The organism is Streptomyces sp. NPDC001002 (genome assembly GCF_053599215.1).
The window spans coordinates 56252-100475 of the sequence record NZ_JBSFLV010000015.1; the positions used below are offsets into that span (position 1 = coordinate 56252).

General features: G+C 71.1%; 38 protein-coding genes and 1 pseudogene (1 of these 39 only partly in view). 9 read left to right on the forward strand and 30 right to left on the reverse strand.

From position 1 onward, the window contains the following. The 6 genes from ACWDR3_RS10195 to ACWDR3_RS10220 all read right to left on the reverse strand — a co-directional run. A protein-coding gene (locus ACWDR3_RS10195) for an AlkA N-terminal domain-containing protein (RefSeq protein ID WP_450352011.1) crosses the window boundary here: on the reverse strand, nt 1–622 show its 5' end (the start). Its footprint begins 851 nt before the window's first position; 622 of the gene's 1473 nt are visible here — the first part of the coding sequence; it begins with the start codon at nt 620–622; its stop codon lies beyond the left edge, outside the window. 134 nt (nt 623–756) lie between these two features. Then, on the reverse strand, nt 757–1227 hold the full coding sequence (locus ACWDR3_RS10200) for a DUF7144 family membrane protein (RefSeq protein ID WP_450352012.1): 471 nt from the start codon (nt 1225–1227) through the stop codon (nt 757–759). 165 nt (nt 1228–1392) lie between these two features. Then, a complete protein-coding gene (locus ACWDR3_RS10205) occupies nt 1393–2214 on the reverse strand; it encodes an alpha/beta fold hydrolase (RefSeq protein WP_450352013.1) in 822 nt (273 codons plus the stop codon). A 100-nt stretch (nt 2215–2314) separates the two neighbouring features. Continuing rightward, complete coding sequence (locus tag ACWDR3_RS10210) at nt 2315–3727, reverse strand: phytoene desaturase family protein (protein ID WP_450352014.1); 1413 nt, start codon at nt 3725–3727, stop codon at nt 2315–2317. Between the two features lie 200 nt (nt 3728–3927). Beyond that, nucleotides 3928–4773, reverse strand: coding sequence for an inositol monophosphatase family protein (locus ACWDR3_RS10215; RefSeq protein WP_450352015.1), 846 nt, complete (start codon nt 4771–4773; stop codon nt 3928–3930). 144 nt (nt 4774–4917) lie between these two features. After that, nucleotides 4918–6750, reverse strand: a complete 1833-nt coding sequence (locus ACWDR3_RS10220) for a gamma-glutamyltransferase family protein (RefSeq protein ID WP_450352016.1) — start codon at nt 6748–6750, stop codon at nt 4918–4920. A 333-nt stretch (nt 6751–7083) separates the two neighbouring features. Between ACWDR3_RS10220 and ACWDR3_RS10225 the strand changes: the two genes are divergently transcribed. After that, nucleotides 7084–8076: a phospholipase D-like domain-containing protein gene (locus ACWDR3_RS10225; protein ID WP_450352017.1), complete on the forward strand. Its 993-nt coding sequence runs from the start codon at nt 7084–7086 to the stop codon at nt 8074–8076. A gap of 23 nt (nt 8077–8099) precedes the next feature. Here ACWDR3_RS10225 and ACWDR3_RS10230 read toward each other — a convergent pair whose 3' ends face one another. The 3 genes from ACWDR3_RS10230 to ACWDR3_RS10240 are packed head-to-tail and all read right to left on the reverse strand — an operon-like array spanning nt 8100 to nt 10727. After that, entirely contained in the window at nt 8100–8921 is an 822-nt protein-coding gene (locus ACWDR3_RS10230) for a class I SAM-dependent methyltransferase (RefSeq protein WP_450352018.1), read from the reverse strand. Nucleotides 8922–8961: 40 nt separating this feature from the next. Further along, entirely contained in the window at nt 8962–9624 is a 663-nt protein-coding gene (locus ACWDR3_RS10235) for a response regulator (RefSeq protein WP_450352019.1), read from the reverse strand. Beyond that, nucleotides 9621–10727: a sensor histidine kinase gene (locus tag ACWDR3_RS10240; RefSeq protein ID WP_450352020.1), complete on the reverse strand. Its 1107-nt coding sequence runs from the start codon at nt 10725–10727 to the stop codon at nt 9621–9623. Before ACWDR3_RS10240 ends, ACWDR3_RS10235 begins: the two co-directional genes overlap by 4 nt. Before the next feature lie 165 nt (nt 10728–10892). Here ACWDR3_RS10240 and ACWDR3_RS10245 point away from each other — a divergent pair, with 165 nt between their 5' ends. From ACWDR3_RS10245 to ACWDR3_RS10255, 3 genes are all read left to right on the forward strand, one after another. Beyond that, nucleotides 10893–11894, forward strand: coding sequence for a carboxymuconolactone decarboxylase family protein (locus ACWDR3_RS10245; protein ID WP_450352021.1), 1002 nt, complete (start codon nt 10893–10895; stop codon nt 11892–11894). Continuing rightward, nucleotides 11891–12487, forward strand: coding sequence for a class I SAM-dependent methyltransferase (locus ACWDR3_RS10250; RefSeq protein WP_450352022.1), 597 nt, complete (start codon nt 11891–11893; stop codon nt 12485–12487). The genes ACWDR3_RS10245 and ACWDR3_RS10250 overlap by 4 nt, the downstream gene beginning before the upstream one ends. A gap of 143 nt (nt 12488–12630) precedes the next feature. Beyond that, nucleotides 12631–13308: a hypothetical protein gene (locus ACWDR3_RS10255; RefSeq protein ID WP_450352023.1), complete on the forward strand. Its 678-nt coding sequence runs from the start codon at nt 12631–12633 to the stop codon at nt 13306–13308. Nucleotides 13309–13359: 51 nt separating this feature from the next. On the opposite strand, the gene ACWDR3_RS10260 is transcribed toward ACWDR3_RS10255, so the two are convergent. The 9 genes from ACWDR3_RS10260 to ACWDR3_RS10300 form a co-directional block, all read right to left on the reverse strand. Then, nucleotides 13360–14904 carry an NCS1 family nucleobase:cation symporter-1 gene (locus ACWDR3_RS10260; protein WP_450352024.1) on the reverse strand — a complete coding sequence of 515 codons (1545 nt, stop codon included), beginning with the start codon at nt 14902–14904 and terminating at the stop codon, nt 13360–13362. A 168-nt stretch (nt 14905–15072) separates the two neighbouring features. Next, nucleotides 15073–16092: a TIGR03842 family LLM class F420-dependent oxidoreductase gene (locus ACWDR3_RS10265; RefSeq protein ID WP_450352025.1), complete on the reverse strand. Its 1020-nt coding sequence runs from the start codon at nt 16090–16092 to the stop codon at nt 15073–15075. An 11-nt stretch (nt 16093–16103) separates the two neighbouring features. Then, a complete protein-coding gene (gene hydA, locus ACWDR3_RS10270; protein ID WP_450352026.1) occupies nt 16104–17507 on the reverse strand; it encodes a dihydropyrimidinase in 1404 nt (467 codons plus the stop codon). Between the two features lie 103 nt (nt 17508–17610). Next, a complete protein-coding gene (locus ACWDR3_RS10275; protein ID WP_450352027.1) occupies nt 17611–18453 on the reverse strand; it encodes a nitrilase-related carbon-nitrogen hydrolase in 843 nt (280 codons plus the stop codon). 155 nt (nt 18454–18608) lie between these two features. Beyond that, nucleotides 18609–20174 carry a PucR family transcriptional regulator gene (locus ACWDR3_RS10280; protein ID WP_450352028.1) on the reverse strand — a complete coding sequence of 522 codons (1566 nt, stop codon included), beginning with the start codon at nt 20172–20174 and terminating at the stop codon, nt 18609–18611. 51 nt (nt 20175–20225) lie between these two features. After that, nucleotides 20226–21512, reverse strand: coding sequence for an aspartate aminotransferase family protein (locus ACWDR3_RS10285; RefSeq protein WP_450352029.1), 1287 nt, complete (start codon nt 21510–21512; stop codon nt 20226–20228). Beyond that, nucleotides 21509–22351: a nitrilase-related carbon-nitrogen hydrolase gene (locus ACWDR3_RS10290; protein ID WP_450352030.1), complete on the reverse strand. Its 843-nt coding sequence runs from the start codon at nt 22349–22351 to the stop codon at nt 21509–21511. The genes ACWDR3_RS10285 and ACWDR3_RS10290 overlap by 4 nt, the downstream gene beginning before the upstream one ends. Before the next feature lie 179 nt (nt 22352–22530). Further along, nucleotides 22531–24228, reverse strand: a complete 1698-nt coding sequence (locus ACWDR3_RS10295) for a hypothetical protein (RefSeq protein WP_450352031.1) — start codon at nt 24226–24228, stop codon at nt 22531–22533. 169 nt (nt 24229–24397) lie between these two features. Next, a complete protein-coding gene (locus ACWDR3_RS10300) occupies nt 24398–24649 on the reverse strand; it encodes a helix-turn-helix domain-containing protein (RefSeq protein ID WP_450352032.1) in 252 nt (83 codons plus the stop codon). A gap of 32 nt (nt 24650–24681) precedes the next feature. Here ACWDR3_RS10300 and map point away from each other — a divergent pair, with 32 nt between their 5' ends. Next, entirely contained in the window at nt 24682–25449 is a 768-nt protein-coding gene (gene map / locus ACWDR3_RS10305; RefSeq protein ID WP_450352033.1) for a type I methionyl aminopeptidase, read from the forward strand. Nucleotides 25450–25512: 63 nt separating this feature from the next. After that, on the forward strand, nt 25513–26289 hold the full coding sequence (locus ACWDR3_RS10310) for a sporulation protein (RefSeq protein ID WP_450352034.1): 777 nt from the start codon (nt 25513–25515) through the stop codon (nt 26287–26289). A gap of 94 nt (nt 26290–26383) precedes the next feature. Here ACWDR3_RS10310 and ggt read toward each other — a convergent pair whose 3' ends face one another. Then, on the reverse strand, nt 26384–28183 hold the full coding sequence (gene ggt / locus ACWDR3_RS10315) for a gamma-glutamyltransferase (protein ID WP_450352035.1): 1800 nt from the start codon (nt 28181–28183) through the stop codon (nt 26384–26386). Between the two features lie 129 nt (nt 28184–28312). Here ggt and ACWDR3_RS10320 point away from each other — a divergent pair, with 129 nt between their 5' ends. After that, the gene (locus ACWDR3_RS10320) at nt 28313–29071 is read left to right on the forward strand and encodes a hypothetical protein (RefSeq protein WP_401718311.1); all 759 of its coding nucleotides are present in this window, start codon (nt 28313–28315) and stop codon (nt 29069–29071) included. 116 nt (nt 29072–29187) lie between these two features. Next, a complete protein-coding gene (locus tag ACWDR3_RS10325; RefSeq protein ID WP_450352036.1) occupies nt 29188–30753 on the forward strand; it encodes a CocE/NonD family hydrolase in 1566 nt (521 codons plus the stop codon). A 46-nt stretch (nt 30754–30799) separates the two neighbouring features. On the opposite strand, the gene ACWDR3_RS10330 is transcribed toward ACWDR3_RS10325, so the two are convergent. From ACWDR3_RS10330 to ACWDR3_RS10350, 5 genes are all read right to left on the reverse strand, one after another. Further along, nucleotides 30800–31678: an amino acid ABC transporter permease gene (locus tag ACWDR3_RS10330; protein WP_450352037.1), complete on the reverse strand. Its 879-nt coding sequence runs from the start codon at nt 31676–31678 to the stop codon at nt 30800–30802. After that, nucleotides 31675–32319, reverse strand: a complete 645-nt coding sequence (locus ACWDR3_RS10335; RefSeq protein WP_450352038.1) for an amino acid ABC transporter permease — start codon at nt 32317–32319, stop codon at nt 31675–31677. Before ACWDR3_RS10335 ends, ACWDR3_RS10330 begins: the two co-directional genes overlap by 4 nt. After that, complete coding sequence (locus tag ACWDR3_RS10340; RefSeq protein WP_450352039.1) at nt 32316–33230, reverse strand: glutamate ABC transporter substrate-binding protein; 915 nt, start codon at nt 33228–33230, stop codon at nt 32316–32318. The genes ACWDR3_RS10335 and ACWDR3_RS10340 overlap by 4 nt, the downstream gene beginning before the upstream one ends. A gap of 17 nt (nt 33231–33247) precedes the next feature. Beyond that, nucleotides 33248–33991, reverse strand: a complete 744-nt coding sequence (locus tag ACWDR3_RS10345; protein ID WP_450352040.1) for an amino acid ABC transporter ATP-binding protein — start codon at nt 33989–33991, stop codon at nt 33248–33250. Nucleotides 33992–34117: 126 nt separating this feature from the next. Then, complete coding sequence (locus tag ACWDR3_RS10350) at nt 34118–34525, reverse strand: DUF6278 family protein (RefSeq protein ID WP_402345636.1); 408 nt, start codon at nt 34523–34525, stop codon at nt 34118–34120. A 176-nt stretch (nt 34526–34701) separates the two neighbouring features. On the opposite strand from ACWDR3_RS10350, the gene ACWDR3_RS10355 reads away from it, so the two are divergent. Continuing rightward, nucleotides 34702–36489, forward strand: coding sequence for a GDSL-type esterase/lipase family protein (locus ACWDR3_RS10355; protein ID WP_450352041.1), 1788 nt, complete (start codon nt 34702–34704; stop codon nt 36487–36489). 37 nt (nt 36490–36526) lie between these two features. On the opposite strand, the gene ACWDR3_RS10360 is transcribed toward ACWDR3_RS10355, so the two are convergent. From ACWDR3_RS10360 to ACWDR3_RS10385, 6 genes and pseudogenes are all read right to left on the reverse strand, one after another. Continuing rightward, nucleotides 36527–37309: an exodeoxyribonuclease III gene (locus ACWDR3_RS10360; RefSeq protein ID WP_450352042.1), complete on the reverse strand. Its 783-nt coding sequence runs from the start codon at nt 37307–37309 to the stop codon at nt 36527–36529. A gap of 37 nt (nt 37310–37346) precedes the next feature. Further along, on the reverse strand, nt 37347–37982 hold the full coding sequence (locus ACWDR3_RS10365) for an MBL fold metallo-hydrolase (protein WP_450352043.1): 636 nt from the start codon (nt 37980–37982) through the stop codon (nt 37347–37349). Between the two features lie 92 nt (nt 37983–38074). Then, the gene (pcaDC, locus tag ACWDR3_RS10370; RefSeq protein ID WP_450352044.1) at nt 38075–39382 is read right to left on the reverse strand and encodes a bifunctional 3-oxoadipate enol-lactonase/4-carboxymuconolactone decarboxylase PcaDC; all 1308 of its coding nucleotides are present in this window, start codon (nt 39380–39382) and stop codon (nt 38075–38077) included. A gap of 117 nt (nt 39383–39499) precedes the next feature. Next, on the reverse strand, nt 39500–39976 hold the full coding sequence (locus ACWDR3_RS10375; protein WP_450352045.1) for a CAP domain-containing protein: 477 nt from the start codon (nt 39974–39976) through the stop codon (nt 39500–39502). A gap of 170 nt (nt 39977–40146) precedes the next feature. After that, nucleotides 40147–42135: an SWIM zinc finger family protein gene (locus ACWDR3_RS10380; RefSeq protein ID WP_450352046.1), complete on the reverse strand. Its 1989-nt coding sequence runs from the start codon at nt 42133–42135 to the stop codon at nt 40147–40149. Beyond that, nucleotides 42132–44135: pseudogene (locus ACWDR3_RS10385) on the reverse strand (DEAD/DEAH box helicase); the annotation flags it as partial. The gene ACWDR3_RS10380 and the pseudogene ACWDR3_RS10385, both read right to left, overlap by 4 nt. Nucleotides 44136–44224: the final 89 nt, after the last annotated feature.

Sequence of the window (44224 nt, forward strand, 5' to 3'; positions counted from 1 at the left end):
GGGCGCGGAAGGGGAGGCGGAGTGTCAGCACTCCGGGGGTGAGGGCCGCCGTGGCCCTCTTGGGGCGGCGATTGCGCAGTTCGGTCGGGGAGAGGGCGAAGACCTCGCGCACGGTGTCGTTGAAGGTGCGGATCGAGGAGAAGCCGGCCGCGAAGGCGAGCTCCGCCATCGGGAGCGGGGTCGTCTCGATCAACAGGCGTGCGGTCTGGGCGCGTTGGGCCCGCGCGAGCGCGAGCGGCCCGGCGCCGACCTCGGCGAGCAGCTGGCGTTCGACCTGCCGGGTGCTGTAGCCGAGGCGGGCGGCGAGGCCGGGTACGCCGTCGCGGTCCACGACACCGTCGGCGATCAGCCGCATCGCGCGGGCGACGAGGTCGGCACGCTGGTTCCACTCCGGGGAACCGGGGCTGGTGTCGGGCCGGCACCGCTTGCAGGCCCGGAATCCGGCCTGCTGGCAGGCCGCCGCGCTGGGGTAGAAGACCATGTTCTCGGGCTTGGGCGGGACCACGGGGCAACTCGCCCGGCAGTAGATCCGGGTCGTCAGGACCGCCGTGAAGAACCAGCCGTCGAAGCGCGCGTCCTTGGACTGGACGGCGCGTACGCAGCGCTCTCGGTCGGTGTGCATCCCGTTATGCATGCGTCCAGCATCGGCGATGCGCGAGGGCGAGGCTGGCGAGAATCCGACATCAACCTTGCGTGCCCTGGGGCACCTCGGATCACCGGCCGACCTCACTCATCCGCCGACCCCGCGACCCCACGTCATGCCGGCTTGCTGCCCACCGTGTCCTGCTGCGAGGCCAGCGCCCAGATGACGAACACGTCGATGGCCATCATGACCAGGGACCACAGGGGCGAGTACGGCAGGAACAGGAACTGCGCGACCAGGCTCAGCGAGGCCAGGAAGATGCCGGTGAACCGCGCCCAGGACTCGCCCCTGAGCACGCCCCAGCCGGTGACTGCGACGAGGGCGCCGAGGATGACGTGGATCCAGCCCCAGCCGGTGAGGTTGAGCTCGTAGACGTAGCTGCCGACACGGCCGTACACGTCGTCCTTGGCGATCGCTGCGATGCCCTGCAGGACAGCGAGGACACCGCTGCACAGCATCAGCACACCGGCGAAGACGACACCGCCGGACACCCAGCCGTCGCCGTCCCCTCCGGGGCGCGCGGAACGCGGGGCGGACGGGGTGCCGGAGGGCGTGCCGGTCGGGTGCGCTGCCTGCTGGCTCATGGGTCCTGGTCCCTTCTGAGGCCCCCGCTTCGGTGAGACCGAGCCTTCGGCCGAGGACCGGGGGCCGCCATCCCGAGTACGCCGAACGGGTGAACGGGGAGAGGTGCTCGACCGTCCCGGACACCCCGAAGAAGCCCAGGTCACCGGCCGCGGCCCGGGTCCACGTCAGCCTGCCCGCCGGGTCTCCTCCACGAAGGCGGTCACGACCTCCACGTACTCCTCCGGGCTCGTCGCATGAGGGACGTGTCCGGAACCCTCGAAGATGTGGGCCCTCGCCTGCGGCAGCGCCTCCAGTCGGGCCGTGATCGGGTGCAGCCACTCGGGGCTGGTCGTGCCGTGCGTGACCAGCAGGGGAACGGGACGGGCGGCGAGGCGGTCGAGATCGAGGGCGGCCCAGGCCAGGTCGCCGTGCTCGTCCAGGAAGGTGGGGGCGTTGGCGACCACGGTGTCGCGAGCCTTCTCGGGGAGTTTGTCCCACTCCCCCGGGCCCAGCGCGATCTCGTCCATGAACCGGCGCGCTCCCTCCAGGTCCTCGCCCGCGCGCAGGTGGTCGAGGACGGCGGCCAGCTCGCGCAGGACCGACGTCGTCATCGGCCGCAGTACGGGATCGTCGGCGACGAGGTCCAGGAGCGGCGGCTCGTGCACGGTGAGTCCGCGGAAGAGTTCGGGTCGCCGGGCGGCGAGGCCCAGTGCGGTCGACGCGCCGAAGGAGTTGGCCGCCACGTACACCGGCCCGGGCCCGAGCGTCGCGATCAGCGCGGCCAGGTCCTCCTCGTCCTCGACGCGGGTCCCCTGCCCGGGTGGGCGTTCGCTGCGGCCGTGCCCGCGGCGGTCGTAGACCAGGACCCGGAACCGCTCCGCGAAGGCGTCGCGGACACGCACCCATGCGTAGTGGTCGTCCCAGGATCCGTGCACCAGGACCAACGGGTCGCCGTCGCCCACGACTTCGCGGTAGAGGTCCACCCCGTTCACTTCGACTCGTGGCATACCGCTGCTCCCCTTCATCGACCGAGTTCATGGACCGCATTCATGGACCGCATGCATGGACCGAACTGCCGTGCTGGTCAGTCCAGTTGCGGCCGGCAGGTCACGACTGCTCGCGCAGTCTGCGCCAGACCGCCTTCGCCGCGTTGTGCCCCGACATGCCGTGCACACCGGGCCCCGGTGGCGTGGCCGAGGAGCAGATGAAGACGGCGGGGTGCGGGGTGGTGTACGGCGACAGGGAGAGCTTGGGGCGCAGCAGGGTCTGCAGGCCCGAGACCGCGCCGGAGCCGATGTCGCCGCCGACGTAGTTGGCGTTGCGCGCGGCGAGTTCGGGTGGTCCGGCGATCGCGCGGGCGAGGACGCGGTCGCGGAACCCCGGGGCGAAGCGCTCCAGTTGGCGTTCCATCGCGTCCGTGAGGTCGCCGGTCCAGCCGCTGGGGACATGTCCGTAGGCCCAGAAGACCTGCTTGCCCTCGGGTGCGCGGCCGGGGTCGACGACACCGGGCTGCACCGTGATCAGGAACGGCCGGTCGGGCGCCCGGCCCTCCCGGGAAGCGGCGCGCAGTGCGATGCCGATCTCCGCGCTGTCGGCGCCGATCTGTACGGTGCCGGCGACGCGGGCCTGCTCGGCGGTCCACGGCACCGGGCCGTCCAGCGCGTAGTCGACCTTGAAGACTCCCGGGCCGTAGCGGTAGCCCTCGTAGTAGCGGCCGAAGCCCGCGATGCGGGCCAGGGCGGTGGGCGAGGTGTCGAAGACGTACGCGCGGGCGGGCGGCAGGTCGTCGAGGCGCTTGACCTCGTAGTCCGTGTGGACCGTGCCGCCGAGGTCCTTGAGGTAGGCGGCGAGCGCGTCGGAGATGGACTGGGAGCCGCCGCGGGCGACCGGCCAGCCGTGCGCGTGCGCGGCGAGGGCGAAGACCAGGCCGATCGCGCCGGTGGCGAAGCCTGAGAGCGGGGCCATGACGTGCGCGACGAGGCCCGCGAAGAGCGCCTTGGCGCGCTCGTCGTGGAAGCGGCGGGTCAGCCAGGTCGACGGGGGCAGACCGACGAGACCGAAGCGCGCGAGGGTCACCGGGTCGCGCGGGAGCGAGGTGAGCGGCAGCGACATGAAGTCGCGCACCAGGGTGTCCCACTTGAGGAGGAAGGGCTCGACCAGCCTGCGGTACGGTCCCGCGTCCCGGGGCCCGAAGGAGGCGGCCGTCTCGGCGACCGACCGGGACAGCACTGCGGCGGTGCCGTCGGTGAAGGGGTGCGCCATGGGCAGCTCGGGCTGGAGCCACTCCAGGCCGTACCGCTCCAGGGGCAGGGCACGGAACGCCGGGGAGCTGATCCCGAGCGGGTGGGCGGCCGAGCAGGGGTCGTGGCGGAAGCCGGGCAGGGTGAGCTCTTCCGTACGGGCTCCCCCGCCCACGGTGTCACGGGCCTCGAAGACCGCCACGGAGAAGCCGCGACGGGCCAGCTCCACGGCCGCGGTCAGCCCGTTGGGCCCCGCTCCCACCACGACCACATCGAGCATCGACGGCACCTTCGGACCCCTTCGTCAGCCGATGGCCTGCGGGGTCAGGATATGACGGGGCACTGACACCTTTGGGTCACGGGTGCTGCACATTGGGGCGGTCATCGGGAGACGACGTGCCCCCGACAGCGCCCCCGATCGCGTCCGGACCATCCCCGACCTCCCCGGTCTCCTGGGTCTTCGCCGTCCCGTCCTCCTGGTCAGGCCGTGCCCGACAGCAGTCCCACGATCCGGCGCGCCGTGGCGGCGTCGCGGGCCGCGGTGAACGGCAGGGCGTTGCCGCCCGTCACGCGGAACGGCTCCCCGGTGATCGTGAGGTGCGTGCCGCCCGCCTCCTCGACCAGCAGGATGCCCGCCGCGTGGTCCCAGGCGGCCTCCCAGGAGAACGCCGTCGCGTCCAACTCGCCGCGGGCGATGGCGAGATACTCAAGGCCCGCCGAGCCGCACGCGCGCGGGGCGACACCCTCCGTCCACAGGCCCAGCAGGGCGCGCTTCTCCTCGGCCGTCGTGTAGTCCGGGTGGGAGGTGGCCACTTCGAGGTCGCGGCCGGGGGCGGGCGGTCCTGCGTGCAGCCGCTCGCCGTTGAGGTAGGCGCCCTGACCCTTCACGGCCGTGGCGAGCAGGCCGAGCGCCGGAGCGTAGGTCCAGGAGGCGAGCAGGACCCCGTGGTGCGCGAGGGCGACCAGCGTGGAGAATCCGGGGTCGCCGTGCACGAACTGGCGGGTCCCGTCGACCGGATCGACTATCCAGACCGGCGCCTCGCCCTGTATCGCCTCGTACGTCGCCGGGTTGGCGTGCACCGCCTCCTCGCCGACCACGACGGAACCCGGCAGCAGGGCGCTCAGCACCCCGGTCAGGTACTTCTCGGCCAGGCGGTCGGCGTCCGTCACCAGGTCGTGCGGTCCGGCCTTCTCGTCGACCTCGTGCGCGGCGAGCCGGCGGAAGCGCGGCGTGATCTCCTTCGCGGCGGCCTCACGGACCGCCTGCTCGACGTCGGCCGAGTGCTGTGCGAGAAACTCTTCGATGGTTTCCGTGTCTTCGATCATGCCTCCATGAGAGCACGCGCCACTGACAATCCCCACCCGCCCGGTGCACACCGGGTGGAATCGGCATGAAATCCCGGCACGCCATGATCTCGGCGCTCCCGACGCCGAGGGCGCCCGCTCAGCGGCCCACCGCCGCCCACTCGCTCAACGCCCCACCGCATACCCCTGCATCCCGCGCGGGTTCGCCGCCGCCGACAGGACGCCGGTCCGCGGATCCCGCGCGACCGCGCACAGCCGGCCCTCCGACCAGGCGTCGCCGACGGTCACGTCGTGCCCGCGCCGCCGCAACTCCGCGACGACCTCCGGATCCGTACGGGACTCCACCGTCACGCTCCCCGGCCGCATCCCGCGCGGGTAGAACGATCCGGGGAAGCTGTCGTTGTGCCAGTTCGGGGCGTCGATCGCGCCCTGGAGGTCGAGGCCGCCGCGCACCGGTGCGCGCAGGGCGACGGCGAGGAAGAAGTGCAGCTGCCACTGGTCCTGCTGGTCTCCCCCGGGCGTACCGAAGGCCATGACCGGGACGCCGTCGCGCAGGGCGATGGACGGCGTGAGGGTGGTGCGGGGGCGGCGGCCCGGGGTGAGGGAGTTCGGCAGGCCCTCCTCCAGCCAGGTCATCTGGAGCCGCGTGCCGAGCGGGAAGCCCAGCTCGGGCACGACGGGGTTGGACTGGAGCCAGCCGCCGCTCGGCGTGGCCGCGACCATGTTGCCCCAGCGGTCGACGACATCGAGATGGCAGGTGTCGCCCCGGGTGGCGCCGTCGGACCCGACCTCGCTGTCGCCGACCGGCATCGCCACCGTCGGCTCACCGGCCCCCATCGGATCGAACCCGGGATCGTCGGTGGCGACCACGCACGCGTGCGTGCTGAGTCGCGGGACGCGCCCGCCCGGACTCCCGGGCCGCAGTTCGTACGAGGCCTTGTCGTCGACGAGGCGGCGCCGGGCCGCGTTGTAGTCGGCGGACAGCAACTCGCCGAGCGGCACCCGGTCCGCGCCCTCCGCGTCCCCGTACCAGGCCTCCCGGTCGGCCATGGCGAGCTTGCAGCCCTCGATCAGCAGGTGGACGTACTCGGCGGAGCCGTACTCCGGCAGCTCGGTCAACTCCGGGGCGAGCAGGGCGAGTTGCTGGAGCAGGACCGGGCCCTGGCTCCAGGGCCCCGCCTTGCACAGGGTCCAGCCGTGCCAGTCGTACGTCGCCGGCGCCTCGTAGGTCGCGGACCAGCCGGCGAGGTCGGCGGCCGTGAGGGTGCCGGTGTGGCGCTCGCCGCTGGTGTCCATGGTGGGGCGCCCGGACTGCTGTATCAGGGCCTCGGCGATGAAGCCGGAGCGCCACACCTCGCGCGCGGCCTCGATCTGCGCGATCCGGTCGCCCGCCCCGGCGACCTCGGCGAGCAGGCGCGTCCAGGTGGCGGCGAGGGCGGGGTTGCGCAGCAGTTCGCCGGGGCGCGGGGCCTTTCCGCCGGGCAGGTAGACCTCGGCGGAGGACGTCCACTCGGTCTCGAAGAGCTCCCGTACCGCCTCCACCGTGGCGCCGACGTTCTCCACGGGCGCGTGGCCGTCCTCGGCGTACCCGATGGCGTATTTGAGCACCTGGGCAAGGGACTTGGTGCCGTGGTCGCGCAGGAGGAGCATCCAGGCGTCGAAGGCGCCGGGCACAGCGGCGGCGAGCGGTCCCGTGCCGGGGACGAGATCGAGGCCGAGCCCCTTGTAGTGCGCGACCGTCGCTCCGGCGGGGGCGACGCCCTGGCCGCACAGCACGCGTACCTCGCCGCCCGCGGGCGCGAGCAGGATCGGCACCTCGCCGGCGGGGCCGTTCAGATGCGGTTCGACGACGTGCAGGACGAATGCGCCCGCCACGGCCGCGTCGTAGGCGTTGCCGCCGTCCTCCAGGACGGCCATCGCGGACTGCGAGGCCAGCCAGTGGGTCGAGGACACCATGCCGAAGGTGCCCTGCAGGGTCGGCCGGGTCGTGAACGGCATCTCTCACCTCTCGCTGCTCGCACGCCTCGGTCGGTCCGATCGTCGGTCCGACCGTCGGTCCGCTCGTCGGCCCGATCAGCGCTCCGGATCTTGCAGCAGGCTATGCCCATCCGGGCGTTCTACGAAGGTTTTGCGAACTCACGGGCATCCCATGAACCGCCTCCCACCTGCGCGAAGTCCCCTTTGCCCGGTTGGCGGGAGGCTCGGTAATCCCGAGTTCACCGGCCTTCCCTTCCTCGCCGTTCTACGCGCGTGGTGTCATGCACGCGCCCACGCCCCCCAGGTGGGCGTCAACTCGACCAGGAGTCACACATGTTGAGGCAGGAGTCACACATGTTGAGGAAGGTCCTCGTGCGCGCGGGTGTCGCTCTGGCGGCCGGCGCCGCCGTGCTCGCCACCTCCGTCCCCGCCAATGCCGCGAGCTACACCGCGTTCGCCTTCTCGCAGAGCGGCAGCCAGCCCACCATCTACGACTTCATCAACTCGGCGACCTCCTCGCTCGACATGACCATGTACGAGCTGGAGGACACGACCGCGGTCAACGACCTGATAGCCCTGAAGAACAAGGGCGTCACCGTGCGGGTCGTCCTCGACCGCGCGCACCAGTCCGCGAACAGCTCGGCGTACACGGCCCTGACGAACGCGGGCGTGGGTGTGGTGTGGTCGCCGTCGAGCTTCGTCTACACCCACCAGAAGACGATCACCGTGGACGGCACCAAGTCGCTTGTCCTGACCGGCAATCTGACCTCGCAGTACTACTCGACGGGCCGCGACTACGGGGTGTTCACGGACGACACCCGTGATGTCGCCGCGATCGAGAAGGTGTTCAACGCGGACTACGCCGGGACCTCGGTCACCCCGACCGACGGCGACCACCTGCTCTGGTCCCCCACGGACTCGCGCAGCCGGCTGGTGTCCGTCATCAACGCCGCGACGAAGACGCTGGACGTCGAGGAGTTGGAGTTCAGCGACAGCACGGTGGTCAACGCCATCGTGGCGCGGGCGAAGGCTGGCGTGACCGTCCGGGTGGTCCTGGAGACGCCGGGCGACTACTCCAGCCAGGTCTCCGCGATCAAGGCGGCGGGCGGCACGGTCGTCGGCTACTCCGACCCGGACGGGTTCTACATCCACGCCAAGGCCATGGTCGCCGACTACGGCCTGTCCACCCAGGAGGTGGAGGCGGGTTCCATGAACATCAGCAGCAACTCGCTCTCCAACAACCGGGAGTTGGGGATCATCCTCACCGGCACGGGAGTGGCCCAGTCGGTGGCCACGACCATCGAGACGACCTTCAAGAGCGACTACGCGGGCGGTACGGCCGCTTAGTTACTCAGGCTGCGCCCGATCCGTCACGACCGCCGTCTGCCCACCGTGAGCACGTGCCCGCTCGTGCCGAGCAGCGTCGGCTCGGACTCGATGCGCCGGGTGGCCGCCAATACGGCCTCCCGGCGGTCGGGGTCGTCGAGCCACGCGTCGAGCCCGCCCATCAGCCAGGCGACACCCTCCAGGCCGTACTGCCCCTCCGGGACGAGCCCCGCGTCGGTGAACTCGCCCGGAACCTCGGCGGGTTGGGCGAAGTAGGCGGTGGTGAAGAGGCCGCCCTCGGGTCCGTGCAGGCCGTTGTCACCTTCGGCGTCGGTGCGGGCCCGCCGCTCGGGGTCGAAGTAGAGCTCTCGGTGGAGCAGGTCGTGCAGGCCCGCGAACCGGTTGATGGTGGCCGCCACCACCGGTCCCCCAGGGCGGACCGCTCGGTGCGCCTCGGCCAACGCCCGTACCCGGTCGGCCCGTTCGGGCAGGTGGTACAGCGGGCCGAGCAGCAGTACCACGTCGTATTCGGCGTCGGCGACGGGCAGCGACCGCGCGTCCCCGGACCTGGCCGTCACCCCGGGCAGTCGGTCGGCCTGCTCAACGTGCAGCGGTACGGGGTCGACGAGTTCGACCTCGTACCCGTCCCGGGCGAGCCACTCGGCGTGCACTCCACTGCCGCCGCCGACGTCCAGCACGCGCGCGGGAGCCGGCGGCAGGATCCGGTGCAGCACGTCCTGCGTGCGCCAGAACTCCAGTCGCCCGGCGCCGCCTTGTCTGAGGCGCCCGTCCTCCTCGCCACGGCCGTAGTAGGCGAGGATCTCCTCGCGGACGGTGGGCTCCTGAGCGCGTGTCGTCTCCGTCATGGCACCAGCCTGCTGACCCGCGGCCGCCGCCCGCAAAGGGTTATGCGCCGCGCGCGACCACCAGCCCCGACTCGTAGGCGAACACGACCAGTTGGGCCCGGTCCCGCGCGCCCAGCTTCGTCATCGCGCGGCTGATGTGGGTCTTCGCCGTGAAGGGGCTGATGACCATGTGGGCGGCGATCTCCTCGTTGGTCAGACCCCGGGCGGCCAGAGCGGTCACCTCGCGTTCGCGGCGGGTCAGACAGTCCAGGCCGGGCGCCGTCGACCGGTCCGGCGGCCGGGACACGAACTCGCCGATGAGGGTGCGGGTGACGGCCGGCGAGAGCAGGGCCTCGCCGCCCGCGACCACCTCGATGGCCTGGAGCAGGTCGGCCGGTTCGGTGTCCTTCAGGAGGAAGCCGCTGGCGCCCGCGCGCAGGGCTTCGAAGACGTACTCGTCGAGGCCGTAGTTGGTGAGCATCACGACCCGCACGGCCGCGAGGGCGGGGTCCGCGGCGATGTGGCGGGTCGTCTCGATGCCCGTCATCACCGGCATCTGTACGTCGATCAGCGCGATGTCGGGCACGACGGCGCGGACGAGGGCCAGGCCCTGCGCGCCGTCCGCCGCCTCGCCGACCACCTCGACGGCGTCCTCGGCCTCCAGCAACGCCCGGAAACCGGCCCGCATCAGCGCCTGGTCGTCGATCAGCGCGACCCTGATCATCCCGTCTCCCCCAACGGCAGCCGGGCCCGCACCGCGAAGCCGCCCTCCGTGCGCGGGGCTGCGTCCAGCGTGCCGCCGAGAGCCGTGACGCGCTCGCGCATGCCGGTGAGGCCCACGCCCGGGGTCGGTGGGCGGTCCGGGTCGGCGGTGCCGTCGTCCTCGACCCGTATCGTCAAGTCGGCCTCGTCGTAGGCGAGTTGCACCTGAACCTTGGCCGGTCCCGCGTGCCGGGCCGCGTTGGTCAGCGCCTCCTGGACGATGCGGTACACGGCACGGTCGACCGTGGCCGCCAGCGGCCGTTCCTCGCCGGTCACCGTGAGCTCGACGGCGAGTCCCGCGGCACAGGCCCGCTCCACCAACAGCGCGGGCGTGCCGGTGGGTTCGTCGGTGCGCAGTATCTCCAGCGTGGCGCGGAGTTCGCGCATGGCCTCGCCGCTCGCGTCCTGGATGGCGAGCAGCGCGGGCGGCACCTCCTCGCCGCGCTTGCGGGCCAGGTGGACGGCGACGCCCGCCTGGAGCTTGACGATGGAGATGCTGTGGGTGAGCGAGTCGTGCAACTCCCTTGCTATGCGCAGGCGTTCCTCGCCCGCCCGGCGCAACGCCGCCTCCTCCCGGGTGCGTTCGGCCTCCAGGGCGCGCTGTTCCGTCTGGCGCAGGTACGCCTGCCAGTTGCGGTCGGCGAGGCCGGTGACCACGGCGCACAGGAACCAGCCCGCGAGCAGCGCCGCCTTCTCGGCCACCTCCTCGGTCGTCGGGCCGGTGGCAACGTAGGCCGCCAGGAAGGCCACGCCCGCGCCCGCCGCGTAACCCCGGTGTCCCGCGCGGGAGGCCGTGTGCACGGCGGCGAGGACGGGCAGGGCTGCCAGCGGTCCCGGGTGCGCGTGCACGACATACGCCCCGCCGGCGACCGTGGCGACGGCGAGCACCGCCAGCGGGGCCGTGCGGTAGAACGCCAGGGCCGCCGAGGCCAGGGCGATGAGCACGTAGTCGACGGGCACGGTGTCCGCGTCGAAGGCGGCCGTGGTCACGACGAGCGCGCCGACGACGACCGCGAGGGCCGCGTCGGCGAGGTTCCTGCGTACGACCGGATTCCCACTCCCCATGTCCGCACAGTAGACGGCACCGCCGACACCGGCGTCAGCCCTGTGGACGGCTCTCGGGCTACTCCCGGTGCAGTAGTCCGCGGCCCCGGCACACCCGTCGGCGTCCCTCGAACTCCCTTCGTCCGTACGACGACCGGGGGCACCCCCGCGGCGCACGCTGCTGCCATGTCCACAGCCTTCCGCTTCACTCAGCCGCCGGCGCCAGGTGCGGCGACCGGCCGCGTCGCCGAGGTGTACGCGCAACTCGCCCACGACTTCGGCATCGACAAGGCGGCCACCTTCGTGGTCCTCTCCTCCGCGCCCGAACTCCTCGCCCCCGCTTGGGCGTTGATGCGCGAGTCGCTGATCGCCGGGGCGGGCAGCCGCACCGGCAAGGAGCTGGCCGCGTACGGGGTGTCGCGCGCAAACCGGTGCCCGTTCTGCGTGTCCGCGCACACCGTCCTGCTGCACGCCACCGGCGACCACGCGCTCGCCGAGCAACTGGCGCGCGGGGAGCGGCCGGAGAACGACGCGCACGCGCGTGTGCTCCACTGGGGAGAGCACACGCGCGTGCCCGGCGCCGACCTGGAGCCGTATCCGTTCCCGCGCGAGCACGCGCCCGCCTACCTGGGCACGGCGTTCGCCTTCCACTTCATCAACCGGATCGTGTCGGCGCTGCTGACCGAGCGGCTGCTGCCGGGCAACGCCGAGCGACTGCGCCCGGTACGGAGTCTGGCGGGCCGCTCGCTGGCCGGGACCGTACGCCGTGCCGCCGTACCTGGTGCGTCCCTTCCACTCCTCGACGCGCCACCCCCTGGACCGTCCTGGGCGGCCGGCACCGCGGTCGGCCCGGCCTACGGCGCCCTGCGCGAGGCGGCGCTGGCGGGCGCGGACCTGCTCGACGCCGACGACCAGGCCCTCGTACGGCGGACCGTGGGCAGGTGGGACGGCTCGCATCCGCCGCTCGACCTGCCCGGGATCCCCGACCGGCGTGAGCGTCCTGGCGCACGCCTGGCGCTGCTGGCCGCGCTCGCGCCGTACCGCATCACGGACGCGGACGTGGCGGCCTGGCGGCGACCGGAGCACACCGACCACTGCCTGGTCCACCTCGTCGCGTACGGCGCGTTCGCGGCCGTGGACCGCATAGAGAGCGCACTCGCCCTGCCCACCACCCGGGAGACCCGATGAACAAAACGGCCGAAGCGCCAGAAAACATAGCCACCCGACGAGAGCGCTACGACATCCTCGGCGGCGGTGCGCACGACGCCCTGTTCGCGGGCGCCGGCGTCAAACTCGCCGACCGCGTCCTCGACGTCGGCTGCGGCACCGGGGCCACCACTCGGATCGCCGCGCGGCTCGCCGCCCGTGGTCATGTCGTCGGCGTCGACACGGAGGCGGCACCGCTGCGCAGGGCGCGTGAGCGCACCCGCGCGGAGAAGATCCGGAATGCCGCGTATGTGCAGGCGGACGCCGAAGTACACCCGTTCCCGCGCGCCGGGTACGACGTCGTCGTGAGCCGTGGCGCCGTGATGTTCTTCACCGATCCCGTGGCCGGATTCGGGAACCTGTGGCGGACGTTGCTGCCGGGCGGGCGGCTGGCGTTCGTGTGCCCGCGGTCCCTCTCCGACCCGGTCCGCATCCGCGAGATCCTGCGGAGCTACGAGAACATCACGGTCAGGCCCGTACCCGTGGCGACGGTCTGGGGCGGCGACTCGACGGACGCCGGCACCGGGCGGCTACGGGGAGATGTCTGGCTGGTCACCGCGAAACGCCCGCGCTGAGGGGCCGTCAGCCGTGAGGCCTGCGTGATCGGCCGCGTACGGAGCGAGTTGGCACTTCCGTCTCACAGGGACTCGTGTGAAACTGGCGCCCCCGTCCGCAGTGCGGACCCGTCCGCACACCGTCCCCCACCGAAAAGTGTGCCGTGCGCGATTTTCCTCTGCCGCTCGCTCTGACGGCGCGTATCTCCCCTGTCGTCGTGCTGGCCGCGGCGGGCTGGGCCCTGTCGTCCGGACCGTTCGCCACCACGTCGTCCGCCGACTCCCAGAACAAGCAGGAGAGCGGGCGGACGAGCACGCAGTCGCCCTCCGCGCCCGCGACGGCAGCGGTGTCCAAGTCGTACTCGGCCTCCCCCGCGCCCTGCGGCAGCCTGGCCAAGAAGACGATCACCTCGCTGGTGCCCGGCGCCAAGACGGCCGGAAAGGAGATCAAGTCCACGGACGCGAAGATCCGCCGGACCTGCTCGTGGAACGCCCTCAAGGGCTTCGACTACCGCTGGCTCGACGTGTCCTTCGAGATCATGGACTCCGAGGCGGCGGCGCAGAAGTCGTACAAGGAACGGCTCACGGAGAAGAGCGGCGGCGGCGCGGTTCCCGGACTCGGCGACACCGCCTACTCGGTGGTGAACCTGACCACCGAGGACAAGCAGCAGACGCGCGAGGGCGAGGTGGTGGCCCAGGTGTCCAACGCGCTGGTGATCGTCACCTACAACGGCAGCGACTTCGAGTCGAAGAAGGCCCCGAGCACGGACGAGATCAACAAGGGCGCCATCAAGGCCGCCAAGGAGGCGGTCTCCGCGTTGAAGGGCGGCCTGGCCAGCTAGGGCTGCTTGGGATCAGCCCCGGGCCCGACCGCCCCTCCGACCGCCGGGGCTCTAGACCTTGACGGTCTCGGACGCCGGCTCCGGGTCCTTTCCGCGCAACAACATCAGCGCCACGTAGAGCACCATCGACGTGCCCAGGCCCACGGCCCAGCCGTAGTCGGCGAGCGAGGACAGGGCCGGGATGGGCCGGCCGTCGATCAGCGGGTGGAAGTCGGCGCCGCCGATGGCCAGCACGCCACCCACCACGAAGGCGACCACGGCCCGCCAGTTCCAGCCGCCGTCGTACCAGTAACGGCCGCCCGCGCGATACAGGTCTGTCAGGTCGAGCTTGCCGCGGCGCAGGATCCAGTAGTCGGCGATGAGGATGCCCGCGACCGTGCCGAGCAGACCGCCGACCAGGCCGAGCCAGGTGAAGATGTAGCCCTGCGGGTCGGAGTACAGCTTCCACGGGAAGATGACGACGCCGAGCACACAGGTGACGAGCGCGCCGGCCCGGAAACTGATCTTCCGGGGCGCGATGTTGGAGAAGTCGAAGGCCGGGGAGACCAGGTTGGCCGCGATGTTCACGGACAGGGTCGCGACCAGGACGGTCACCAACGCGTAGAGCAGGCCCACCACGTTGTCGGTCTTCGCCGCCAACTGGACCGGGTCCCAGACCGCTTGGCCGTACACGGCCTGCGAACCGGAGGTGACCATCACCGACAGCAGCGCGAACAGCGTCATGGTCGTGGGCAGACCCAGGGCCTGCCCCCAGGTCTGCGCCTTCTGGCTCTTGCCGTAGCGGGTGAAGTCGGGGATGTTCAGCGACAGTGTGGACCAGAAGCCGATCATGCCCATCAGCGAGGGCCAGAACAGCTTCCAGAAGTCGCCGCCCCAGCCGAGCTTGGAGGGCTGGTCGAGCAACGGGCCGAAACCGCCCGCCTTGTTGCTCATCCAGATCAGCATGACGACCGCGCCGACGATGACGAAGGGCGCCGCCCAGTTCTCGAAGCGGCGGATCGTCTCCATGCCCCGGTAGATGATCGCGACCTGGATCGCCCAGAAGATCGCGAACGACAGCCACATCGTCCAGGCGTAGCCGCCGATGTGCGAGGCGTTCGCCCAGCTGTCCCCGATCAGCTTCCCGGCGAGGAAGAAGATCGCCTCACCGCCGATCCAGGTCTGGATGCCGAACCACCCGCACGCCACCAACGCCCTTACGACGGCGGGCAGGTTGGCGCCGCGCACGCCGAAGGAGGCCCGGGCGAAGACCGGGAAGGGAATCCCGTACTTCGGTCCCGCGTGCCCGGTGAGCAGCATGGGCACGAGCACGATCAGGTTGGCCAGGGCGATGGTGAACACCGCCTGCTTCCAGTCCATGCCGACGGCGATGAGCCCGGAAGCCAGCGTCCAGGAGGCCGTGTTGTGGGCCATGCCGACCCACAGCGCGGAGAAGTTGTACGTGGTCCAGGTGCGCTTCTCCACCGGGACCGGCAGCAGGTCCTCGTTGGCGTAGGGGCCGCTGGGCTGCGGCGAACCAGGGGCGATCTCCACCCGGCCGTCGGCCAGGGTGACTTGAGAGGTCGGCGGTATGGCCGTGGGAGCGGTGTCGGTCATGGGCAGGCCAATCAAACGAGGGGCGGGATCCGGAGAGGCCGTGCGGGTGGGCTCCGGTCCCCCTCCCCCGGGACGGCGGAGGAGGGGGAGAACTGGAGTGGGGGGACGGGGAGTCGAGCGGTACCGGAGTGGGGGACGGGGAGTCGAGCAGCGCCGGTGTGGGTGGGGTCAGGCGTTGACGGCCGGGATGACCTTCGTCCCGTACGCGTCGATCACGCTCTCCTGCGCGTCGTGCATGTCGTACACGGCGAACTGGTCGACGCCCAGCTCGCGCAGGGCGTTGAGCTTCTCGATGTGCTTCTCGACCGGGCCGATCAGACAGAACCGGTCGACGATCTCGTCGGGCACGAACTGGGTGTCGGGGTTGTCGGCCCGGCCGTGATGCGAATAGTCGTACCCCTCACGGGCCTTGATGTACTCCGTGAGTTCGTCGGGTACGGCGGCCGAGTGCTCGCCGTACTTGGAGACGAGGTCGGCCACGTGGTTGCCGACCATCCCGCCGAACCAGCGGCACTGGTCGCGCGCGTGGGCGAGCGCCTCGGGCGAGTCGTCCTCGGTGACGTACGCCGGGGCGGCGACGCAGATCTTCACCTCGGACGGGTCGCGTCCGACGGCGACGGCCGCGTCCTTGACCGCCTTCACCATGTACTCGGTGAGGTAGAGGTCGGCGAGCTGGAGGATGAAGCCGTCGGCCTCCTCGCCGGTCATCTTCAGGGCCTTGGGGCCGTACGCGGCCATCCAGACGGGGAGTTCGGCGCCCGGCTTGATCCACGGGAACTTGATCACCGTGCCGCCGAGGTCGGCCTCCTCGCCGCGCGCCAGCGACCGGATGACCTTCATGGCACCGCTGATCCGGGCCAGTGTGTTCGGCGTCCGGCCCGCGACGCGCATCGCGGAGTCGCCGCGGCCGATGCCGCACACCGTGCGGTTGCCGAACATGTCGTTGAGGGTGGCGAAGGTGGAGGCGGTGACCTCCCAGGTGCGGGTGCCCGGGTTGGTGACCATCGGGCCGACCGTCAACTTGGTGGTGTTCGACAGGATCTGACTGTAGATCACGAACGGTTCCTGCCACAGCACGGCGGAGTCGAAGGTCCAGCCGTAGGTGAAGCCGTTGCGTTCGGCCCGCTTCATCAGGCTGATGACCTTCGAGGCCGGCGGGTCGGTCTGCAGGACGAGTCCGAAGTCCATTGTCGCCACTCCTAGTTGAGGTACTGACTGGTGGAGCGCGGGGTGTAGACGCCGTGGCCCGCGTGCCCGGTGTACTCCCGCTCGGTGATGACGAGTTCGCCGCGCGAGAGGACGGTCTCGACCCGGCCGGTGAGGCGCTTGCCCTCGTACGCCGAGTAGTCGACGTTCATGTGGTGCGTCTCGGCGGAGACGATCTGCTCGGCGTTGGGGTCGTAGATGACGACGTCGGCGTCGGCGCCCGGGGCGATCGTGCCCTTCTTCGGATAGAGGCCGAACATCCGCGCCGGGGAGGCGCAGGCGATCTCGATCCAGCGGCGGCGGCTGATGTGCCCGTCGACGACGCCCTGGTGGAGCAGATCCATGCGGTTCTCGACGCCCGGCATGCCGTTGGGGATCTTCGAGAAGTCGCCCCGGCCCAGCTCCTTCTGGCCCACGAAGCAGAAGGGGCAGTGGTCGGTGGAGACCACCTGGAGGTCGTTGGTGCGCAGGCCCTGCCAGAGCTTGGCCTGGTGCTCCTTCGGCCGAAGTGGCGTGCTGCACACGTACTTCGCGCCCTCGAAGTCGGGTTCGGCGAGGTTGTCGGTGGAGAGGAACAGGTACTGCGGACAGGTCTCGCCGAAGACGGGGAGGCCCTCGTCGCGCGCCTTGGCCAGCTCGGCGACGGCTTCCATGGCGGAGACGTGGACGACGTAGAGGGGCGAGCCCGCGACCTGCGCGAGCTTGATGGCGCGGTGGGTGGCCTCGGCTTCGAGGAGGGACTTGCGGACCTCGCCGTGGTAGCGGGGGTCGGTCTCGCCGCGGGCCAGCGCCTGCTCCACGAGGACGTCGATGGCGATGCCGTTCTCGGCGTGCATCATGATCAACCCGCCGTTGTCGGCGGCGCGTTGCATGGCGCGCAGGATCTGGCCGTCGTCGCTGTAGAAGACGCCCGGGTAGGCCATGAACTGCTTGAAGGAGGTGACGCCCTCCTCGACCAGCAGGTCCATCTCCTTGAGGGTGTCCTCGTTGACGTCGGACACGATCATGTGGAAGCCGTAGTCGATGGCGCAGTTGCCCTCGGCCTTGGCGTGCCAGGCGTCGAGGCCCTCGCGGAGGGCTCCGCCGACGCTCTGGATGGCGAAGTCGACGATGGTCGTCGTACCGCCCCAGGCGGCGGCCCTTGTGCCGGTCTCGAAGGTGTCGGCGGCCTTGGTGCCGCCGAACGGCATCTCCATGTGGGTGTGGGCGTCGACGCCGCCGGGGATGACGTACTTTCCGGTGGCGTCTATGACCCGCTCGGCCGTCCAGGCTTCGGCGGCGGCCGTGCCGGAGGTTGCGAGGGCGGCGATGCGGCCGTCCTCGATCAGGACGTCGGCGTGGATCTCGTCGGCCCCGGTGATGACGAGACCGCCACGGATGACAGTACGGCTGCTCATGCTCCCTCTCCTACCGTGCTCAACACTGGTGTGGTGCGGGTCGGTTGACGCCGCCGGCCCGATCCCCGTGCACCGGACCGGCAGGCGTACCGGTCACGGTCGGCTAGGGAGCGGTCAGCGGCTCGTATGCGTCGGGACGGCGGTCGCGGTAGAACTGCCAGCGGTCGCGGACCTCTCGCAGCTTCTCCAAGTCCAGGTCCCGGACGACCAGTTCGGTCTCCTTGTCGCTGGCCACCTCGCCCACGAACTGGGCCTCCGGGTCGACGAAGTACGTCGTGCCGTAGAAGTCGTTGTCGCCCAACTCCTCGACACCGACCCGGTTGATGGCGCCGACGAAGTACTCGTTGGCGACGGCCGCGGCAGGCTGCTCCAGCTGCCAGAGGTAGGCCGACAGTCCGCGCGAGGTCGCCGACGGGTTGAAGACGATCTCGGCACCCGCGAGGCCGAGCGCCCGCCAGCCCTCCGGGAAGTGCCGGTCGTAGCAGATGTAGACGCCGATCTTGCCGACGGCCGTCTCGAAGACGGGCCAACCGCTGTTCCCGGGACGGAAGTAGAACTTCTCCCAGAAGCCGGCCACCTGCGGGATGTGGTGCTTGCGGTACTTGCCGAGGTACGAGCCGTCCGCGTCGATCACGGCCGCGGTGTTGTAGAGGACGCCGGGCTGCTCCTCCTCGTACATCGGCAGGATCAGGACGATGCCCAGTTCCTTGGCGAGCGCCTGGAAGCGCTTGACGATCGGCCCGTTCGGGATCTGCTCGGCGTACTCGTAGAACGCCTTGTCCTGGACCTGGCAGAAGTACGGTCCGTAGAACAGCTCCTGGAAGCACAGGACCTGAGCACCCTGCGCGGCCGCGTCGCGGGCCGCCTGCTCGTGTACCTGGATCATCGATTCCTTGTCGCCCGTCCACGCGGTCTGGAAGAGGGCGGCGCGAATCACTCTGCTCATCGGGACCTCCGGTCACTCGGTGTGCCAGAAGGCTAGGAAGTCCGGAAGCAGGCTTTGAGTTGCACGGTGTCACGTCTGCGGGCGCACGGCGTGTCACCGTGTCACGCCTTGCTCGCCCCATGTTTCACCACCGTTTTCCCAGGTCGTCGCATGTTTCACCCCTGTTGCGCATCGTGCGCGAGGAGCGCGATGTGCACCGAGGCGGCCTGTTCGAAGTCGTCGAGGTCCACCCCGAGCCGGCCCTGTATCGCCTCCAGCCTGCGATAGAGCGCGGGCCGCGAGACGTGGTGGAGCTGGGCGGTGCGTGACTTGTTGCGCCCTGTGGCGAGATAGGTCCGCAGCACGGACAGCAGATCCTCGTCGGCCGCGCACAGCAGCCCGTCCAACTCCCGCTCCGCGAACGACTGGACGTTCGGGTCGTCCCGCAACAGCCGTACCAGGCCGCGCAGATGTACGTCCTTGAGGCGTACGACGGCCGGCAGGTCGAGGGCGGCCGAGTGGTCCGCGACGGCGTCGGCCACGTGCTGGGCCTCGCGCAGTCCGGCCGGTACGTCGTCCCAGGCGATGCGCGGGTCGGCCGCGGCCACCACGGCCTTCAGCGAGCCGGACTCGTCGCGCAGCCGGGCCGCGAAGTGCGCGGTGAGCGCCTCGGCGTCCTGGTCGCGGGCGAGGCTGAGCAGCACCGCCGTCGCGCCGTCCGCGAGCTCGGCGACCAACCCGGGCAGGCCCAACATCCGCAGGACGCGGTCGAGTTGGGCGGCCTCGCCCTCGCGTACGACCAGCGGCACGAAGGTGCGCCTGTTGACCGGCAGTCCGGCGGCCCGTGCGCGGGGCAGGAGTTGCCGGGCCGGTACGACTCCGGAGACGAGATCGGTCAGCAGGCCCTGGGCGGACTGCTCCTCCCAGGTGTGCGCCGAGTTGCCGGCGAGCATGCGGTGCAGGACGAGTGCCTCGGCGCCCCGGTCGGCGAGCAGGCGTCCGGTGGTGGTGTCGCCGCGGTAGCCGCACAGCACGATCTGGCCCCAGCGCTCGCCGCGCCCGGCGAGTTCGGCCCGGATCCAGCCGTCGCCCGAACTGCCGCCGGCCTGCCGGGCGATGCGCTCCCAGTCGCGCAGCACGTCGTCCACGGCCGGGCGCTCCCCCGCGGTGGCGAGGACGCGGTGGGCGAGGTTGGTGACGACGACGGGACACGCGCTGTGCGAGGCGATCTCGTCGAGCAGGCGCTGCAGCGGGGCGTCCGCGGTGATGAGGCCGGTGAGGGCCGTGCGCACGGACTCCGACAGGCTGACGGCCGCGAACTTGCGCCGTACCAGCCGGGCTTGGACCTCTTCGGTCAACTCGGCGAAGGGGAACGGGCGGTGGAGCACGATCATCGGCAGGCCGCACCGCTCGGCGGCCCGGCGCATCACGTCCGGCGGTGCCGGGAAGGCGCGTCCCAGGCCGAGGACGACAGCGGCAGCCTCCGCGCGGTGAAGCGAGCGGATGTACTCGGCCTGCTTCTCCTCGTCACCGGCAAGCAGCACGCCGGTGGTGAGGACCATCTCGCCGCCGGTGAGCATCACGCCCACGTCAGGCGCCTCGGCGACATGCACCCACCGCACGGCCCGGTCGAGCTGGGCCGCGCCGGCCACCACCTCGGGTTCCCCGGCGAGGACCCGTTCCATGGTCAGCACCTGGCGCACCGACAGCGCGGGTTCCAGGGTTCCGAAGGTGGTGGTCATGGCGGTGTTTCCCTTGTTCGGCTCGCGGCCGGGACCTGTCGCGGACCGGCGCTAGCGCAGGCTCCCCAGAGCGTCTTCGAGGATCGCGGCGCCCTCCTCGGCCTCCGCGACCGTGAGGGACAGGGGCGGTGCGACGCGCAGGGCGCTGGTGTTGTGGCCGCCGCCCTTGCCGATCAGGAGTCCGCCCGCGCGGGCCGCTTCGAGCACGGCGGACGCGGCGTCCGGATCGGCCTGGTCGGTGCCCGGCTTGACCAGCTCGATGCCGATCATCAGCCCGCGTCCGCGCACCTCACGGACGTACGGCAGTTGCGCGGCGACGGCCCGCAGGCGCTCGATGAGCAAGCCGCCGACGCGCCGGGCGTTGCCCTGGAGGTCGTGCTCCAGCAGGTAGGTGAGGTTGGCGAGGCCCGCCGCCATGGTGATCTGGGTGCCGCCGAACGTCGAAATGCTGTTGGAGTCCAGGCAGTTCATGATCTCGCCGCGGGCGACGACACCGCCGATGGACATGCCGTTGCCGATGCCCTTGGCGAAGGTGAGGATGTCCGGCGGGCCGCTGCGGCCGTGTGCCTGCCAGCCCCAGAAGTTGTCGCCGGTGCGGCCCCAGCCGGTCTGCACCTCGTCGGCGATCCACAGGATGCCGCGCTCGTGCAGCACGTCGCGGAAGGCGGCGTACAGGCCGTCGGGCGGTGAGGTGAAACCGCCGACGCCCTGGACGGGTTCGGCGATCAGGGCGGCGGGCGGGCGGGTGTGACCGAGCAGGTCCTTGAGGTCGTCGACGCAGGCCGCGACGAACTCGTCGTCGCTGAGGGCGGCGAACGGTCCTCGGGTGCGGACGCCGCCATGGACGTACAGCGTCTGCAGCGGGGACAGCGAGGTCGGTGACCAGCCGCGGTTGCCGGTGATGCCGACCGAGCTGAAGGAACGGCCGTGGTAGCTGTTGCGCATCGCCAGGATCGTGTTGCTGCGCCGGTAGGTGGTGGCGAGCATCAGGGCGGTGTCGTTGGCCTCGGTGCCGGAGGTGGTGAAGAAGACGCGGGCGTCCGGGATGCCGCTCAACTGGGCGATGCGCTCGGCCAGTTCGACCATCGGCCGGTTCAGGTACAGGGTCGACGAATGGATGATCCGCCCGGCCTGCTCGCTGACCGCCTTGGTCACCTCGGGCAGCGCGTGCGCGGTCATCGTGGTGAGGATGCCGCCGAAGAAGTCGAGGTACTTGTTGCCCTCGGCGTCCCAGACATGGCGGCCCTCGCCGTGGGTGATCTCCAGCGGGTCCTCGTAGTAGAGGGCGAGCCAGTCGGGCAGCACCGCGCGGTGACGTCCCAGCAGGTCCTTGGTCACGGCTGCACCAGCCCCTCGTACGCGTCGGGTCGGCGGTCCCGGTAGAACGCCCACTGCTGTCGCACTTCGTCGATCAGGTCGAAGTCCAGGTCGCGGACGAGGAGTTCCTCGCCCTTGTCGCTCGCGGTCTCGCCCACGAACTGTCCACGCGGGTCGACGAAGTACGAGGTCCCGTAGAAGTCGTTGTCCCCGTACTCCTCCTGTCCCACACGGTTGATCGCGGCGATGAAGTACTCGTTGGCGACGGCGGCCGCGGGCTGCTCCAGCTGCCACAAGTAGGCGGACAGACCACGCGAGGTGGCCGACGGGTTGTACACCAACTGGGCGCCGTTGAGCCCGAGTTGCCGCCAGCCCTCCGGGAAGTGCCGGTCGTAGCAGATGTAGACGCCCACCCTGCCGACGGCGGTGTCGAAGACGGGCCAGCCCGCGTTGCCCGGCTTGAAGTAGTACTTCTCCCAGAAGCCCTTGACCTGCGGGATGTGGTGCTTGCGGTACTTGCCGAGGAAGGTGCCGTCGGCGTCGATCACGGCGGCGGTGTTGTAGTAGAAGCCGGACTGCTCCAGTTCGAAGACCGGCACGACGATCACCATGCCGGTCTCGCGCGCCAGCGCCTGCATACGAACCACGGTCGGCCCGTCGGGCACCGGCTCGGCCCAGCGGTAGTGCTCGGGCTCCTGGACCTGGCAGAAGTAGGGGGCGTTGAAGACCTCCTGGAACCCGATGATCTTCGCGCCCTGGCGGGCCGCCTCGCGGGCGTGCTCCTCGTGTTTCGCCACCATGGACTCGGTGTCGCCGGTCCAGGTGGCCTGGACCAGAGCGGCACGTACGACGTTGGCCATGAGCTGCTCCTTCGACGGGACGTCCGTCTCTCTACGCCCGTAGAACAGGCCGTAGAGGGATGAACGTAAGCCTCCGGGAGAGCCTTGCCAAGACCATCGTCGTTAACCCGCGGAGTCGATCACGTTTCACACTCCGGTGGGTGAGCCGCGCGGCCGGTCAGCGGGGTGACGGGGATGCCTCAGGCGGCGAAACCGGCGACCCGGAGGGCGTGCACCAGGTCCCAGTGTCGCTCTTCCGACACGCCTTGCGCAGCTTCGAGCAGCAGCGGCGCGAGGGCCTGCGGGTCCGGCTCGGCGCTGCGGGCCGCCTCTTCGGGGGTGCGGACGCGGACGTAGGCGTCCAGCAGGGCGCTCACCTCGCGTCGGCGCCCCTGCGCCACCAGCTCCAGGACGGCCTGGCCCACTTCGACGGCGGGCCGTGCCACGCCCTGCCGCAGCATCTGCTCCCCGTCGGTGTCGCGTCCGGCGGCGACCAGGGCGTCGGCCGCCGCGACCAGCCGGTCGGCGGGCAGGGACGCGGCCTCCCAGAGCAGGGTCGCCCAGTCGGCGCCGAGCCCGGCGCGGTGCAGTTCGGCGGCGAGCACGGGGAAACGGGCGGCAGGCCAGTAGGCAGCTTCTACGAGCAGCGCGTGCGCCTCGCCGCTGCGGCCCTCGGCACGCAGCCGCACCAGCCGCCCGACGGCCTCGACGACCTCCTGCGGAGCCCCGTCGTCCACCGCCTCGGCCTTCTTCGCCTGAGCCCGCTCGTTCCCCGCGGCGGCCCCCGCGAACCGCGCGCCACGGGGGGTCTTACGACCGGCCGCGACCGGCGCCTGCGGGTTCGGCTGCGCGGTCGGCGGTACGACGACGGGGGCGGCGTCCGCCTCGGCCATCCCGGCGAACCGCGCACTGCCCCGGCGCCGCTTGCGCTGCTTCTGGGCCGGGGGCGCGGGTTCGGGTTCGGCGGGGGGCGGGTCGTCAGGGGCCGGCTGCTCGGCGAACGGGTCGTCGAAGGCGGGCTGCTCCTGGGCGGGCCAGTCCTGCCCGGACTCGTCCTCGGCGGGCCAGTCGTGGGCGGGCGGATCCTGAGCGGCCTGGTCCTGAGCGGGCCAATCGTGGACGGACCGACCCTGAGCAGACTGCTCCTGGGCGCCCCCTTCCCATCCGGCCTCGTACGCACCCCGCTGCTGCGGGAACCCGGCGTCGCGGGCGCCCCACCCCTCGTCACCGGCGGAGGCCTCGCGCGCACCCCAGCCCTCGCTCCCGGCGGAGGTGTCGTCGACCCAGCGCACGGGACCCTGCCCGGCCTGCCCTTCTCCCCCCTGCCGTACCCCCGCCTGACCGTCTCCGACCTGCCCGCGGTGGTTCGCCTCCGCCCGGCCACCACTCGCGCGGCGATCCAACTCGGCCATGCGGGAACGGAGTTCGGCGCAGCGGGCGGTCGCTCGTTCGTGGTCGTCGTGGGCCCAGGCGAGGTCGAGGCGGAGGGCGTCGGCCTCCTCGCGGGTGGCGGCGGAGGCGAGCAACCGGGTCAACTCCGCCTGCCGTTCGGCCGCGTAGCGCTGTTCGCGGAGCATGACGTCGAGGCGGTCACCGAGGGCGTCGCGGGCGCCGGGCCGGGCGTCGTGGTCGAGGAGCGCGGCGGTGTGCAGGGCCCGGACCCGTTCCTGCTCCTGGGCGGCGGCGCGGGGGCCGTATGCCGCGGCCAAATCCTGGAGGAGCGCTTCCAGTACGTCCCAGGGCGGAATCTCACGCCCGTCGAGGCAGGCCTGCATCCCGTCGGGGTCGCGCTGCCAGAACACCGCGCACCAACCGCCGGCCTGGTCCAGACGGGCCAGCAGGCCGTTCAGATAGTTCGCGAACTCCCGCACCCGCCCCGGGAGTTGATCCACAGCCATCGCCCAACTCCCGCCAGACCGGAGCACTCCGGTTCGTAGGCAACACCAGCCGTGTTACGGGGTTGCTACGTTAGGTTTTCAGCGGGCGCGCAGCCACCTCATTGCGGGATCTTGACCAATGTGCGACCGGGGCGCGACCAACCCGCGCCCCACGGGCGGCCGGTGCGCGTCAGACGATCAACAGCTCGCAGCGCGCGGCCAGTTCGTCCATCGACAGACCGAGGGCGCGGGCCAGCGCGACGACCGTGAAGAAGGCCGGCGTCGGGGCCCGTCCGGTCTCGATCTTCCGGAGGGTCTCGGCGGAGATGCCCGCGCTCGCGGCGACGTCGGTCATGCTGCGACCGCCGCGGGCCTCGCGGAGCAGCCGCCCGAACCGCTCGCCGCGTTCACGCTCTTCGGTGGTGAGAGGGGTGCGTACCATGCCGTCATTCTAATACCGGTATAGTAATTGGCATGGTGGAACTCAAGACAGATACATCGCTCGACGCCATGTACGCGGCGGGACAGATCGTCGGACAGGCCCTGACGGCCGTACGGGAAGCCGCTGACGTGGGCGTTTCCCTGCTGGAGCTGGACGAGGTGGCGCACGGGGTGCTGCGCGCGGCGGGCGCCGGATCGCCCTTCCTCGGCTACCGCCCCTCCTTCGCGCCGACCCCGTTCCCGGCCGTCCTGTGCGTCTCGGTGAACGACGCCATCGTGCACGGCATCCCGACCGCCTACCGGCTGCGCGACGGCGACCTGGTCTCCGCGGACTTCGGGGCCGAGCTGAACGGCTGGGTGGGCGACTCGGCGATCAGCTTCATCGTCGGCGAACCGCGCCCGGCCGACGTACGCATGATCGAGACGGCCGAGCGGGCGCTCGCGGCGGCCATCGAGGCGGCCGTCGTCGGCAACCGCATCGGGGACATCGCGCACGCGATCGGCACGATCTGCCGGGCGGGCGGCTACGGCATCCCGGAGGGCTTCGGCGGCCACGGCATCGGCCGGCGCATGCACGAGGACCCGGGCGTCCCGAACGAGGGCCGCCCCGGCCGCGGCTTCCCGCTTCGCCACGGCATGGCCATCGCCATCGAACCGATGCTGATCGCGGGCGGCGGGGACGACTACCACGCGGCCCCCGACGGCTGGACCCTGCGCACGAACGACGGCTCCCGTGCGGCCCACGTCGAGCACACGGTGGCGATCACGAACAACGGCCCCCGCATCCTGACGGCCCGCTGAGCGGGGGCGGAGCCCGCTGTTAGCCTGCTCGCCTGATCATCGCGGGCTCGGGGAGGGGCGCACGTGGGGTTGAAGCGGCTGTTCGGGATGGGGGATCCGGACGAGGCGATCGAGGTGGACACGCAGATCCTGGGGCTGACGTACCCCGGCGGACAAGTGCGGGGCGAGGTCCTGCTGCGGGGCGGGAGCCGGGACACCGACATCCATTACGTCTCCCTGCGGGTCCGGGTCCGCCTGACGGGCTACGACGGCAAGGAGGAGGAGTACGCGCTCGACTCCTGCTCCGCCGAGCCCGGCTACTTCACCCTGCGCAAAGGCACGGAGCAGCGGCTCACGTTCTCGGAACCGCTGCCGTGGGAGACACCGGTCAGCGAACTGGGCGGGCGGGCCCTGGGAGTCGTGCTCTCGGTGAAGAGCGAGTTGACCCTCGCCGACGGCACCGCGACCGACGTCGACGTCGATCTGCTGCACGTCTCCGCGCCGCCGCTGCACGAGAGCGTCCTGGACGCGTTCGCGGAGGAGGGATACCTCTGCGACTCCGCGTATGTCATCAACTCCTATGTGCCGGACACCGAGCAGCACTGGGGGTTCCACCAGGCCTTCGTGCTCACCGGCCACGACCCCGGCCAGGGCCGGCCCCAGCAGTTGGAGGTCGTGTTCCAGAACAACGCCGTGGGCGCCATGATCCATGTCCGCCGCGCGGCACTCGACGTGCGCGAGTGGCGCAGGAAGCCCCCCGCCCGCCGCTTCCCGGCCGCCCACCATGAGGTGGGCAACGCCGACTGGCGGCCGCGGATACGCAAGGTGCTCGACGCCCTCGTACTGCTCGACGAGCACTGACGAACCGGTCGACGGGGACGGGCGGTTCGCCTTCCGTGCGGACCGCCCGGCCCGCGCGGAGGCCGAGGAGCCACCCGTCCCCGAGGCGCGAGAGTTACGGCGCCGGGTGCACCACCATCGCCGAGCCGCCACCTCGTCGTACCGTCTCCGCGGCCGCCAGCCACTTCCCGTTCGGCAAGCGCTGCACGCCCGTCGCCGCCCCGATCTCGGGGTTGAGCGAGAAGGAGTGGCCGATGGCCTCCAGTTTCGTCCTCAAGTCGCTGTTGTAGAGGCCGGGTTCGAGTTCCGTCTTGGCCGCGTTGCGCTGGCTGGCGCGCGGCGCGGCGATGGCGTCGACTAGCGGCAGGCCGCGGTCGAGGAACTCGGTGAGTGTCTGCAGCACGGTCGTGATGATGGTCGCGCCGCCGGGTGAACCGAGCGCCACGACCGGCTTGTTGTGCTTGTCGAGCACGATCGTCGGCGAGATCGACGAGCGCGGACGCTTGCCCGGTCCCGGCAGGTTCGGGTCGTGCACGGCCGGGTTGGCCGGGGCGAAGGAGAAGTCCGTCAGCTCGTTGTTGAGCAGGAACCCGCGCCCGGGGACCGTGATCCCGCTGCCGCCGGTCTGCTCGATGGTGAGCGTGTAGGAGACGACGTTCCCCCACTTGTCGGCCACCGTGAGGTGCGTCGTGTTCTCGCCCTCGTACGTCGTCGGCGCCGCCGTGCCACCGGCCCCGCAGGCCGCCGGATGGCGCGGATCGCCGGGCGCCAGCGGGCTGGTGAGCACAGCGTCGTCCTTGATCAGGCACGCGCGCGAGTCGGCGTACTTCTGCGAGAGCAGTTCCTTCGTGGGTACGTCCTCGAAGGCAGGGTCGCCCACCCAGCGCCCGCGGTCCGCGAACGCGATCCGGGTCGACTCGATGAAGTGGTGCAGGTACTGCACCTCGCTCGCCTTCGAAAGGTCCGTCTTCTCCAGGATGTTGAGCGCCTCGCCGACGGTCGTGCCGCCGGAGGAGGAGGGCGCGATGGAGTAGACGCCGAGACCGCGGTACGAGGTCTCCGTGGGCGCCTGGAGCTTGGCGCGGTAGGCCGCGAGGTCCTTGGCGGAGAGCTTTCCGGCGCGGGCGTTCCAGCCGGAACTCGGGTCCACCGGCGGGTTGTTGACCGTGTCGAGGATGTCCTCGCCGAGGTCGCCGCGGTAGATCGCCCCGACCCCCTTCTTGCCCAACTCCTCGTAGGTGCGGGCGAGTTCGGGGTTCTTGAAGGTGGAGCCGACGACCGGGAGCTGTCCGCCGGGCAGGAAGAGCTTCGCGGTGTCCGGGAAGTAGCGGAACCGCGTCTCGTTGGACGCGGTCTGCGAGCGGAACGTGTCGTCCACGGTGAAGCCGTCGCGGGCGATCCGCTCGGCGGGCTTCAGGACCGTACCGAGTCTTTTGCTGCCCCACTTGTCGAGGGCCGTCTGCCAGGTGGCGGGCGTGCCCGGCGTGCCGACGCTCAGGCCGCTGCTGACGGCGTCGGCGAAGGCGAGCGGCTTGCCGTTCTCCAGGAAGAGGCCGGAGTCGGCGGTCAGCGGCGCGGTCTCGCGGCCGTCGATCGTGCGCACGGTACGGGACTTGGCGTCGTAGTAGACGAAGTAGCCGCCTCCGCCGATGCCGGAGGAGTAGGGCTCTGTGACGCCGAGGGCGGCGGCCGTGGCGACGGCGGCGTCGACCGCGTTGCCGCCCTTCTTGAGGACCTCGATGCCGGCGGCCGAGGCGTCGGCGTCGACGCTGGAGACCGCGCCGCCGTAGCCGACGGCGACCGGGACCTTCCGAGCGGTGGTGTCCTGGGCGGCCGGCGGCGCTGCCGCCCCCACCGACACCACGGCGGCCGAGACCGCCAGGACCGACAGTTTCCGTGCGACAGGGCGACGCATCCGCACCTCCAGTAAAAGGCCGTCCGCGCAGCCTATGCCATCACCATGACCACGTCAGGAGCGCGCGGAAGCATGGCCGACACCATGGCTCGAACACGGGTTTGCCCGGGCCCGCTAACATGCGCGCCCATGAACGACGACGTGCGCAACATCGTCCTGGGCGTGCTCGCGGCCGGCATCAGTGCCGCGCTCGGCTGGCTGGCCCGTACGTACCTGTGGAAGCGGAAGCTCCGCCGCAAGCAGGCCTTCTTCGGGCTGCCCGACAACTCCGAGTCGCTGCTCGTCGTGAACCGGGACGCGGGCAGCCCGGATCTGTCGGTGCACCGCTACGACGTGTTCGCCCTGCTGGAGCTGTCGGCGCTCATCAAGGACTGCGGGGCACACGCCGAGGTCATCACTCAGGACGTGGCCCGGCAGGGCTTCGGCGAGCGGACGGAGTTCTGCGTCGGCGGCCCGGGATCGAACCGGCGCATGGCCGCCCACATGCAGGCGATGCTGCCCGGGGTGCGGGTGAACATCGCGCCGGAACCGGGCCCGGACAAGCTGGCGTTCCAGATCGGCAGCGAGCGCTACCGCATGGAGAAGGGCGTGGCCGAACACGTTCTGCTCGCCCGGCTCACGGCCGGTCAACCCGGCATGACCCGACCGGTGTTCCTGTTCAGCGGCCAGACCGCGATCACCAACCAGGCCGCCACCCGCTATCTCGCCCGCAACCACGAACGGCTGGCCCGCAAGTACGGGAACAGCACATTCGTCCTCCTGCTGAAGGTGGTCAACTCGCAGGCGTACGGCCCCGATGTGGCCGAGCTGGTCGCGGACGTGACCCGGGCGGCCCAGGCCCCTCTGCCGACGCCCACCCCTACGCCCAACTCCCACCGCGCCTCCTGAGTTCGCACACATTTCAACAATCGTTACTCGCACGTAACTTACCGACGGGTTACTTGCGGTAAGCCGCCGCGGTTACCGTCGGGTCACTTTCCACTTACACGAGTGAGGAGTGACCCGTGGGACTCCCTCGCAAGGCCCTGCGTACGACCGCCGTGGGCGCCGTCTCCGCGACTCTGGTCGCCGGAAGCGCCCTCGGACTCACCCCCACCGCCCAGGCGGCGGACGCCATCCGTTTCGTCGACATCAGCGGCGACGGCGGCACCGTCCTCAAGGCGAACGTCATCACGCCCACCGGCGCCGACGGCACGCACCGCTACCCGCTGCTCGTGCTGCCCACCAGCTGGGGCCTGCCCCAGGTCGAGTACCTCGCCCAGGCCCAGAAGCTCGCGAACTCCGGCTATGTCGTGGTCAGTTACAACGTCCGCGGCTTCTGGCAGTCGGGCGGCGAGATCGACGTGGCGGGCCCCTCCGACCAGGCCGACGCGTCCAAGGTCATCGACTGGGCGCTGGCCAACACCCCGTCCGACGCCCAGCACATCGGCATGGCGGGCGTCTCCTACGGCGCCGGCATCAGCCTGCTCGCCGCCGCGAAGGACAAGCGGGTCAAGGCGGTTGCCTCGCTCAGCGGCTGGTCCGACCTGATCGGCTCGATCTACTCCGGCCGCACCCAGCACGTCCAGGCCGCCGCCCTGCTGGACGGCGCGAGCCTGATCACCGGCCGCCAGAGCCCCGAGATCCGGTCCATCTTCGACGACTTCTACGCCTCCGACCTGACCCGGGAACAGGACATCATCAACTGGGGGAAGAAACGTTCGGCCGCCACATACGTGGATCAACTCAACAAGAACGGCGCGGCGGTCATGATGGCCAACGCGTGGGGCGACACGATCTTCCCGCCCAACTCGTACGCGGACTTCTACGAGAAGCTGACCGGCCCCAAGCGGCTGGAGCTCCGCCCCGGTGACCACGCGACCGCCGAGCTGACCGGGCTGTTCGGTCTGCCCAACGACGTGTGGAGCGACACCGAGCGCTGGTTCGACCACTACCTCAAGGGCACCGACAACGGCATCGACCGCGAGCAGCCGGTCCGGCTCAAGTCCCGTTCCACCGGCGGCTACGAGGGCTATCCGGACTGGAAGTCGATCGCCGCGACCGAGCGGAAGATCGCTCTCGGGGGCACGACCACGATCCACACCAACGTCGACTCGGGCGCCGACGGCGGGATCGTCTTCCTGTCCAGCATCCTCGACCAGGTGGCCCAGCTGCCCCCGGTCGCCTCGATCCCCCTGCTCCCCCGCCGCTGGGCCGCCGTGTGGCAGTCGGAGAAGTACGCCGACGCCCAACACGTGCGCGGCACCGCGAAGTTGCACACCACCGTCACTCCGACCGAGGAGAGCGGCACCCTCGTCGCCTACCTGTACGACGTGGGGCCGCTCGGCCTCGGCAAGCTGGTCAGCAACGCGCCGTACACCTTCCACGGGCTGACACCCGGCAAGCCGTTCGGCGTGGACCTGGAGCTGTACTCCACGGCCTACGACGTTCCGGCAGGGCACCGGCTGGCCCTGGTCGTCGACACGGTCGACCCGCTCTACATCGAGCACAACCCGTCCGGCGCGCGGCTGACCTTCTCCTCACCGGCGGACGACCCGTCGTACGTGTCGATTCCGCTGCGCGAGCAGTGATCTCCGGCCGACGCCGGGCGGGTATGGCTCTGTGACTGCTGCCCCCTTACGGTCCAGGGGCCGTGGGGGGATCCCCACCCGGCAGCAGCGTTCCGGGCGTGGCCGCGGCCACGTCCACGGCCTCGGTCCTGGGACTGCGCTGCTCCCGCCGGGACACCCATCCCGCGAACCAGGAGAGCAGCATGCACATCCCGATGTAGATCGGTGAGATCACCAGCACCACGGGGATGAACGGCAAATCGTAGTCCAGGTTGGAGGCGATGAGCTTGCCGGCATGGAGGAACTCCTCGTAGGTGATGAGGTATCCGAGGGAGGTGTCCTTCAGGGCCACCACCAACTGGCTGATGATGGCGGGCAGCATCGCCCGCACCGCCTGTGGCACCAACACATGGGCCATGACCTGGGACTTGCGCATCCCGAGCGCGAACGCGGCCTCCCGCTGGCCGCGTTCGACGCTGCCGATGCCCGAGCGGAAGACCTCCGCGAGCACCGAGCCGTTGTAGAGGGTGAGTCCGGCGACCAGCGCGGGCAGCGGCTGCACCTTCAGCGCCACGAAGACGAAGAAGATCATGACCAGTACGGGCATGGCCCGGAAGAACTCCACGAGCACGGTGGCCAGCCAGCGCACCGGACGGTGGTCCGACAGCCGCCCCGCCGCGAGCAGTCCGCCGAGCGCCAGCGACAGGGCGCCCGCGATCGCGAAGGCCTTCAGCGTGTTGCCCAGGCCCCGCAGCAGGAGTTCCTGAATTCCCTTGTACTCGAAGGGCATCCACTTCGTGTACGTGAACTGCCCGGTGTCGAACAGGAGATAGAGGATCCAGCCCAGCAGGCCGAGGATCACGACGGTGGACAGGACACCGTAGGCGAGGTGCCGTTGCCGGGTCCGGGGGCCCGGGATGTCGTAGAGGGCGGAGGCTTCGGTCATCGGGCGATACCCCACTTCCGCTCCAGCACGTTGAACAGGGCGCTGATGGCGAGGGTGATGATCAGGTAGCCGACGGCGATCCAGACGAAGGTCCAGACGATGTTGTAGCCGAGCTCGCTGAGCGTCTTGTAGGTGCCGAGCAGTTCGGTGACGCTGAACGCGCCCGCGATCGCGGAGTTCTTGGCCAGCGCGATGAGCGTGGAGCCGACCGGCGGGATCACCGAGCGGAACGCCTGCGGCAGCACGACCAGACCGAGTGTCTGCCCGAAGGTCATGCCGAGACTGCGGGCCGCCTCGCCCTGCCCCTTGGGCACGGTGTTGATGCCGGAGCGCAGCGCCTCGCAGATGAACGCCGAGGTGTAGCAGCCCAGGGCGAGGATCGCGAACACCTGGAAGGGCAGCACGAGTCCGAAGCGCGGCAGGCCGAGCAGCACCGCGAAGAACAGCAGGGTGAGCGGGGTGTTGCGCAGGACGGTCACCCAGGCGGTGCCGAAGACCCGGAAGGACCCGACGGGCGCGACCCGGAAGGACGCCATGACGAAACCGAGGACCAGCGCCAACACCGAGGAGTACACGGTGAGTTCGACCGTGCCGAGGAAGCCGTCGCCGTAGGTGGAGAAGTTGTCCGTGAGTACGTTCATGAGGCGGCCCGGTAGCGGTCGATCGCGGGCGGGGTAGGCGCGGGGACGCCGGACAGGCCGAGCGTGGCCTCGTACGCCTTCTTCCAGTCGCCGTTCTTCTCGCGTGCCTCAAGGGCGTCGTCGAGGGCGAGGCGCAGGGCGTTGTCGGAGTGCGGGACGCCGATGCCGTACGGCTCCTTCGAGAACGGCCTGCCGACGACCTTGAGTTCGTCGGGCACCTTCGCCGCGTAGCCGATGAGGATGGCGTCGTCGGTGGTGACCGCGTCCACCTGGTAGGTCAGCAGGTTGTCGACGCAGACCGAGTAGGTGTCGTAGGCGACGAGTTCGGCCTTCGGGTAGTCGTCCTTGATGCGCTGGTACGGCGTCGAACCGGCCGCCGAGCAGACGCGCTTGCCGTCGAGGTCCTGGGGGCCGTGGATGTCGTGCTCGTCGGTGCGGACCAGGAGGGACTGACCGGCCATGTAGTAGGGGCCGGCGAATCCGACGAGCTTTTTGCGGTTGTCGTTGATGGTGTAGGTGCCGACGTAGTAGTCGATCTGCCCGTTCTGCAGGGCAGTTTCACGGTTGGCGGAGGCGATCGTCTTGAAACGGACCGACTTCGGGGCGAGGCCGAGGGAGGCCGACATCATCTTGGCGATCTCGATGTCGAAGCCGGAGTAGGTGCCGGTCGCCGGGTCCTTCTCGCCGAGATAGGGCTGGTCCTCCTTGGCGCCGACGACGAAGTGGCCGCGCTTCTTCGCCCGCTTCCAGGTCTTGGACGAGGTCAGCTGAAAGCCTTGCGCCACCCGGTAGTCGGGGAGCCGGTCGGCGGCCGGTCCCTTGCTGGGCGGACTGCCTTCCTTGCCGCAGGCCGCCGCGAGCAGCGCCACGGACACGGCCAGGGCCGTGCGCACACGTGTGGTACGGAACATGGATCGCACTCCCCCGCTCAGTGCTTGAGGATCTTTGACAGGAAGTCCTTCGCGCGCTCGCTGCGCGGGTTGGTGAAGAACTCCTCGGGGGTGCGGTCCTCCACGATCCGGCCGTCGGCCATGAACACGACGCGGTGCGCGGCGGATCGGGCGAAGCCCATCTCGTGGGTGACGACGACCATCGTCATGCCGTCGCGCGCCAACTGCCGCATGACCTCAAGGACTTCATTGATCATCTCGGGGTCGAGGGCAGAGGTGGGCTCGTCGAACAGCAGCGCCTTGGGCTCCATGGCGAGGGCCCGGGCGATGGCCACGCGCTGCTGCTGACCGCCGGAGAGCTGCGCGGGGTACTTGGGTGCCTGAGAGGCGAGGCCGACGCGGTCGAGCAAGTCGAGGGAGCGTTTGTCGGCGTCCTCGCGCTTGCGGCGGCGCACCTTCGTCTGGGCCAGCGAGACGTTCTGCAGGACCGTCTTGTGGGCGAAGAGGTTGAAGGACTGGAAGACCATGCCGACGTCGGCGCGGAGCCTGGCGAGCGACTTGCCCTCCTCGGGCAACGGCCGTCCGTCCAGCAGGATGGTGCCGGACTGGATGGTCTCGAGGCGGTTGACCGTCCTGCACAGTGTCGACTTCCCCGACCCCGAAGGGCCGATGACCACGACCACCTCCCCCTTGCCGACGGTGAGGTTGATGTCCTGCAGGACATGCAGCTCCCCGTAGTACTTGTTGACGTCACGCAGTTCGATCAACGGATCGACGGCCATTCGCAGCCCTACTCACTCTCAGCTGTGTCGTGGTTGCCGCAAACTATCCACACCGGAGAGGAGTTAACGCACGACACGCACTTTTCGGGCATTAGCCGTATTTACGTCGAACTACGGGTCAAAGGTTCACACCTCGGCGACCTCCGCGTACAGCTGGGAGAGTTCGGGAACTCCGGTGTCCGCCCAGTCGTGGCCGGACTCGACGACGTCGAACTCGCGCCCGGACTCAAGCCGGACGACGGGCTGGCCGTCCTCCCGGATCTCCCAGGCGGCGCCGGCCACCGTGCGCACGATGACGGTGCCCAGATAGAGGCCGGCATCGTTGCCGAGCCACGGCAGTGTCTCCGCGTCGTCCCGCCAGCGCGGCAGCAGTTGGTCGAGGGCCTCCAGCGAGGCCACGGTGTCGTCGAGCCGGACGCCCTCCTGGGACGCCTGTGAGCGGAGCAGTTCGCATTCGGAGAGGAGTTCGCCGACGCCCTCCGCGTCATGCACCGGGGGGACCTCGCGACGCTTGCCCAGGAAAGGGATGTTCATACGTTCAGCCTCGCATCGGGTACCGCCCGGGCACCACAGGCGCGCGGGCCATGGATTCGGCAAGAAGGAGGGCGTGCCGCCGAGCGGTGCCCGGCCCGCGAGTGTCGCCCGCACATCGCTGTGACCTCCCCTTACCGTCTGCACGTCACTGATCACTGTGCGAAGGGAGACCGGGCGTGCGCCGACGGTCGCTGGGACGAAGAATCACCGCCGTCGCGGTCGTGCTGCTCGGTCTGGTCGCGGTGGCCGGGCCCGCGAGCGCTCAGGCCACGGGCCACTCGGCGTCGGCTCGGGCCGAGGAGTCGCTCCCGCTGGAGCAGCTCTTCGACAACACGGCCGTCAGCGACGACACCCTTCCGAGCTCGGCGGACTTCGACGGCTCGGGCGCCTCGCTGTCGGCGCCCGACCTCACGGCCGCGGGCTGGACACCCGGCCGCACGCTGACCGTGCAGGGCGCCGACCTGACCTGGCCCGACCGGCAGCCCGGCGAGCCGGACAACGTAAGCGCCGCCGGCCAGTCCGTCCTCCTGACCGGCACCGGCGACGCGCTCGCCTTCCTGACGACGGCCACGGGCGGCAAGGCGGCGAGCGGCTCGGGCACGGTCTCGTACGCCGACGGCAGCTCATCCGCGTACCGGCTGACCGCCCCCGACTGGCGCACCGGCCCCACCGCCACCAAGGCCGTCACCCTCCCCCACGTGAACACGCCCGCCGGTCAACTCACCACGCAGGCACGGCTGTACGTCGTCACCGTGCCGATCGTGCCGGGGCGCGCGGTCGTCTCGGTGCGGCTGCCGAGCGTGGCGGGGCTGCATGTGTTCGCGTTGACCGTGCGGGCCAAGTCCGCGGGCTGGACGGGGAGTTGGACGGCCTCGACGTCCGGGTATCCGGCGGTGGGGCCGTGGACCGACCGGACGCTGCGGCTCGTGGTGCACACCTCGGTGGGCGGGCCGCGGGTGCGGCTGCGGTTCGACAACACCTTCGCGGCGGCGCCGGTACGGATCGGTAGCGCGACGGTGGCCGTGCAGTCGGCGGGGGCGACCGCGCGGGACGTGCCGGTCGCGCTGTCCTTCGGGGGCGCGCCGGGCGTCGAAGTCCCAGCCGGGGCACAGACGTTCACCGATCCGCTCGGCTTCGAGGTGCCCGCCGACGCCAACCTGCTGGTGAGCTTCCACCTCCCGGACACGGAGGCGACGGTGGCCGAGCACCGGCTCGCCAAGCAGCGCTCGTACCTGAGCACTCCGGGCGACCACACGGCGGACAGCGCGTCGACGGCGTTCACGACGACCCTGACCACCTGGCCGCTGCTGACCGGTGTGGACGTGAGCGGTGGGCCCGGATCGGTGGTGCTGCTCGGGGACTCGATCACCGACGGCGCCGGGTCGACGACGGACTCCAACCGGCGATGGCCGAACGCGCTGGCCACCCGGCTCCTGGCGCAGAGCGCGGTGCCTCGGTACGGGGTGCTGAACCAGGGGATCTCCGGCAACCGCGTGGTCGCCGAGATCTACCACGGCGAAGGGATCTCCACCGACGCCACCGGCGTCACCGCCCTCAACCGCCTCGACCGGGACGTCCTCGCCCAGACCTCGGTGCGGACGGTGATCGTCTTCGAGGGCATCAACGACGTGCGCTGGCAGGCGACGGCCGCGCAAGTGGTCGCGGGGCTGCGGGAGATCGCGGAGCGCGGGCACGAGCGGGGGCTGCGGATGCTGGTAGCCACGATCCTGCCCTGCGCGGGCGAGGCGCGGTGCACGGCCGCCGTCGACACCCAGCGGGTCGCCGTCAACGCCTGGATCCGGGCCACCGACGTGTTCGACGGCGTCCTCGACTTCGACGCGGCGCTGCGCGACCCCGCACAGCCGGCCCGCCTGCTGCCCGCGTACGACGGCGGCGACCACCTGCATCCGGGAGAGACGGGTCTTGCCGCGCTGGCGGGGGCGGTGGACCTGACGCTCCTGTGACGGCCCCTGAGGGTCCGCCGGAGTGCCGACCTCGCCGCTACGGCACGTCCAGGTCGACCACCACGGGCGCGTGGTCCGAGGCGCCCTTGCCCTTGCGCTCCTCGCGGTCCACGTAGGAGTCGGTGACCGCCTTGGCGAACGGCTCGTTGCCGTACACCAGGTCGATGCGCATGCCCCGGTTCTTGGGGAAGGCGAGCTGGCGGTAGTCCCAGTACGTGTACGGGTGGTCGTACTTGAGGGGCCTCGGTACGACGTCCGCGAGGCCGGCCTCGCGCAGGGCGGCGAGGGCGGCGCGCTCGGGCGCGGTGACGTGGGTGAGGCCCTCGAAGGCGGCCACGTCGTAGACGTCGTCGTCCGTCGGCGCCACGTTGTAGTCGCCCAGGATCGCGAAGGGGCGGCTGCCGGTGGCGTCGCCCGCGACGGCCGCCTTGAGGGCTTCGAACCACTGGAGCTTGTAGGCGTAGTGGGGGTGGTCCACCTCGCGTCCGTTCGGCACGTACACCGACCAGACGCGGACTCCGCCGCAGGTCGCCGAGACCGCGCGGGGCTCCTCGGCGCCGTCGTACTCGGGACCGCCCGGCAGGCCCTTGACGACGTCCTCCAGGCCCACCCGGGAGAGCACCGCCACGCCGTTCCACCGGCCGGTCGCGTTGACCGCCGCCTCGTAGCCCAGCTCGCGCAGCTGGTCGAACGGGAACTGCGCCTCGGCCAGCTTGGCCTCCTGGAGGCACAGCACGTCCGTGCCGCTGCTCTCCAGCCAGGCCAGCAGCCTCGGCAGGCGGGCGGTGATCGAGTTCACGTTCCAGGTCGCGATACGCATGCCTCACAACCTACCGGGCGGGTCTGACAACCCGGTCTCAGACCTCCGCGGAGGCCCCCGGCGCGAGCCGAAGATGCTCCGCGCCGCCGAGCGCGCCGATCTGGTGGTCGTAGATCGGGCGGGCCAGGTCGGCGAGGAGGGCGTCGTGAATGTCGTACGCGCGCTGCGGCTTCACCTCGCGGACGTACTCGATGACCTCGGAGATCTTGTTCCAGGGCGCCATCACGGGGAGCATCAGCGTCTCGACCGGCTGGTCGGGGACGGTGAGGGCGTCGCCGGGGTGGAAGACCTGGCCGCCGTCGACGAGGTAGCCGACGTTGGTGATGCGCGGGATGTCCGGGTGGATCACCGCGTGCAGTTCGCCGTGGACCTGGACGTCGAAGCCGGCGGCGGTGAAGGTGTCGCCGTGGCCGACGGTGTGCACTCGGCCAGGGAACGCGGCCGACAGCTGCTGGGCCACGGAGGCGAGGGTCCAGATCTCGACGGCGGGGTCGGCGTCCAGGGCCGCCCGCAGCTTGCCCTCGTCGAAGTGGTCGGGGTGCTCGTGCGTGACCAGGATCGCGTCCGCGCCGGCGGTTGAGTCCTCCTCGCTGAACACTCCGGGGTCCAGGACGAGCGTCCGACCGCCCTTTTCGAGACGTACGCACGCGTGCGACTTCTTCGTGAGCTTCATGGTTCCCATCCTGCCGCTTCGCGCGCGAGGGCGGGCGGTCGAGGGTGGTGCCATCGCTGCCAGGTTGCGCCTACGACGATGGCGGCGGCCGGTCACTCCGTCGGGGTCGTCTCCTCCCGGATGACCTGCTGCGCCACCTTGAAGGCGCTGTTCGCGGCGGGCACTCCGCAGTAGACGGCCGCCTGGAGGAGCACCTCTTTGATCTCGACGGGGGTCAGGCCGTTGCGCAGGGCGGCTCTGGTGTGGAAGGCCAGCTCGTCGAGGTGACCGCCGGCGACCAGGGCGGTGAGGGTGACACAGCTGCGCGAGCGCCGGTCGAGACCGGGCCGGTCCCAGATCTCGCCCCACGCGTACCGGGTGATGAACTCCTGGAAGTCGCCGGAGAACTCGTCGGCCTGCGCCAGCGCCCGGTCGACGTGCGCGTCGCCGAGCACCTCCCGGCGGACCTTGATCCCGGCGTCGTACGGATCGGGCCGCCCGGTCGGCACGGCGTGCGGCGGCACGACGGCGGCGGGGGCGATCTCGGCGATCGGCGTGGCCTGGAGGGGCGGCGCGCTGAGGACGGGCTTGACCGGGACCGGCGGGATGGCCATCTGGCCGGTGGAGGAGTCGAAGGCGGGCTGCCAGGCGGTGGAGAAGTGCCGGACCAGGAGGTCGGTGACCGCGGCGGGCTGTTCGACCGGGACCAGGTGGGAGGCGCCGGGGACGACGGCGAGCCGGGCGTCCGGTATGCCGGCCACCAGCGTGCGGGCCTCGGCGGGACCGGTGACCTGGTCGTCCGAGCCGACCAGGACCAGGGTCGGCACACCGATCCGCGACAGCTCGGACCGCACGTCGAACGCGGCGAGCGCCTCGCAGGCGGCGATGTAGCAGCCGGGGTCGGTGGTCCGCACCATCTGTACGGCCCAGTCGGTGATCGCGGGCTGCGCGGCGGCGAACCCGCTGGTGAACCAGCGGTCGGGGGAGGTACGGGCGATGGGGTCGAGCCCGTTCGTGCGCACGATCACCCCCCGCTGCCTGAACTCGTCGGCCGTGCCGAAGCGCGGCGAGGCGGCGAGCAGCGCGAGCGAGGCGACCCGCTCCGGGTGGCGCAGCGCCAGCTCCATGCCGACCGCGCCGGCGAACGCGCAGCCCGCGTACCCGAAGCGCTGCACGCCGAGCGCATCGAGGGTGGCCAGCAGCCGGGCGGCGAGATCCGACACCGAACCGGCCGGGTAGGCGGGCGCCCCGCCGTGTCCGGGCAGGTCGTAGCGGAACACGCGCCACTGCTTCACCAGCTCGGGAATCTGGCGATCCCACATGTGCCATGTGGTGCCGAGCGACGGCCCCAAGATCAGGACCGGAGCTTCTTCTGGCCCGTCAAAGCGGTACTGCAAGGGCGCGGCAGTCGTGTCACTCACTCGACTCACGCTCTCATATCTCACGATTTCTCACGCGCCTGGGTCGCAACCCCGCGCAAGCCATCCCAGGTTGTGGTGGCCTCGCGAAGATCCTGTACGCCGTCGTCGCGTGGCCGTTCACCAGCGGGCGGAGCCGAAGTCCTGCGTCCAGTAGTCGCCGGGCCCGGCGCGGCCGACGCCGATCTCCTTGAACCGGCAGTTCAGTATGTTGGCCCGGTGCCGACTGCTGTGCATCCAGCCGGCCATGACGGCCTCGGGCGTGGGATAACCGGAGGCTATGTTCTCGCCGCCCGCGCTCCAGGCGTAGCCGACCCGTGCGTATCGGTCGACCAGGGTCGACCCGTCGGAGCCCCGGTGGGACAGCTTCTGGTGCGCGGCCATGTCCCGGCTGTGGCTCCGGGCGGCCCTGCCGAGCTTCCGGTCGACCGTCAACGCGGCGCAACCTGCCTTCGCGCGCTCGCTGTTGACGAGCGCGACCAGGGTTGCGCGGTCACCGGCCGCGGCGGCCGGGGGCACCGTCAGAGCGACCATGGCCACGAAGGCCACCAGAGCCACGGCCGCTGCCCGGCCGTGCTTCCTGTACGGATTCGTCACGCGGCTCCCCGTCTGTCCGGCCCGTGCTTCGAGTATCGGAGGTCGGAGGAAGGCGGGGGTCAAGTGGCCGAACAGGCACGGAAGTTGACCGCACCATGCCTGCGACCGACGCCCTGAGACCCATTGGCCGACGTCATGTGATCCTCTGCCCGGCGCCGAGCGCTCCGCGGTCAGAGGTCGTTCGGTGAACCCAGCCCCGTCAGGGCGCCCACCGGGTCCAGGTCGGGGGTGCCTCGGGGCCACCAGTCGTCGTCGCCCGGTTCGGACTCGTAGGCGTACCAGAGGCCGTCGCGGCCCAGTCGGAGCTGGACGTGGCCGCGGGGGTGGGTGAGGTGGTTGTGCCACGGGCGGAATGCGGGGAGGTCGGCGGCGAGGAGGAGAGGGCGGGCCCGGTCGAAGCGGCCGGCCGGTGGGTCCCAGGGCTCTTCGAGGACGGCCAGTCCTTCCAGCCCACCCTGCCGCCAGGCGGCGACCGCGCGTGCCAGGTCGGCCGGGGTGCGGTCGGCGGCTTTGGCGAGGGAGGCGTAGAGCGCGCGGGTGCCCGCGGTGAGGCCGGAGCCGGGCCGGGCGGCGGCGAGCCGGACCGCGTCCTGCCACAGCGTCAGCTCCGCCACCGGATCGCGACCGGTGCTGAGCAGGGCATGGGCGCGCGCTGCCGCGTCGGTCGCCAACTGGTCCAGCGCGAAGGGGTCCGGCCCACCCGGGGCCGCCGGATAGACCGGGGGCTGTTCGGGATGCGCCGGCGCGGGCAACGGGTGCGGCAGGCGCGGGAGTTCGCGCCGGGCGATGGCCTCACTTGCGCGGACGCCGGGGACGGGTGCGGGTTCCTGGTCCCGCGCGGCACGGGCCGCCCGGGTGGCGCTCAGCCGGGAGAGCGCGTCGAGCAACTCCCGCTCACCGCGCCCGCGCAGCAGGAGCAGTACGAAGGGGTCGGCGTCGAGCAGTCGTGCCGTCTGGTAGCAGAGCGCGGCGGCGTGCTTGCAGGGGTGGCCCCGGTCGGGGCAACTGCAGTGCGGTTCGAGATCGCCCGCCTCGGGCAGCAGCGGCACCCCGCAGTCGGCGAGCGAGTGGGGCAACTCCTTGTCCAGCAGCGCGGCGATGTGCCCGGGACGCTCGGCGGCCGCGTCCAGGAACAGCTCCCAGTCCTGGTCGGACAGCGTGCGCAGCCGCACCTGCACGCGGTACGGACGCGGCCGGCTGCCCTGCACGTACGCGAGGACGAGTCCGGGCGTCACCGTGATGGCGTCCACGTGTCCCTGCGTGGCATAACTCCGCCCGCGCACCAGCCGCTTGACGTCCAGCGCGCCCTCTTCCAAGGCGGTGACCCAGGCATTGCCCCACCACGTCTCGGCGAAGCGGGCACCGGCCTCGACATCAGCTTTGGCCTCGACGTCGGCTTTGGCCTCGGCCCGGTTCGGGAGCGCCGGGAAGGTGCGGCGCAGCTCTCCGTCGCGGGTGGGGGCGGCCATCGAGCGGAGGAGGAGGTGTGTGGCGGGGTCGGGTTCAGAAGTGTCGGTCGGGGGCGCGGGTGCGGATGCGGACACTGAGGACGCACGGTCCCAGTCCTGCCGACGCTCCGAACTCTCCTTGTCCGTCCGGTCGTTGGAGTCGTGCTCCGTCCCTGCGGACTCGTACTCCGTGTCGTCATCAGGCATGCGGAAGGCACCGGCGAGCAACTCCCGTACGTCCCGCGCCTGTACGCCGCTGGACCGACGGTTCGTGGAGGGGGGCGCGGGATGACGTTGCCGTCGAGCGGCGATCTCGGCTCCCGTCTGCCCGGCTCCGGTCTGCCCGGCTTCCGTGCGAGCCTGCCGCGCCTCGCTGCGAGCGGCCCGCAGGGCCTCGCGCACGGCATCGGCGGGACGCGTAGTCGGGGCGGGACCGTCGGCCGGGGCGTCCGCGACCGACTCTGGATCGCCGTCCTCTAGGCCGCTCTTGGCAGAGACCGCCTGCCGCAGCGCCTCCCGGGCGGCATCTCCGGGTCGTGTCACCTCGGCGGTCTCCGGAGCGGGCTCGGGGGCGACCTGTTCCGGGTCCGGGGCCGGGGCCGACCCGGGCTCCGGCTGAGGCTCCTCCGTCGGCGCCGCCTCCCGTGCTTCCCGCTCCTCCCGCGCCGCCCGCAGCGCGATCCGGACCCTGTCGGCCGGGCTGGGGGTCATGACGGCCTCCGCAGGGACACCAGGTCGGACAGCTCGCGGTCGGTCAGTTCCGTGAGGGCCGACTCGCCGGAGCCGAGGATCGCGTCGGCCAGGGCGCGCTTGGCCTCCAGCATCTCGGCGATGCGGTCCTCGACCGTGCCCTCGGTGATGAGGCGGTGCACCTGGACGGGCTGGGTCTGGCCGATGCGGTAGGCGCGGTCGGTGGCCTGCTCCTCCACCGCCGGGTTCCACCAGCGGTCGAAGTGGACGACGTGGCCCGCGCGTGTGAGGTTCAGGCCGGTGCCCGCGGCCTTCAGGGACAGGACGAGGACCGGTGTGGCTCCGTCCTGGAAGCGGTCCACCATGCGTTCGCGCTCCGGCACCGGCGTGCCGCCGTGGAGAAGTTCCACCGGGACCGCGCGGGCGCCGAGGTGGGAGGTGATCAGGCGGGCCATCCCGACGTACTGCGTGAAGACGATCGCTGAGCCGTCCTCGGCCAGGACCGTGTCCAACAGCTCGTCGAGCAGGGCGAGTTTGCCGGAGCGGGCGAGCAGTCCGTCGACGCGCGCCTCCTCCTTCAGATACAGCGCGGGGTGGTCGCAGATCTGCTTCAGCGCGCCGAGGAGCTTGAGCACCAGGCCGCGGCGCGCGATGCCCTCGGTGGTCTCGATGGCCAGCATGGACTCCCGCACCACTGCCTCGTACAGCGCGGCCTGTTCGCGGGTGAGCGGCACCGGGTGGTCGGTCTCCGTCTTGGGCGGCAGTTCGGGGACGATGCCGGGGTCGGACTTCTTGCGGCGCAGGAGGAACGGTCGGACCAGACGGGCCAGGCGGGTCACCGCCTCCTCGTCCTCGCCGTTCTCCACCGCGCGCGCGTGCCGGGCGCGGAAGGACTTCAGGGGGCCGAGGAGTCCGGGTGTCGTCCAGTCGAGGAGGGCCCACAGCTCGGAGAGGTTGTTCTCCACCGGGGTGCCGGTGAGGGCCACGCGCGCGGGGGACGGGATCGTGCGCAGGGCCTTCGCCGTCGCCGAGTAGGGGTTCTTGACGTGCTGCGCCTCGTCCGCGACGACCATGCCCCAGCGCTGCTCGGCAAGCCGCGGTGCCGCCGTCCGCATGGTGCCGTACGTCGTCAGGACGAAGCCGCCGGTCACCTCGTCCAGCGAGCGGTCCGGGCCGTGGAAGCGGCGGACGGGGACGCCGGGGGCGAACCGGGTGATCTCCCGCTGCCAGTTGCCGAGCAGGGAGGCGGGGCAGATCACCAACGTCGGCTCGCTGCGCGCGCGTTTGAGGTGCAGGGCGATGAGCGTGATCGTCTTGCCGAGGCCCATGTCGTCGGCGAGGCAGCCGCCGAGGCCCAGGCTGGTCATGAGGTCGAGCCAGGCCAGGCCCCGGAGTTGGTAGTCCCGCAGCCGGGCGTCGAGTCCGGGCGGGGGCTCGGCCGGGAGCACTCCGGTGGTCAGGCGGTCGCGCAGGACGGCCAGGGCGCCGACCGGCACCGCCTCGACGGTCTCGCCGTCCACCTCCGCGCTGCCGGTGAGCGCGACGGAGAGGGCGTCGACCGGGTCGAGGAGGCCCAGTTCGCGCTTGCGGGCCTTGCGGACCAGGGCCGGATCGACGAGCACCCACTGGTCCCGCAACCGCACGACCGGTCGGTGCGCCTCGGCCAGCGCGTCCATCTCGGCCTCGCTGAGCGGGTCGCCGCCCAGGGCCAACTGCCAGCGGAACTGGAGCAGTTCCTCGCTCTCGAAGAAGCCCGTGCCGTCGGTCGCCGAGCCGGGGGCCGACCTGACCACCGCGGCCGCCGAGAGGTCCTGGGCGAGGTCCCGTGGCCAGTGCACCGCGACTCCGGCCGCCGCGAGCCGGGTCGCCGCCACGCCGAGCAGGTCGCCCAACTCCTCGTCGGACAGGGCCAGTACGGCCGGCACATCCTGCTCTGCGAGGCGGTCCAGGGGCGGCCAGATGCGCGCCGCGCGCCGCACGGCGAGGGCCGCGTCCACGCGCGCGCGTGGCCCGAAGATGCTCACCGCGGCGACCTGGCCGAGTGCGTTCCAGTCCAAATCCATGTCGAGTCTCCCTCGCTCAGGCGGCGGTGCCGACGTGGGTCGGTGCC

Excerpts from the sequence above, each read along its gene's own strand:
- ACWDR3_RS10335 (WP_450352038.1), bottom strand. The coding sequence starts at position 32,319 with ATGAACGTACTCACGGACAACTTCTCCACCTACGGCGACGGCTTCCTC.
- ACWDR3_RS10200 (WP_450352012.1), bottom strand. The coding sequence starts at position 1,227 with ATGAGCCAGCAGGCAGCGCACCCGACCGGCACGCCCTCCGGCACCCCG.
- ACWDR3_RS10205 (WP_450352013.1), bottom strand. The coding sequence starts at position 2,214 with ATGCCACGAGTCGAAGTGAACGGGGTGGACCTCTACCGCGAAGTCGTG.
- ACWDR3_RS10210 (WP_450352014.1), bottom strand. The coding sequence starts at position 3,727 with ATGCTCGATGTGGTCGTGGTGGGAGCGGGGCCCAACGGGCTGACCGCG.
- ACWDR3_RS10265 (WP_450352025.1), bottom strand. The coding sequence starts at position 16,092 with ATGGACTTCGGACTCGTCCTGCAGACCGACCCGCCGGCCTCGAAGGTC.
- ACWDR3_RS10245 (WP_450352021.1), top strand. The coding sequence starts at position 10,893 with ATGTCCACAGCCTTCCGCTTCACTCAGCCGCCGGCGCCAGGTGCGGCG.
- ACWDR3_RS10240 (WP_450352020.1), bottom strand. The coding sequence starts at position 10,727 with ATGGGGAGTGGGAATCCGGTCGTACGCAGGAACCTCGCCGACGCGGCC.
- ACWDR3_RS10340 (WP_450352039.1), bottom strand. The coding sequence starts at position 33,230 with ATGTTCCGTACCACACGTGTGCGCACGGCCCTGGCCGTGTCCGTGGCG.
- ACWDR3_RS10345 (WP_450352040.1), bottom strand. The coding sequence starts at position 33,991 with ATGGCCGTCGATCCGTTGATCGAACTGCGTGACGTCAACAAGTACTAC.
- ACWDR3_RS10290 (WP_450352030.1), bottom strand. The coding sequence starts at position 22,351 with ATGGCCAACGTCGTACGTGCCGCTCTGGTCCAGGCCACCTGGACCGGC.
- ACWDR3_RS10225 (WP_450352017.1), top strand. The coding sequence starts at position 7,084 with ATGTTGAGGAAGGTCCTCGTGCGCGCGGGTGTCGCTCTGGCGGCCGGC.
- ACWDR3_RS10260 (WP_450352024.1), bottom strand. The coding sequence starts at position 14,904 with ATGACCGACACCGCTCCCACGGCCATACCGCCGACCTCTCAAGTCACC.
- ACWDR3_RS10320 (WP_401718311.1), top strand. The coding sequence starts at position 28,313 with ATGAACGACGACGTGCGCAACATCGTCCTGGGCGTGCTCGCGGCCGGC.
- ACWDR3_RS10275 (WP_450352027.1), bottom strand. The coding sequence starts at position 18,453 with ATGAGCAGAGTGATTCGCGCCGCCCTCTTCCAGACCGCGTGGACGGGC.
- hydA (WP_450352026.1), bottom strand. The coding sequence starts at position 17,507 with ATGAGCAGCCGTACTGTCATCCGTGGCGGTCTCGTCATCACCGGGGCC.
- ACWDR3_RS10235 (WP_450352019.1), bottom strand. The coding sequence starts at position 9,624 with ATGATCAGGGTCGCGCTGATCGACGACCAGGCGCTGATGCGGGCCGGT.
- ACWDR3_RS10230 (WP_450352018.1), bottom strand. The coding sequence starts at position 8,921 with ATGACGGAGACGACACGCGCTCAGGAGCCCACCGTCCGCGAGGAGATC.
- ACWDR3_RS10350 (WP_402345636.1), bottom strand. The coding sequence starts at position 34,525 with ATGAACATCCCTTTCCTGGGCAAGCGTCGCGAGGTCCCCCCGGTGCAT.
- ACWDR3_RS10300 (WP_450352032.1), bottom strand. The coding sequence starts at position 24,649 with ATGGTACGCACCCCTCTCACCACCGAAGAGCGTGAACGCGGCGAGCGG.
- ACWDR3_RS10380 (WP_450352046.1), bottom strand. The coding sequence starts at position 42,135 with ATGACCCCCAGCCCGGCCGACAGGGTCCGGATCGCGCTGCGGGCGGCG.
- ACWDR3_RS10365 (WP_450352043.1), bottom strand. The coding sequence starts at position 37,982 with ATGAAGCTCACGAAGAAGTCGCACGCGTGCGTACGTCTCGAAAAGGGC.
- ACWDR3_RS10250 (WP_450352022.1), top strand. The coding sequence starts at position 11,891 with ATGAACAAAACGGCCGAAGCGCCAGAAAACATAGCCACCCGACGAGAG.
- ACWDR3_RS10220 (WP_450352016.1), bottom strand. The coding sequence starts at position 6,750 with ATGCCGTTCACGACCCGGCCGACCCTGCAGGGCACCTTCGGCATGGTG.
- ggt (WP_450352035.1), bottom strand. The coding sequence starts at position 28,183 with ATGCGTCGCCCTGTCGCACGGAAACTGTCGGTCCTGGCGGTCTCGGCC.
- ACWDR3_RS10280 (WP_450352028.1), bottom strand. The coding sequence starts at position 20,174 with ATGACCACCACCTTCGGAACCCTGGAACCCGCGCTGTCGGTGCGCCAG.
- ACWDR3_RS10215 (WP_450352015.1), bottom strand. The coding sequence starts at position 4,773 with ATGATCGAAGACACGGAAACCATCGAAGAGTTTCTCGCACAGCACTCG.
- ACWDR3_RS10330 (WP_450352037.1), bottom strand. The coding sequence starts at position 31,678 with ATGACCGAAGCCTCCGCCCTCTACGACATCCCGGGCCCCCGGACCCGG.
- ACWDR3_RS10295 (WP_450352031.1), bottom strand. The coding sequence starts at position 24,228 with ATGGCTGTGGATCAACTCCCGGGGCGGGTGCGGGAGTTCGCGAACTAT.
- ACWDR3_RS10360 (WP_450352042.1), bottom strand. The coding sequence starts at position 37,309 with ATGCGTATCGCGACCTGGAACGTGAACTCGATCACCGCCCGCCTGCCG.
- map (WP_450352033.1), top strand. The coding sequence starts at position 24,682 with ATGGTGGAACTCAAGACAGATACATCGCTCGACGCCATGTACGCGGCG.